This is a genomic window from Amycolatopsis marina (genome assembly GCF_900111885.1).
Classification (GTDB): domain Bacteria; phylum Actinomycetota; class Actinomycetes; order Mycobacteriales; family Pseudonocardiaceae; genus Amycolatopsis; species Amycolatopsis marina.
In genome coordinates, this window is the sequence record NZ_FOKG01000004.1 from 289507 (window position 1) to 347177 (window position 57671).

52 protein-coding genes, 1 tRNA gene and 1 riboswitch (2 of these 54 only partly in view) are annotated in these 57671 nt (G+C 69.3%); of the genes, 12 read left to right on the plus strand and 41 right to left on the minus strand.

Annotated features, from left to right (window positions below):
* The 5 genes from panC to BM199_RS09305 all read right to left on the minus strand — a co-directional run.
* Nucleotides 1–200: the beginning of a pantoate--beta-alanine ligase gene (gene panC, locus BM199_RS09285; protein WP_281245682.1), read on the minus strand. 760 nt of this gene lie to the left of the window's left edge; 200 of the gene's 960 nt are visible here — the first part of the coding sequence; it begins with the start codon at nucleotides 198–200; its stop codon lies beyond the left edge, outside the window.
* Nucleotides 197–1102 (minus strand): Rossmann-like and DUF2520 domain-containing protein, encoded by a 906-nt coding sequence (locus tag BM199_RS09290; protein WP_091672007.1) that lies wholly within the window; start codon nucleotides 1100–1102, stop codon nucleotides 197–199. Before BM199_RS09290 ends, panC begins: the two co-directional genes overlap by 4 nt.
* A gap of 143 nt (nucleotides 1103–1245) precedes the next feature.
* Nucleotides 1246–2445 (minus strand): PrsW family intramembrane metalloprotease, encoded by a 1200-nt coding sequence (locus BM199_RS09295; protein WP_091672008.1) that lies wholly within the window; start codon nucleotides 2443–2445, stop codon nucleotides 1246–1248.
* Nucleotides 2446–2618: 173 nt separating this feature from the next.
* Nucleotides 2619–4532 (minus strand): DUF6779 domain-containing protein, encoded by a 1914-nt coding sequence (locus tag BM199_RS09300; RefSeq protein WP_091672009.1) that lies wholly within the window; start codon nucleotides 4530–4532, stop codon nucleotides 2619–2621.
* 69 nt (nucleotides 4533–4601) lie between these two features.
* Complete coding sequence (locus BM199_RS09305; protein WP_091672011.1) at nucleotides 4602–5063, minus strand: DUF3180 domain-containing protein; 462 nt, start codon at nucleotides 5061–5063, stop codon at nucleotides 4602–4604.
* A gap of 96 nt (nucleotides 5064–5159) precedes the next feature.
* Here BM199_RS09305 and BM199_RS09310 point away from each other — a divergent pair, with 96 nt between their 5' ends.
* Nucleotides 5160–6098, plus strand: coding sequence for a MerR family transcriptional regulator (locus BM199_RS09310; protein WP_091672155.1), 939 nt, complete (start codon nucleotides 5160–5162; stop codon nucleotides 6096–6098).
* 112 nt (nucleotides 6099–6210) lie between these two features.
* A complete protein-coding gene (locus tag BM199_RS09315) occupies nucleotides 6211–6879 on the plus strand; it encodes a DUF998 domain-containing protein (RefSeq protein ID WP_177242541.1) in 669 nt (222 codons plus the stop codon).
* On the opposite strand, the gene folK is transcribed toward BM199_RS09315, so the two are convergent.
* The 13 genes from folK to dacB all read right to left on the minus strand — a co-directional run bounded on the left by folK (nucleotide 6876) and on the right by dacB (nucleotide 20684).
* Nucleotides 6876–7367, minus strand: coding sequence for a 2-amino-4-hydroxy-6-hydroxymethyldihydropteridine diphosphokinase (gene folK, locus BM199_RS09320; protein ID WP_091672014.1), 492 nt, complete (start codon nucleotides 7365–7367; stop codon nucleotides 6876–6878). The genes BM199_RS09315 and folK overlap by 4 nt on opposite strands.
* Nucleotides 7364–7747: a dihydroneopterin aldolase gene (gene folB, locus BM199_RS09325; RefSeq protein ID WP_091672015.1), complete on the minus strand. Its 384-nt coding sequence runs from the start codon at nucleotides 7745–7747 to the stop codon at nucleotides 7364–7366. The genes folK and folB overlap by 4 nt, the downstream gene beginning before the upstream one ends.
* Nucleotides 7728–8549 carry a dihydropteroate synthase gene (gene folP, locus BM199_RS09330; protein ID WP_091672156.1) on the minus strand — a complete coding sequence of 274 codons (822 nt, stop codon included), beginning with the start codon at nucleotides 8547–8549 and terminating at the stop codon, nucleotides 7728–7730. Before folP ends, folB begins: the two co-directional genes overlap by 20 nt.
* Before the next feature lie 65 nt (nucleotides 8550–8614).
* Nucleotides 8615–9202: a GTP cyclohydrolase I FolE gene (gene folE, locus BM199_RS09335; RefSeq protein ID WP_091672017.1), complete on the minus strand. Its 588-nt coding sequence runs from the start codon at nucleotides 9200–9202 to the stop codon at nucleotides 8615–8617.
* A 43-nt stretch (nucleotides 9203–9245) separates the two neighbouring features.
* A complete protein-coding gene (ftsH, locus tag BM199_RS09340) occupies nucleotides 9246–11765 on the minus strand; it encodes an ATP-dependent zinc metalloprotease FtsH (RefSeq protein WP_091672019.1) in 2520 nt (839 codons plus the stop codon).
* A gap of 232 nt (nucleotides 11766–11997) precedes the next feature.
* Nucleotides 11998–12804, minus strand: coding sequence for an ESX secretion-associated protein EspG (locus tag BM199_RS09345; RefSeq protein ID WP_245788252.1), 807 nt, complete (start codon nucleotides 12802–12804; stop codon nucleotides 11998–12000).
* A gap of 293 nt (nucleotides 12805–13097) precedes the next feature.
* Nucleotides 13098–13916 (minus strand): ESX secretion-associated protein EspG, encoded by an 819-nt coding sequence (locus BM199_RS09350; RefSeq protein ID WP_245788242.1) that lies wholly within the window; start codon nucleotides 13914–13916, stop codon nucleotides 13098–13100.
* The gene (locus BM199_RS09355; protein WP_245788243.1) at nucleotides 13916–15295 is read right to left on the minus strand and encodes a hypothetical protein; all 1380 of its coding nucleotides are present in this window, start codon (nucleotides 15293–15295) and stop codon (nucleotides 13916–13918) included. The genes BM199_RS09350 and BM199_RS09355 overlap by 1 nt, the downstream gene beginning before the upstream one ends.
* A 20-nt stretch (nucleotides 15296–15315) precedes the next feature.
* On the minus strand, nucleotides 15316–15684 hold the full coding sequence (locus tag BM199_RS09360; protein ID WP_091672024.1) for a hypothetical protein: 369 nt from the start codon (nucleotides 15682–15684) through the stop codon (nucleotides 15316–15318).
* 197 nt (nucleotides 15685–15881) lie between these two features.
* Nucleotides 15882–16436, minus strand: coding sequence for a hypoxanthine phosphoribosyltransferase (gene hpt, locus BM199_RS09365; RefSeq protein ID WP_091672025.1), 555 nt, complete (start codon nucleotides 16434–16436; stop codon nucleotides 15882–15884).
* A gap of 130 nt (nucleotides 16437–16566) precedes the next feature.
* A complete protein-coding gene (gene tilS / locus BM199_RS09370; RefSeq protein WP_245788253.1) occupies nucleotides 16567–17553 on the minus strand; it encodes a tRNA lysidine(34) synthetase TilS in 987 nt (328 codons plus the stop codon).
* A 71-nt stretch (nucleotides 17554–17624) separates the two neighbouring features.
* Nucleotides 17625–18668, minus strand: a complete 1044-nt coding sequence (locus tag BM199_RS09375) for a zinc-dependent metalloprotease (RefSeq protein ID WP_091672159.1) — start codon at nucleotides 18666–18668, stop codon at nucleotides 17625–17627.
* Between the two features lie 69 nt (nucleotides 18669–18737).
* Nucleotides 18738–20684, minus strand: a complete 1947-nt coding sequence (dacB, locus tag BM199_RS09380; RefSeq protein WP_091672027.1) for a D-alanyl-D-alanine carboxypeptidase/D-alanyl-D-alanine endopeptidase — start codon at nucleotides 20682–20684, stop codon at nucleotides 18738–18740.
* Between the two features lie 164 nt (nucleotides 20685–20848).
* Between dacB and BM199_RS09385 the strand changes: the two genes are divergently transcribed.
* Nucleotides 20849–21373, plus strand: a complete 525-nt coding sequence (locus BM199_RS09385; RefSeq protein ID WP_091672028.1) for an inorganic diphosphatase — start codon at nucleotides 20849–20851, stop codon at nucleotides 21371–21373.
* A gap of 70 nt (nucleotides 21374–21443) precedes the next feature.
* On the opposite strand, the gene BM199_RS09390 is transcribed toward BM199_RS09385, so the two are convergent.
* From BM199_RS09390 to BM199_RS09410, 5 genes are all read right to left on the minus strand, one after another.
* Entirely contained in the window at nucleotides 21444–22712 is a 1269-nt protein-coding gene (locus tag BM199_RS09390; RefSeq protein WP_091672030.1) for a serine hydroxymethyltransferase, read from the minus strand.
* 46 nt (nucleotides 22713–22758) lie between these two features.
* Nucleotides 22759–22842, minus strand: a riboswitch (ZMP/ZTP riboswitch).
* A complete protein-coding gene (locus tag BM199_RS09395) occupies nucleotides 22832–23254 on the minus strand; it encodes a CGNR zinc finger domain-containing protein (RefSeq protein WP_091672032.1) in 423 nt (140 codons plus the stop codon). (Overlaps the previous riboswitch by 11 nt.)
* 4 nt (nucleotides 23255–23258) lie before the next feature.
* Nucleotides 23259–23681 carry an uL11 family ribosomal protein gene (locus BM199_RS09400; RefSeq protein ID WP_091672033.1) on the minus strand — a complete coding sequence of 141 codons (423 nt, stop codon included), beginning with the start codon at nucleotides 23679–23681 and terminating at the stop codon, nucleotides 23259–23261.
* A 239-nt stretch (nucleotides 23682–23920) separates the two neighbouring features.
* The gene (locus BM199_RS09405) at nucleotides 23921–24463 is read right to left on the minus strand and encodes a gamma carbonic anhydrase family protein (protein WP_091672035.1); all 543 of its coding nucleotides are present in this window, start codon (nucleotides 24461–24463) and stop codon (nucleotides 23921–23923) included.
* 76 nt (nucleotides 24464–24539) lie between these two features.
* Complete coding sequence (locus BM199_RS09410; protein ID WP_091672036.1) at nucleotides 24540–25571, minus strand: cation diffusion facilitator family transporter; 1032 nt, start codon at nucleotides 25569–25571, stop codon at nucleotides 24540–24542.
* Between the two features lie 71 nt (nucleotides 25572–25642).
* Between BM199_RS09410 and BM199_RS09415 the strand changes: the two genes are divergently transcribed.
* Nucleotides 25643–26023, plus strand: coding sequence for an ArsR/SmtB family transcription factor (locus BM199_RS09415; RefSeq protein WP_091672038.1), 381 nt, complete (start codon nucleotides 25643–25645; stop codon nucleotides 26021–26023).
* 162 nt (nucleotides 26024–26185) lie between these two features.
* On the opposite strand, the gene BM199_RS09420 is transcribed toward BM199_RS09415, so the two are convergent.
* A complete protein-coding gene (locus BM199_RS09420; RefSeq protein ID WP_177242542.1) occupies nucleotides 26186–27406 on the minus strand; it encodes a hypothetical protein in 1221 nt (406 codons plus the stop codon).
* A 173-nt stretch (nucleotides 27407–27579) separates the two neighbouring features.
* Nucleotides 27580–27653, minus strand: a tRNA-Thr gene (locus tag BM199_RS09425).
* A gap of 151 nt (nucleotides 27654–27804) precedes the next feature.
* On the opposite strand from BM199_RS09425, the gene BM199_RS09430 reads away from it, so the two are divergent.
* Nucleotides 27805–29283 (plus strand): hypothetical protein, encoded by a 1479-nt coding sequence (locus tag BM199_RS09430; RefSeq protein WP_425425508.1) that lies wholly within the window; start codon nucleotides 27805–27807, stop codon nucleotides 29281–29283.
* 58 nt (nucleotides 29284–29341) lie between these two features.
* Nucleotides 29342–29470 (plus strand): hypothetical protein, encoded by a 129-nt coding sequence (locus tag BM199_RS35185; RefSeq protein WP_425425509.1) that lies wholly within the window; start codon nucleotides 29342–29344, stop codon nucleotides 29468–29470.
* A 69-nt stretch (nucleotides 29471–29539) separates the two neighbouring features.
* Here the strand turns inward: BM199_RS35185 and BM199_RS09435 are convergent, their stop codons facing one another.
* The 5 genes from BM199_RS09435 to topA form a co-directional block, all read right to left on the minus strand.
* Entirely contained in the window at nucleotides 29540–30733 is a 1194-nt protein-coding gene (locus BM199_RS09435) for a DNA polymerase III subunit delta' (RefSeq protein ID WP_091672041.1), read from the minus strand.
* Nucleotides 30730–32790 carry a bifunctional MFS transporter/dTMP kinase gene (locus BM199_RS09440; RefSeq protein ID WP_177242551.1) on the minus strand — a complete coding sequence of 687 codons (2061 nt, stop codon included), beginning with the start codon at nucleotides 32788–32790 and terminating at the stop codon, nucleotides 30730–30732. Before BM199_RS09440 ends, BM199_RS09435 begins: the two co-directional genes overlap by 4 nt.
* Before the next feature lie 273 nt (nucleotides 32791–33063).
* On the minus strand, nucleotides 33064–33606 hold the full coding sequence (locus BM199_RS09445; protein WP_143101804.1) for a hypothetical protein: 543 nt from the start codon (nucleotides 33604–33606) through the stop codon (nucleotides 33064–33066).
* A 168-nt stretch (nucleotides 33607–33774) separates the two neighbouring features.
* Nucleotides 33775–34578 (minus strand): ESX secretion-associated protein EspG, encoded by an 804-nt coding sequence (locus BM199_RS09450; RefSeq protein WP_091672164.1) that lies wholly within the window; start codon nucleotides 34576–34578, stop codon nucleotides 33775–33777.
* A 64-nt stretch (nucleotides 34579–34642) separates the two neighbouring features.
* The gene (gene topA, locus BM199_RS09455) at nucleotides 34643–37474 is read right to left on the minus strand and encodes a type I DNA topoisomerase (RefSeq protein WP_091672045.1); all 2832 of its coding nucleotides are present in this window, start codon (nucleotides 37472–37474) and stop codon (nucleotides 34643–34645) included.
* A 292-nt stretch (nucleotides 37475–37766) separates the two neighbouring features.
* Here topA and BM199_RS09460 point away from each other — a divergent pair, with 292 nt between their 5' ends.
* Entirely contained in the window at nucleotides 37767–38615 is an 849-nt protein-coding gene (locus tag BM199_RS09460) for a S1 family peptidase (RefSeq protein ID WP_091672046.1), read from the plus strand.
* On the opposite strand, the gene BM199_RS09465 is transcribed toward BM199_RS09460, so the two are convergent.
* The 3 genes from BM199_RS09465 to BM199_RS09475 form a co-directional block, all read right to left on the minus strand.
* Nucleotides 38598–39182, minus strand: a complete 585-nt coding sequence (locus tag BM199_RS09465; protein ID WP_218160323.1) for a hypothetical protein — start codon at nucleotides 39180–39182, stop codon at nucleotides 38598–38600. The genes BM199_RS09460 and BM199_RS09465 overlap by 18 nt on opposite strands.
* Nucleotides 39183–39265: 83 nt before the next feature.
* Complete coding sequence (locus BM199_RS09470) at nucleotides 39266–39883, minus strand: hypothetical protein (RefSeq protein WP_143101805.1); 618 nt, start codon at nucleotides 39881–39883, stop codon at nucleotides 39266–39268.
* 237 nt (nucleotides 39884–40120) lie between these two features.
* Nucleotides 40121–42403 carry a sodium-translocating pyrophosphatase gene (locus tag BM199_RS09475; RefSeq protein WP_091672052.1) on the minus strand — a complete coding sequence of 761 codons (2283 nt, stop codon included), beginning with the start codon at nucleotides 42401–42403 and terminating at the stop codon, nucleotides 40121–40123.
* A 234-nt stretch (nucleotides 42404–42637) separates the two neighbouring features.
* Here BM199_RS09475 and BM199_RS09480 point away from each other — a divergent pair, with 234 nt between their 5' ends.
* Nucleotides 42638–45079: a DEAD/DEAH box helicase gene (locus BM199_RS09480; RefSeq protein WP_091672053.1), complete on the plus strand. Its 2442-nt coding sequence runs from the start codon at nucleotides 42638–42640 to the stop codon at nucleotides 45077–45079.
* A gap of 1 nt (nucleotide 45080) precedes the next feature.
* Here the strand turns inward: BM199_RS09480 and BM199_RS09485 are convergent, their stop codons facing one another.
* The 8 genes from BM199_RS09485 to ssd all read right to left on the minus strand — a co-directional run bounded on the left by BM199_RS09485 (nucleotide 45081) and on the right by ssd (nucleotide 51060).
* Complete coding sequence (locus BM199_RS09485) at nucleotides 45081–45746, minus strand: bifunctional DNA primase/polymerase (RefSeq protein ID WP_091672055.1); 666 nt, start codon at nucleotides 45744–45746, stop codon at nucleotides 45081–45083.
* Nucleotides 45747–46133: 387 nt separating this feature from the next.
* Entirely contained in the window at nucleotides 46134–46601 is a 468-nt protein-coding gene (locus tag BM199_RS09490) for an Rv3654c family TadE-like protein (protein WP_091672057.1), read from the minus strand.
* A gap of 4 nt (nucleotides 46602–46605) precedes the next feature.
* Entirely contained in the window at nucleotides 46606–46962 is a 357-nt protein-coding gene (locus BM199_RS09495) for a TadE family type IV pilus minor pilin (RefSeq protein ID WP_245788246.1), read from the minus strand.
* Nucleotides 46963–47057: 95 nt separating this feature from the next.
* A complete protein-coding gene (locus BM199_RS34480) occupies nucleotides 47058–47246 on the minus strand; it encodes a DUF4244 domain-containing protein (protein WP_425425512.1) in 189 nt (62 codons plus the stop codon).
* Between the two features lie 109 nt (nucleotides 47247–47355).
* Nucleotides 47356–47982 (minus strand): type II secretion system F family protein, encoded by a 627-nt coding sequence (locus BM199_RS09505; RefSeq protein ID WP_245788247.1) that lies wholly within the window; start codon nucleotides 47980–47982, stop codon nucleotides 47356–47358.
* Complete coding sequence (locus BM199_RS09510; RefSeq protein WP_143101806.1) at nucleotides 47979–48800, minus strand: type II secretion system F family protein; 822 nt, start codon at nucleotides 48798–48800, stop codon at nucleotides 47979–47981. Before BM199_RS09510 ends, BM199_RS09505 begins: the two co-directional genes overlap by 4 nt.
* Nucleotides 48794–49963, minus strand: a complete 1170-nt coding sequence (locus tag BM199_RS09515; RefSeq protein ID WP_091672063.1) for a TadA family conjugal transfer-associated ATPase — start codon at nucleotides 49961–49963, stop codon at nucleotides 48794–48796. The genes BM199_RS09510 and BM199_RS09515 overlap by 7 nt, the downstream gene beginning before the upstream one ends.
* Entirely contained in the window at nucleotides 49963–51060 is a 1098-nt protein-coding gene (gene ssd, locus BM199_RS09520; protein WP_091672065.1) for a septum site-determining protein Ssd, read from the minus strand. Before ssd ends, BM199_RS09515 begins: the two co-directional genes overlap by 1 nt.
* A 484-nt stretch (nucleotides 51061–51544) precedes the next feature.
* Here ssd and BM199_RS09525 point away from each other — a divergent pair, with 484 nt between their 5' ends.
* The 4 genes from BM199_RS09525 to BM199_RS09540 form a co-directional block, all read left to right on the plus strand.
* Nucleotides 51545–52411 carry an HAD family hydrolase gene (locus tag BM199_RS09525; RefSeq protein ID WP_091672066.1) on the plus strand — a complete coding sequence of 289 codons (867 nt, stop codon included), beginning with the start codon at nucleotides 51545–51547 and terminating at the stop codon, nucleotides 52409–52411.
* A gap of 728 nt (nucleotides 52412–53139) precedes the next feature.
* On the plus strand, nucleotides 53140–54927 hold the full coding sequence (locus BM199_RS09530; RefSeq protein WP_091672068.1) for a glycoside hydrolase family 3 protein: 1788 nt from the start codon (nucleotides 53140–53142) through the stop codon (nucleotides 54925–54927).
* Between the two features lie 46 nt (nucleotides 54928–54973).
* Entirely contained in the window at nucleotides 54974–56236 is a 1263-nt protein-coding gene (locus BM199_RS09535) for an exo-beta-N-acetylmuramidase NamZ family protein (RefSeq protein WP_091672070.1), read from the plus strand.
* Nucleotides 56237–56253: 17 nt separating this feature from the next.
* A protein-coding gene (locus BM199_RS09540) for a serine hydrolase domain-containing protein (protein WP_091672072.1) crosses the window boundary here: on the plus strand, nucleotides 56254–57671 show its 5' portion. The gene runs 328 nt beyond the window's last position; only the first 1418 of its 1746 coding nucleotides appear in the window; its start codon is at nucleotides 56254–56256; its stop codon lies beyond the right edge, outside the window.

Sequence of the window (57671 nt, forward strand, 5' to 3'; positions counted from 1 at the left end):
TTGGCCCTGCGCAGGAGTTCGCGGTGCCCGGCGTGCAGGGCACCCATGGTCGGCACCAACGCGACCGTTCGGCCCACCGACCGCAGTGCGTCGGTCACCCTGCTCATGTCCGCCACCGTCCGGTAGACGTTGAGCTGGTTACGAGTGAACTTGGGCGCGGGGGCCTTCGTCGCGGGGTAAGCGGGGATCGGGGAACTCACGGTGTCTCACGTCCATCAGCAGGGTTGTCGAGCAGGTCGGCGATCGCAGCGGCGCCGTCAGCCGCGAGAAGTCCGGACTTCCTGGCCCGTTCGGCGGTCCGCCTGGCCAGTACGGCATAGGAGTCGACGACGTCCGGCGCGTGCTCAGCCAGTGCGCCGAGATGGGCACCGACCGTCCCGGTGTCTCCGCGAGCCACCGGCCCGGTCAACGCGCGGTCGCCGTGCCGGAGCACATTATCCAATGCCGCGGACAGCAGCGGACCCAGCAGGCGCTCGGCGTCCGTCACCTCCGCTCGCCGGAGCACCTCGGCGCAGTCCGCGACGAGCGTGATCAGATGATTGGCACCGTGCGCCAGCGCGGCGTGGTACAGCGTGCGCGCGGATTCGGGCACGCGGACGGGTTCGGCGCCCATCTCCACCGCCAGCGCCTCGCCGACGTTCCAGGCTGCCTCGTCACCTGCCGCGGCCGTCACCCCGATGCAGCAGGTGGCCATCCGCTCCAGGTCCTCCGACCTGCCACTGAACGTCATCACCGGGTGCAGCGCGAGTGGCAGCGCGCCCAACTCCGCCACCGGGTCGAGAACGGCGACGCCGTGGGCGCCCGAGGTGTGCAGCACGATCTGCCCTGGACGCAGCGAACCGGTGGCCACGAGACCGTGCACCATCGCGGCGAGGCTGTCGTCAGGGATGGCCAGCACCACGAGATCCGCGCGCCGCGCGACCTCGTCCGACGGCACAAGGGGCACACCTGGCAGCAGTCGTTCGGCTCGTCGCACCGACTCGTCGGAGATGCCCGACGCGGCGACCACGGTGTGGCCCGCGCGGACAAGGGCCGCACCGAGCACACTGCCGACCCGGCCCGCGGACACCACGCCCACCGCGAGACGGGCAGGGCGCGTCATCGTCGGCCTTTTCGCATAGCTCTCACCGCTCCTGCCATTCGTTCCAGTCCCGACCTTGGCTGCGGGTACCGGACGACGGCGCGAGAATAGTTCGCGCCCGGACGGTTTGCGCGCCCCTGGTGACGAGCTTCACCCGGACCGGGTCACCCCTCATGGGGAACGTGCGCCGCGCTTCGATGGCCACCGCCCGCAAGGCGGACGGCCTCGGCCCGCACCGAACGCAGCACCGCGAGCAACTCGGCGTGCCTGCGGTTCCCCTCCAGCTCGGCGTTGCCGCACGCGAGATTACGTCGCAGGAAGGCGAGTTCGGTCACGCTCGCCTGGTAGGCCCCGACAGCCCTGCCTGCTGCCCTGCCCGACTCGCGCCGCGCCTGCCTGCGCCACCGCCTGCGCCCGGTGAGGCTCGCCAGCAACTCCATCTCGGAGCGGGCGATCCACCGAGCCTCGGCCATTTCCGGCAGGGCGGCGGCGACGATCCGTTGTTCCCTGCGCCGCTGCCACAACACGAGCAGCAGCAACCCGATGAACATCGGCACCATGATCAGGAAGTAGACGTTGAGGAACGTGGTCGCGCCACCGAGTGTCGCCGAGGCGTTCCACAGTGCGTGCAGGCCCACGGCGCCGAGGTAACCGCCCAGCGGGGCGAGGACGCGGACGTGTTTGCTCGCCGTCCTGGCGGCGACACCGATGCCGATCCCGGTGAGCACCGTGAACAACGGATGGGCGAACGGGGACAACACCCCGCGCAGGATGAACGCGGTGAGCACCCCGGCGCTCGTGGCGTCGCCGAATCCGTACTCGGCGAACGCCCTGCCGAAGTAGTAGATGTTCTCGGTGAAAGCGAAGCCCGCCGCGCTGAACCCGGCGTAGACGATCCCGTCGACCAGGCCGTCGAACTCGTGTGACCGCCGCAGCAACACGGCCAGCACCGGTAGTGCCTTGACCGCCTCCTCCACCAGTGGCGCCGAGACGACCGCGCTGAACTTGTCCCCGTTGCCGGTGCCGAGCAGCATGTCCCCCACGGCCGAGGCGGTGTCGTTGATCAGCAACGCGGTCAGCGTGGCGACGAACGCACCCCAGCAGAACGAGAGCAGCAGCAGTTTCGCCGGCTCCGGCTCCCACCGGTCGATCCAGAGAAACGCGGCGACCACCAACGCCACCGGAACCACCGCGGCGAGCACGCCGATGACCGTGGCCAGCACACCGACTCGCGCCGTCGCGAGACCGAGCACGAGCAGGCCGCACAGTGCGACCAGCACCAGGCCGAGCACGGGCAGCAACACAGTGATCCTGCGCGGAGTGTGCCTGCGCAGGGGATGGTTGTTCTCCGTCGATCCCCTCACGCCTCGGGACGATATAAGACGGGTCGGACACGCGTTCGAGTACGGCCATCAGCCGGTCCGGTACCGGCACTTTCCCGGGAAAGTGCGAGTCGAAAAACTCCCGCCCCTGGTCGCGGGTTTGCCCCCTCGCACTTTCCCGGGAAAGTGCGGCCGAAAGCTTTCGGGGAGCGGGGTCAGTCTTCGGCGCGGCGCCTGCGCCGGGGCGTCGGGGCGGAACCGTGTGCGGCAAGTAGTTCGCTGACCGAGCGCCCCTCTGCGTGTGATCCGCTCTCCCGCTCCGGCTCGTTGGGCCGCTCGTGCGAGGCTGCCGCGCGACGCCCGTTCGACGGCGAATCGGCTTCGGCAGCGCCGTTGACGTGCCGCGCGGAGTGTCCGTTCTGTTCCGTGTGCCCGTTCGACCCGTGCGCCCCGGAGCCGTTGGCGCCACTGAAGCCCTGCCACGGCGGCTCGCCGTCCGCCCTGCGCCTGCGACCGCCGCCCTCGTCCGCACCATGCCGCGAACCGCTTCCGGCAGCACCCGCGCCGTGCCGGGACGCACCGGACGACTGGGCGGCCTCTTCGTCGTCCTCCGCCCTGCGCCTGCGACCACCTGGCCTGCTGCTGTGCTGCAGGTCCCGCACCGACTCCGGCAGCGTGGGGTTGGGCTCGGGAACCTCAGGCGCCGCTCCCGCCTCCGGCACCGGTTCCGGCTCGGGGGAGCCGTATCCGTTCCTGCCGTGCCTGCCTGCGGCCTCTTCGGCGTCAGGTATGGCGCTGCCGTCCGCACCGTGCCGGTTGTCGTCGGTCCATGCCGACATCCACTCGAAGTCGAACTCCTTCTTGGGCTCGGACTCTCGTGCCGGTTCCTGGTCCTGTGCGGGCTCCGGTGGCGCGACGCTGGCCGCGGACCGGCCTCGGGCTATCTGCTCCATGGCAGGGCGGGTCAGCTCGTGCTGTTCCGGTTCCCGCTGCTGCCTGGACGGCTCGGGCTGCCGCCGCGGCGGTTCCGGGCGCTGGGCTTCCGGATGCTGGGGTTCCGGCTGGCGAGCGGCCGCGGGTGGAGCCGCACGATGCGGCGGAGCGGAAGGTTGCCGGGGTTGCTGAGCACGCGGAGGGCGCATTCCGGTTATGGTCGCTTCGTCGCGCTGCTGCGCCCGTGCCGACTCGGCCCGCGCCTCGCCGGCGGCCTTCGCAGCCTTCGCCGCGGCCGAGCCGATCTCGTTCAGTGGCACCCTGCGCGTCGGTGGGCCGCTGTCCTGCGGCGGCTGGGACGGCGGCGCTGCTTGCGGCGGTCTCGGGGCCCGTGGCACCTGCTGGGTCTTCGCGTTCTCCCGGTCGCGCTGCGGCGCCGCACCAGACTGCTGGGCCGGCGGCCGTGGTGGCTGCAAAGGCGGCTGAGGGGGTTTCCGCGGCGGCTGGGGCTTGCGCTGCGCCTGCGGGCCGACCCGGGGAACCGCCACCTGCGGTTTCACCTGCTTCGGCGGGGTACGCCGGGCCATTCCGTACTCCGGCTCGCCGTCCCGGACCTTGTCGATCATTTCGGTCGGCCGCTCGACCTGCGCCGCGGGCTCACCGGCCGCACCACTCGTCAACTGCGCCTTCGGCTTACCGTTGGCCTCGCTCGCGTTGACCAGTTTCGGCTCGTCGTTGAGCGAGCGCATTCGCGTCGACTGGGCGGTCAGTGCCACTCGTTCGTAGAGCACCTCGCCACCGAACAGCGACTGCAGGCTCTCGCGCAGCGCGGTGATCTCGTCGCGCAGGGCGTCCAGTTCCTCGCGGGAATCAGCTTCCACCCGGTCGCGGGTCTCCGCCTCGATCTCGAGCTCGAATTCCCGGCGCGCGGCGATCTCCCGCTCCAGTTCGAGTTCGTACACCGCCTGTGCCTGCGCAACCGACTCCGCCGTCGCAGCGGCCTGCTTGCGATATCGGACGGCCACGAAAGCACCGATCAGTGCCGCCCACAGCGCCGCGACGATCGCCAGACGGAGCCATCGGAGGTCCTCGGTGAACACGAGCGCGAGCGTGGCGCCCGCTGCGAGGGTGAAGCCGACAACGAGCGCGGGCGCGCCTGGAAAGCGGCCGCGCGAGTCGCCACCCACGCCAGTCATGCCCCACACCGTACCTTCTAGTAACCCGACTGAGACCCAGTCGGTACTTTGAGCGGTGGCTTCCGAGCGCTAACCGGTCACTCTCGGCGGGCGGTCCCGATCACGTGGTTCCGGTGTACGGCAGCAGTATTCGAGCCACAGGGCGGCCGCGACGAGCGCTGCGGCGCAGCCTGCCCCGACAGCGGCCGCAGGCAGGTCGTCCGAGGCAGCGGTGATGCGGTCAGCACGGGGAACGAGGTAGCCGAGCGCCGCGAGCCAGGCCCCGAGCATGAGCGCGCCGAGCAGGGAGGAGGCCTTGGCGAGGGCGACGGCGCGCGCGAACGAGATTCCACCGAGCACCTTGCCGGAGCGAATTCGATCACGGAGCGTGAACCCGAGAAGGGTCTCCACGATCGCGAGAACAAGCAGTGTGACGCCCGCCATGGTCGGCAGCCGGGGGATCGAGGCGTACGCGATTTCGAACAACAGATAGGTCAGGGCGAGACCGATCACCGCGGCGATGACGAGTTCACGCGGTCTCGTGAAGTGCATGACCACACCGTACCGAGCCGGCCGGACGGTACGCGGCCGTGCGGGTTGTTCGGGATACTTGACTCTCCAGTGACTGGAGGGTCGACGATGAGGTCCGTGGGAAACAGCGTGGTCTTCACAATCGGCGAACTGGCCCGGCGCACCGGGCTCCCGGTGAAGACGATCCGCTTCTACTCCGACGAGGGGCTGCTGCCGCCCACCGAACGCACGCACGCCGGTTACCGCCTCTACGACGCCACCTCGCTCGCCCGGCTGGAACTCGTCCGGACATTGCGCGAGCTGGGCATCGGGCTGGCCGACATCGAGCGGGCGCTGACGCGCCAGACCAGCGTGGCACAGCTCGCCGTCCGTCATGTCGAGGCCCTCGACGAGCAGATCCGCAGGCTCACCCTGCGCAGATCGGTACTGCGGGCGGTCGCCAAACGAGATTCCGAACTGGAGGACGTAGCGCTGATGAACCAGCTCGCATCGTTGCCCGACGAGGAACGCAAACGTTTGCTCGACGAGTTCTGGGACGAGGTCACCGAAGGCCTCGACCTCGATCCGGAGTTCTACCAGCGCATGCGGTCGGCAAAACCGGAGCTACCGGACGATCCGAGCCCGGAGCAGCTGGCGGCCTGGATCGAGCTGGCCGAACTGGTCCAGGACAGCGAGTTCCGGCGCCTGATCCGCGAGATGGGCGAACAGCACTCCTCGGACCGCAAGGCAGGCGTTGACCTCAGCCCCGCTCGGCACGATCCCTGGTGTGACTGGATGGCAACGGCCGAACAGGCGATGGCCGACGGTTGCGAGCCCGGCTCGGAACAGGGCCGCGCGCTGGCAGCGGAAGTGGCTCGCACCTGGGCCACCGCGGACCTCGATCCGGCCGAACCCCGCCACCGCAAACAACTGGCCGAGCGGATCGACGCCGGCAACGACGCACGTGCCGAGCGCTACTGGCAGCTGCTCGCCACCATCAACGGCTGGCCGCCGGTGCCGACCCGGCACCACGTCGTGGAATGGCTGGTCGCCGCACTGCGCGCCTCCGCCGGTTGAGCGGGACCGCGCTCGTCCACCACAGATCAGTGGGATGGAGCACTTCCCGGGTGTAAAGACCTCGGCGTGGGGTCAGGCTGCGAGCAGGCCCCACGGCGGAGGGACGAAGGGCATGGACCAGCGCACCCGAGGCAGGCGCGGCACCACGGCCATCCAGGTCGCCGGGGCCCTGTGCTTCCTGCTCCTGATCCAGTTCTTCGTGCTGCACGTCGTCGTCGAGTCGGCGTGGACGACGCCGTACAGCTGGGCGACCAACGCCATCAGCGATCTCGGTACCGCCCGTTCGCCCTGGCACACGGCGATGAACGTGTCCTTCGTCGTCAACGGCCTGTGCATGGCGGCGGGCGGACTGTTACTCGGCCGCGCGGTGTCCGAACAGCTGGCACCCGGTTCGCGGCACCTGCCACTGACCGCGGCGGCTCTGCTGGCAATCGCGGGAGCGGGCACGGTTCTGGTCGGGTTGAACCCCGGCGACCAGCGGGTGGTCCTTCACCTGGTCGGCGCCTTCGCCGCCACCATTCTCGGGAACGCGGGGGTGCTACTGCTCGGGCTGTCGATGCGCCGCGCGGGCCGGCCGGGGTGGGCCGCCGGGATCGCCGGCGGCGTGCTCGGCTTCGCCGGGGCGGCCGTCACCGGACTCCATCTGCTCGGCGCACTCCCCGGACAGCACGAGTGGGGTGGCGCGGCGGAGCGGGTGGCCATCTTTCCGATGCTGATCGCGATGATCCTCATCGGTGGCGCACAACTACTGCCGTCAGGCGTTGGTGTTGAAGCGGACTAGAGAACCAGATCGGCTCGGAGCCGGACACCGGCACGGTCCGCTTCGGACAGCGCGCTCAACAGGTCCGCGGCTTGCCCGTGACCCGGCACCTCGGCCGCGGGATCGATCTCCAGCCATGGAATGAGGACGGTCGCCCGCTGCGAGGTCCCGGGATGTGGCAGCAGCAGCTCAGGGTCGTCGGACCGGACGTCGTCCACAGTCACCACGTCGACGTCGAGGGTCCGCGGACCCCACCGTTGTTCCCGCCTGCGGTGCGCGGCCTGCTCCAACTCCTGCGCCCGCCGGAGCCAGCCCCGGTGATCAACCGCCGGATCGTCCACAATGCACACCGCATTCAGGAAGTCGGGCTGGTCCCGGACACCCCACGCCTCCGTCTCGTACACCCCGGACACGGCGACAAGACAGTCACGCAGGCCATCGACGGCCAGCCGGAGGTAAGCGTGGCGGTCACCGAGATTCGACCCGAGGGAGAGCACGGCCCGGCTCATGGCCGGTCCTCGCGCGAACGGTGCACGGTGACCGCGACATCGGCGAACGACAGCGGGATCGGGGCAGCCGGTTTGTGCACGGTGACCTCGACGGCGTGCAGACGATCGTCCGCGAGCACCTCATCGGCGATCTTGCCCGCGACGCTCTCGATCAGGTCGAAGGGCGGACCGCTGACGACGCCTGCGGCGAGTTCGGCGAGTTCCCCGTAGTGCAGGGTCTCGGCGAGATCGTCGGAAGCGGCCGCCGCCGTCAGATCCAGCCACACCGTTATGTCGACGAGGAAATCCTGGCCGTCCCGCTTCTCATGGTCGAAAACGCCGTGCCTGCCGAACACCCGTAGTCCGGTCAGGGTGATCCGGTCACGCGTGTGCTCCCCCATGGGTCTGCGCACCTCCCTGCCATGCCGCGGCCACGCTGACCGCATCCAGCGAGGCACCGACCTCGTGGACCCGGACACCCCACGCACCCGCTGCGGCGGCCAGGGTGGACACGGCCGCGGTGGCGTCCTCCCGGCCCGAAGCCTGCCTCGGCTCGCCGTCGGCACCCGCGAGCAACCGGCCGAGGAAACGCTTGCGGGACGCGCCGACCAGCACCGGAAACCCCAGTGCCAGCAACACGTCCAGTCGGCCCAGCAGCGCCCAGTCGTGCTCGGCTCGCTTGGCGAACCCGAGGCCGGGGTCGAGCACGATCGCCTCCGGCCGTACTCCCGCCGCCAGTGCCGCATCCACCCGCGCGGACAGCTCATCGCGTACTTCACCGACGACATCGTCGTAGGTCGCCAGCGCGTTCATGTCCTTGCTGTGACCGCGCCAGTGCATCAGCACCCACGGCACATCGGACTCGGCGGCCACCCGTGCCATACCCGGATCGGCCAGGCCACCGGACACGTCGTTGATGACCTGTGCGCCCGCCTCGAGTGCGGCGGCGGCCACCGCGGCGCGGGTGGTGTCGACCGACATCGCCACCCCGTCCTCGGCCAGCGCGCGGATGACCGGCAGCACCCGCTCGATCTCTGTCGAGGCGTCCACCCTGGACGCGCCGGGTCGCGTGGACTCGCCGCCGACGTCGATCAGGTCGGCACCGCGGTGCCACATCCGGTGTGCGTGCGCGATCGCGTCGTCCACGACCACATAGCGACCACCGTCGGAGAACGAGTCCGGGGTCACGTTCAGCACACCCATGACCGCGCAACGGCCAGGGTTGGGCAGGCCGGGATGCGAATCGCCGACCGTGTGCGACACCGAGGTCACCGCCGACCCATGATCAGATCGAGCGCCTCCGCCCGCGAGGATGCCGAGGTCTGCAACAGCCCGCGGACCGCGGAGGTGGTCGTACGCGCACCCGGTTTCCGGACCCCGCGCATCGACATGCACAGATGCTCGGCCTCCACGACGACGATCACCCCGCGCGGCTTGAGTCTGCGCTGCAGGGCGTCGGCGACCTGGGAGGTGAGCCGTTCCTGAACCTGCGGGCGCTTGGCGTAGAGATCCACAAGGCGAGCCAGCTTCGACAGCCCGGTCACCTTGCCCTGGTTGTTCGGGATATAGCCGACGTGCGCCACCCCGTGGAAGGGAACGAGGTGGTGCTCGCAGGTGCTGTACATCGGGATGTCGGTGACCAGGACGAGTTCCTCGTGGCTCTCGTCGAAGGTCTTGTCCAACACGGCGTCCGGATCGTTGTACAGACCCGCGAACATCTCGTGGTAGGCGCGGGCCACCCTTGCCGGAGTGTCTTTCAACCCGTCCCGGTCCGGGTCCTCACCACAGGCGAGCAGCAACTCGCGCACAGCCCTCTCGGCGCGCGCCTGGTCGAAAATTCGACCTGTGGCGTGCACCGGAACTACCTGCTCGGGAGTGGACTGTCCGTTCCCGGTTGCCTCACTGCTGATGGTTACCGTCCGGGTCGTCGTTCGTACGCCGGTGCTGCCCCTCCGCGCGCCCTTGGTCGGGGTACTCCTGCTCGGGGTACCGGGCACCTGGCTGCTGGCCGCCCTGCTGCCCCTGGCCCGGCTCGCCGCCGAACCACTGCGGATCACCGGCCCGCTGCTCGCCCTGCTGCGGCGGTTTCGGCGCGTTCGACCGCCACGGCTGGCTCGGCCGTCCGCTGGGGGACGTGGCTGGCGTCCACCCGGGAGGCGCGCCGTAGTTCGGCGGACCCCCATGGCCTGCGGGTGACTGCGGTGCGTTGCCGCCGTACTGCTGCTGCGGCCAGCCGCCGTTCCCCGCACCATCACCGTTGCCGTTCGGCCGCGTGCCGTTCGGGTACCCACCCGGCGGCGGCGGTGCGTAGGGGTTCGAGTTGGGCTGCGGCGCCTGCTGCTGATAGCCGGGCTGCGGCGGCTCGGGTGCCTGCCTCGGCGGGCCACCCGGAAGGTCGCCCGCACCGGGCGCGGTCCGCACCGGGGTCGGCGCCGGCTCCCGCTCGGGCCTGCGCTCCTCGGGCGGCGGCCAGGGCTCGCCACGTTCCTTCGCCAGCTCGGCCGGAGTCTTGATCGGCGGCTTGTCCGACGGCTTGCGCTCACCGAACTCGTTGAACACGGTGATGTGCGGACGCTTCTCCACGGTCGCGAAGATGCGCTCCAGGTCCTTGCGCTGCAGGGTCTCCTTATGCAGCAGCTCGATGACCAGCTCGTCGAGCACGTCGCGGTAGGTGTTGAGCACCTCCCACGCCTCGGTGTGCGCCGTCTCGATGAGCTTGCGCACCTCCTCGTCGATCTCGTGCGCGACCTCGTGCGAGTAGTCCGCCTGCCGCCCGGCCGATCGGCCGAGGAACGGGTCCCCCTGCTCCTGGCCGTACTTGACCGCGCCGAGCCGGGCACTCATGCCGTACTCGGTCACCATCGCCCTGGCGATCTTGGTGGCCTGCTCGATGTCCGACGAAGCACCGGTGGTCGGCTCGTGGAACACGAGTTCCTCGGCGGTCCGGCCGCCCATCGCGAACACCAGTCGCCCGATCATCTCGGAGCGGGTCATCAACTCCTTGTCGTCCTCGGGGACGAGCAGGGCGTGCCCACCGGTCCGGCCACGCGGCAGGATCGTCAGCTTGTACACCGGTTCGATGTCCGGCATCGCCCACGCGGCCAGCGCGTGCCCGCCCTCGTGGTAGGCGGTGATCTTCTTTTCCTTCTCGGAGATGATCCGGCTCTTGCGAGCGGGTCCACCGATGACGCGGTCGACCGACTCCTCCAGAGCCTCGTCGGTGATCACGCTGCCGTGCTCGCGCGCGGTGAGCAGGGCGGCCTCGTTGATCACGTTCGCCAGATCGGCACCCGACATTCCCACCGTGCGCTTGGCCAACGCGTTCAGATCGGCGTTCTCGGCGATCGGCTTGCCCTTGGCGTGCACGGCCAGGATCCGCTTGCGGCCCTGCAGGTCGGGTGCGGACACCGGGATCTGCCGGTCGAAGCGGCCGGGGCGCAGCAGCGCGGGGTCGAGGATGTCCGGACGGTTGGTGGCCGCGATCAGAATGATGCCGCCACGCGCGTCGAACCCGTCCATCTCGACCAGCAGCTGGTTCAGCGTCTGTTCCCGCTCGTCGTGCCCACCGCCGAGGCCCGCGCCACGCTGGCGGCCGACCGCGTCGATCTCGTCGACGAAGATGATGCAGGGAGCGTTCTGCTTGGCCTGCTCGAACAGGTCACGCACCCGGGAGGCACCGACACCGACGAACATCTCGACGAAGTCCGAGCCGGAGATCGTGTAGAACGGCACGGCGGCCTCGCCTGCGACCGCCCGCGCAAGCAGCGTCTTACCCGTGCCGGGCGGACCGTAGAGCAGAACGCCCTTCGGGATCTTCGCGCCGAGTGCCTGGTAACGGGCCGGGTTCTGCAGGAAGTCCTTGATCTCGTGCAGTTCCTCGACGGCCTCGTCGGCGCCAGCGACATCGCCGAACGTGGTCTTCGGCATGTCCTTGTTCAGCTGCTTGGCCTTGGACTTGCCGAAGTTCATCACCCGGTTGCCGCCGCCCTGGGCGTTGTTCATCATCCACATCAGCAGCAGCAACAACAGGCCCAGCGGGATCATGTAGATCAGCATCTGGGTGAAGAACGACTGCTGGGTGACCGTGGTGTCGAACTTCAGCGACTGGTCGGTGGACTTGGCGTTGAGCAGCGACTGGTAGATGTTGTCCGACGCGGCGGACGGGAACTTGGTCAGTACCTTGTCCACCTGCTGGCCGTCGACCTCGATCGGCTCGGCCAGGGTGAGCTTGAGCTGCTGCTCCTTGTCCTCGAGGTTGGCATCGTCGACGTTGCCACCCGAGATCTGTTCCAGTGCCTGTGACGTCGGCACCTGGGTGTAGTCACGATCCCCGTCGAAGATCGAACTGAAGGCGAAATAGAGCAGCAGAACCGCAACTATCCACAGTAGTGGGTTCTTGAGCAGGCGCTTGCGGTCCATTCGACTCGGCCGTGGTGGCCTCGACCCTCCCTGGCTAGGCGGTAGATGTGACATCCGCCGTCATGGTCTTGACAACTCCCGTGCTGCGGGCGTGCGGTCCCTCCAGGGTACCGCCCGGTTCCGGTGGTCTCCCTGCAGAGCCTCTCGCAGCTCAACGGTCGATACGGCGCCGATGTTCCCACCGGGTGTTCCAGGACTCAATGACGTGTTCAAAAGTCGGGTCAAGCCCGGCTCACCTGGCATCGCTCACCACGGCGAGCATCTCACCGAGGCGGGAGCGCAGCGTTTTGGGGTCGGCGGGTGAAACGGTGACCCATTCCCGCCCGTCGGAGCCCGCACGGGACAGGCTCAGGTAGCGGCCGCTGGCCGTGTCGAACCAGCCGAGGACCGGCGAACGCTGCCTGCTCCCGAGGGAGTTCCGGCTGTTCGCAGCCAACTGGCCGCCGCGCAGTCTCGGCTGGCCCGCGAGCTGGGCGTAGGCCTGTCGGGGATCGGTCGGCCGCTCGGAGAGTCCGCCACGGGGGCGGGGCTGCTTGCGGTCCTTGCGCCTGCCCAGCTCCTGCTCGGCCGGTTCGGCAGGCTCTGCCGGAGTCGTGGGGGAGCCGGACGCTGCCATGCTGCGGGCAGGAGGAATGCCCAGTGCCTCGTCCAGCGGCAGCGTGATGGAGGCCTCGGTGCCCCGCGGGCTCGACGGCAACAGATCGACCACGGCCGAGGCGAGGCCTTCCGGATAGATCGGGCGCACCCAGATGCCGTCGGCGTCCTGAATCGCGACCACGGCGTTCGTGCCGTCCGAGGCGGCCAGGATGCCCACGGGAGGAGCCTGGAAATCCGGGATGTGCAGTGCGTCGATGCTCAGGGAGGGCCTGGCCAGCAGGATGAGCCAGTCCTCGATATGCGGCTCGAGCCTGCCGTTGCCGTCCCGCATGTCCCTGGCCTTGAGCTCGAGGTTCACTCGCTGCCGCAGCGCGGAACGCTCGTCCTCGGTCGCGCCGTGCGAGCGGACCTGCAGGGGGTAGGGCAGCTCGCCGATCCGCATCGCCTCCCACAGGAAGTCGAATGCGACTGGTGAGAAAAACTCCTGCGCGGGCACTGCTCTCCCCTGGTGTTCTGTCCAATGGTCGGGTTTGTTCACCGCCCACGTGCGGCTGTGCACGGCACAACAGCCTGCCGCAGCGTGGACCCTCTCCGAGCGGCCCCGGCCACCGACTTGTGCATCCTCCCGGTGTCCCGAATGGTTCCGCCGGACGCACACCTCCGCCGAAGGCGAGTTCGCTCACCGAAGGGTAGCCACGACGGTGCCGGCAGCCAACCGCCACCGGCTCGCCCCGCTCAGCGAGCCGAGGCGTCCGCCTGTACCGCGCGCGACAGCATCTCGCCGAGCCGGTGCCGCAGCGTGGGCGCGTCGGCCGGGGCGATGGTGATCCAGTCCCGCCCGTCATGGCCCTTGCTGGCCTGGGTGAAGTACCTGCCGTCCTCGGTGTCGAACCAGCTCAGCACCGGCGTCCGGCTTCGACCGCCCGTGCGGTTGCGGGCGTTGGCCCCGATCTGCCCGCCGCGCAACCGCGGCTGCGCGTGCAACCGGGCGAGTGCCTTGCGATCGTCGTCCGCTCCGGCCCGGTCACCGTCCTGCCGCGGACGACTGTCCTCCCTGCCGCCGTTCGACTTTCGCTGCATGAAGTCGACCCCGGAACCGGAGAGCAGCTGCTCCAGCGGCACGGTGATGGACTTCTCCGCACCGCGCGGGGCGGCGGGGAGCAGGCCGACGATCGCGCTGGCGAGCCCGTCCGGCGGCACCTGACGCAGGTGCAGACCCCTGGTGTCCTGCACGGCCAACAGCCCCTGACCACCCAGTGCCGCCGCCACCGCGAGCAGCGGTGGCGAGTCGGGCGCGGTGATGTGTACCGAGTCGAGGCTCACCTCGGACCGGGCAAGCACCTCGAACCAGTCCTCGAGGTGCGGCTCGGGGCGGCCGGAGCGGTCGGCGAGACCACGTCCGGCCAGCCCGGACAGCACCTGCGAACGCAGGGCCGCCCGGTCGTCCATCGTCGAACCATGTGACCGCACCTCGAGTGGATACGGCAGTTCGCCCGCTCCCAGTGACTCCCAGAGGAAGTCCAGCTCCACCGGGGAGAGGAGCTCTGCCGCCACTAGCGCTCCTCGTCGTCGCCGGCCCAAGCACCGATCACCGGCGGCGGAGTCGCCTCGGTGGCACCGAAAGCCTCGTCGGGGTCGGCCTCGATCAGGAAGGAGGCGTGAGTGTGCTCCTCCTCCTGCTCGGCCTGGCCGCGTGCCGCGCCGCCCATGCCGCCGCCCATCGGGCCCGCGGCCGGTGGTACCGCACCGCCACCGATCGTGCCCGCGGAGGAGACCATGCCCTGGTTCTGCGGAGCGACGCTGGCCGCGCTGGCGCCCTGCCCGGTCGCCGAGGCGCCGGTCTCCGTGGAGGACTGCTTCGTGCTGCCACTCTTCTTGCCCTTGCCCAGCGCCTTGACGCCCGCGGCGCCGAGGCCCGCACCGACGGCGGCGCCCCCGAGCTGCATGCCGAGGTTGCCGGAACCGCCACCACCACCGGAGGCCTGCGCGGCCGCGGCGGTGCCCGCGCCGGTGGCCATACCGCTGCCGGCCGTCGCCGGGACACCTGCCGCGGGAGCACCGGCGTGCCCGCCGTGTCCCTGTCCAGCGCCGACGCCGCCCGTCTGGCCGGGTCCACCGACATCGCCACTCGCGCCATACGCACCGAACGGCGCGCCTGCCAGCGGGTTGGGGCCGAGGTGCTGACCGGGCAGCCCGCCGAAGGAGCCGACCCCGCCCACCGAACTGGGGCCGGTGCCGACCGAAGCGGCCATCGGCTTGAGCCCGAGTGAGTCAGGACCGAAGCTCGGCGTGCTGCTGTCGACCTCGGCCATCGCCTTCGTGTAAGCGTTGAAGTACTGGACCTGCTGGGCCTTGACGTCCTTCGCCGCGTCGGACTGCGCCTTCATGTCGGCGATCATCGCGGCGGGTCCGCCGGCCAGCATGGCCTCGGTCTGCTTCGCCGGGTCGAACTCCTTCGGTGCGGGCATCTTCTTGACCTCGGCGGCGGCCGCGGCCTGCTGCTTGAGCCGGTTGCCCATCGTCTGAGCGGCCTCGGCTGCCTGCGCGCTCGAGTTCGCGATGCCGACCAGCGTGCCCTGGGCGGCGGCCGCACCCTCGCCGACCCAGGCTCCGCCCAGTTCGGTGATCGCGTTGTACAGGTCGTTGGCGGCCTGGTTCAGGTTCGTGGAGTGCCCGATCCAGGACTCACCGGTGGCCTCGGCGGTGCCCGGGTCGTTGTTCATGGTCGCGCCGTTGTAGAGCTGCTCGCTCTCCTGGGCGTCCCAGTTGGGCGGGCTGCCAATCGCCCTGTCGTCGCCGTAGAGGAAGCCGTCCGGCCTGCTCCGCGCCTGGTTGACGATGTCCGCCGTGGCCGAGTTGTCGCCGAGCGGAACGCTGGGCGAGGACCCCTGCTGGCTCGGCCGGCCGCCGGTGATGCCCATGTTGTCGTCCATGATTTCGATTCCCCCCACGCTCACGCCTGGCCGGCGAACGGCTCGGCACCGGCGTCGTCGATCTCCTGGTAGCGGCTCATGGCCGTGACGATCGCCTGCTCGGCCTGGTCGTACTGGGTGTAGAGATTGCGCAGTGCCTGGGTGTAGGAGTTCTCGTCACCACCGGCAGCGCGCTGCGACATCTTGGCCGACATGGCCTGCCCGACCGGGTTCGCGCCGAGCTTGGGCGCGACGCCGAGACCGCTCGCCCCGCCCAGCAGCGTTTCCACCTGGTCCTTGCCCAGCCTGATCTTCTGCAGCACCGTCTGCGCGGCGTCGGGATCGACCCCCACCTGCCCGGTGACCGCGGCGTTACGGAACGCCGCGGCATCCGCGAAGCTGTTTCCCATCTGCACTGTCTCCTGTCCCAGAGCTCTCTTCAGTCCCTGTCCCCCGCAGCAGCACCGCACGGGCAGCGGTGGCGGTCTTCGCTTAGGTTAACGCACCCAACTCGACCTTATGACGCGTTTCCCGGAGACGAGGTTCCCATTTCCGGAGAGCTGTGCGCAGCGAGTTCACCAGGAGTTCCACTACTTCGCGGAGATGATTACGAGGAGTAAACCTTCGGGTCCAGAGTGCCGATGTAGGGCAGGTCCCGATAACGCTCCGCGTAGTCGAGGCCGTAACCCACGACGAATTCATTCGGAATGTCGAACCCGACATACTTCACCGGGACCTCCACCTTCACCGCGTCCGGCTTCCGCAGGAGCGAGCACACCTGGAGGGAGGCGGGGTTGCGGCTGGCGAGGTTCTTCAACAGCCACGACAGAGTCAGGCCCGAGTCGACGATGTCCTCGACGATCAGCACCTGCTTCCCGGCGATATCGCGGTCGAGGTCCTTGAGAATGCGGACCACGCCGGAGGACGAGGTCGAAGAGCCGTAGGAGGAGACGGCCATGAACTCGAGCTGTGCGGGCACCGGCAGGGCCCTGGCGAAGTCGGTCATGAACATGACGGCGCCCTTGAGTACCCCGACCAGCAGCAGGTCGCCCTGCTCCGGATCAGCCGGGTAGTCGGCGGCGACCTTCTCGGCGAGTTCGGTGATCTTGTCCTGGATCTGCTGCTCGGTGACGAGCACGGAGGCGATGTCGCCCTCGTACACGGGTCAGTCCCCTCTGGTGGTGGGTTCGGGAGAAACCGGTTCGCCAGGATATGTGCGAGACCCGTTCCATGCAGAGCGTGCCATGTGGACGGGCGGAGCGGGTGGCCGGGCGAGCACCTGCCGCCCACATTCACCGCGCGTCGCGTCGCGGGTACGCATCGGGACCACCTGCGCCATGGGAAATCGTCAGCCACCCGCGCTTCCTGCCCGCCTCGAATCCGCCGGGCAACCACACCCCGCCCTGGCCGCGCCAGTGTGCGATCAGGGCGTCCACCGAGCGCAGATGCGCGTCGGTCAGCTCGCGCACGCCCGCGTCCAGCAGCCAGCGGCGCAGTACCCGCCTGCGCACCGCCCCCGCCACCGGTGCCAGCACCTCGGCAGCAAGCCCTTCGGCACCCAGCGCGCTGCCGAGGAGTCGTCCGGCGAGTTCGTCGAGCGCCTCGCTGTCCTCCCGCAATTGGGCAGCGGTGCGAGCCAGCGCTGCCGCGACCCCGCCCGCGAGCACGTCCTCCAGTAACGGCAGGACCTCGTTGCGCACGCGCACCCTGGTGAAGCGGGGGTCGTCGTTGTGCGGATCGCTCCACGGCCGCACGCCGAGCGCCGCACACGCGCGCACGGTGACCGATCTCGGTACGTCGAGCAGCGGGCGCCCCCACGGCGGGTCCAGCGGACGCATCCCGGCGAGCGACCGGGGACCGGACCCCCTGCCAAGCCCGAGCAGCACCGTCTCCGCCTGATCGTCCCGGGTGTGCCCGAGCAGGACGAGCCCGCGCCCCTCGGGCAGCGCGGCGCGCAGGGCCGCATAGCGGGCCCTTCTGGCCGTGGCCTCGGGTCCACCGCGGCCGGTGACGTCGACGGTGAGGACTTCCGCGGAGTCCGCGCCCAGTTGCCGTGCGGTGCGTACCGCCGTCTCGGCCACCTGGGCCGAGCCCGCCTGTAGTCCGTGGTCGACGACCAGCGCGCGCACTCGGAGCCCGAGGCCGCGGGCAGCGGCCGCACCGGCCTCGGTCAACGCGAGCGAGTCGGCGCCACCGGAGACGGCGACGGTCAGCTCACCAGCCGCGAGCCGCACGGCCTGCTCCCGCGCGGCCAGAAACTCGCGGACGGCGCGGCGCACCTGTGCGAGCGCGGCAGTGTTCTCCTCGGGACCCCTGGCCCCTCCGCCTTCGCCCCTGGGCGGCCGCGCGCTCACCCGCCCGCGTGCACGCGCCGCACCCACCCCTGCGGGTCGGTGATCTCGGCGCGTGTGGGAAGGGTGTCCGGCGAGGTCCAGACCGCGTTGAAACCGGACATACCCACCGTGTCGATCACTTCCCTGGTGAATGCCGCGCCCTGGGCGTACTGGCGGATCTTCGCGTCCACACCGAGCAGGTTGCGCAGCAGCCGGTCGAGCAAGCCGCCGCCCTGCCTGCGGGCGGTGAATCGGCTCCGGATCGTGCGCACCGAAGGCACCACCGCGGGTCCGACGGCATCCATCACGTAGTCGGCATGCCCCTCCAGCAACGTCGACAGCGCGAGCAGCCGGTCGAAGACCTCGCGCTGGCGCGGCGACTGCATGAGCTCGGCGAGTCCTGCGGACGTCTTGTCGCCACCACCGGCCTTGGACCGGCGCAGCTCCTTCACCGTCTCCGGCAACCTGCCGAACAGATCGCCGAGTCCATCGCTGTCGGACAGGTCGCCGACCAGGGTGGACACCTCGTCGGCGAAGTAGTCCCGTAGCCAGTCGACGGCCGTGAACTGCAGCCGGTGGGTGCACTCGTGCAGGCACACCCACATCCGGAAGTCGTGCCCGTCGACCTTCATCGCCTGCTGAGCGCTGACCACGTTCGGCGCCACGAGCAGCAGTTGTCCCCCGCGGTCAGGGCCACCGAACGGGTCGTACTGGCCAAGCACGCGGGAGCCGAGAAAGGCCAGCACGAGCCCGGTCTGCATGCCCGCACCACTCGCGAGCAGCGGCGCGAACGGACCGGACGCGGAACGCGGCAGCGCGCGGCCGGTGAGCTCGTCGAGCCCGACGGCTGCGGCCCGCACCCAGCCGGGCCGGTCGACCACCTCACCGGGCAGCAGCGGAAGGCCCTCGCCGAGGCCGGTCAGCTGCCGCACGTGCGCCTCTGCCTCGACCGTCAGCTCCCGCAGTTCGGTCACCGCGAGTTCGGCTTCCTCCTGCGGCACCACCGGGCCGCTGCGGACCAGCAACGCGCCGGTGGACGCGGCCAGTGACCAGTCCACGATCGAGGCCTGCCTGCCCTTGGTCTGCTCGCTCACGACACTCACCGGATCGACGCTACCCGCGTGGCGGCCCTACCTGCAGCCGCAGTCGCGCAGGGTCGCGGCAACGGCGTCGAGTGCGGGCCTGGCCGCGTCGATCGAGGTGCCGCTGGACATCAGCGAGAACACCAGCAGCCTGCCGTCCTTGTCGAGCACGACACCGGCCAGTGTGCTGACCCCGGACAGGGTTCCGGTCTTGGCCCTGACCCACCCCTTGCCCTGGTCGGACGCCTCGGTGTCGTAGCGGCCCTCGAGGGTTCCGCTGCCGCCCGCGACGGGCAGCCCGCCGACGACGGGCCGGAGCTTCGCCGTGCGCGGGTCGTCCCCCGTCGGCGCCGCCGCCACCGAAAGCACCTCGCTGAGCAGGGTGGCCGCCACCTTGTTCTCCGGGGAGAGGCCGCTGTCGTCGGACAGCTTCACCCCGCTGACGTCGAAGTCGTTGCGCGCGAGCACGTCCAGCGTCGCCTGTGCCCCGCCGGTGAAGGAGGGTTCGACGCCCGTGGCGATCGCGACATGGCGGGCGATGACGTCGGCCAGGAGGTTGTCGGACTGGGTGAGCATCGCGTCGACCAGTTCGGTCAGCGGCGGGGACAGCACCTCGCCAAGCACACGCGCGTCCGGTCCGGCCTGCACTGCGCCCGGGGCGGGCTGCGCGCCGAGGCGCTCGGCGAGTTCCCCGGCGAAGGCCGCGGCCGGGTCGCCGTGCCGCTGCGACTTCGGATCCGTGGCCTGCTGCCTGCCACCGTCGAGCATCACCGGCTCCACGGGCGCGGCGAACGTGGACGGCGCGTCGGCCGGATCCCAGCTCGGAGCCTCGGTGGGGCCGGCGAAGATGCTCAGGTCGACGGCGACCTTGTCGACCGCGCCGCCGGTGGCCTCCTTGACCTGGTTGACGAGGTCGTCGAGCCGGGCCGCGCCGGGGTAGAGGGATTCCTCGTCGTCTCGCAGGCCGGTCAGCGTGACGTCTCCGCCCGCCACCACGACGACGGTGCCCGGTTCGTCACCCTCGACGACCCTGGTGGGGATCTGCATACCGTGGTCGAGTTCGAGCAGGGCGGCCGCGGCGGCGAGGATCTTGGTCGTCGAGGCGGGTGTCTTCACCTCGTTCGCCCGCTGTTCCCAGAGCACCTCACCGCTCGCGGGGTCGACGACGTTGCCCGTGAGGTCGCCGAGCGCCGCCGCGGAGGCGGGACCCTGCAGTGCGGCCGCGACGCCGGAGGGGCTCGCGGCGGGCGCGGCGGGATCGGGCCCCTGCAGCGTCCTGGTCACGGCGACCGGTTCCGGTGGTTCCCCCTTCGGCGCGTTGGGGGCCCACGGCAGCGCCAGCCGGTTGGCGACGCTCGGCAGGGCGAGGGTCACCCCGACGGCGACGACGAGAATCAGTGCGAGCGCACCGACCAGCAGGCCGCGTCGGCGACGGCGCGGCCTGGCGACGGCGCCACCCGAGCCGTCCGAGCCGGTCGAATCGCCCTGCTCGGCCGTTGCGGGCTGCTCTGGTGCCGCGGACTCGACTCCGGGCCGCTCGCGCGGCGGGTCCCCCTTGGTCGCGGGAGCGGGCGTCGGCTCGCTGCCGGGCTCGATCCGCATGGGCACGGCGTGCGTCGTGGCGGGTGGGATGTCCTGGTGCCGCTGAACCGGGGCGGGCGGCTGCGGTCGCGGTTGTGGCGGCGGTGGTTGTGGCGGCGGCTGGCGTGGCTGCTGCTGCGGTTGCGGTGGTGGTTGCTGTTGCGGTGGCGGCCTGCGGTGCGGACGGGTGACCGACTCGGACCCCGCTGTGGGCGCACCGGACCGGGGTGGCGGCTGGGTGACCCACACGGTGGCGGGCTCGTCGGGCGTGACCTTCGGCACAGGCAGCTCGTGAGTGGCCCCCGACTGGCTTCCCCGCAGGTCGTTCTGACTCCCCGTGAGGTCGCTGTCGGCCGAGGGCCAGGCGGGCTCGGCCGCCTCGTGCCCATCGAATCTGCCGTCCTTCTCCGACACGCAACACTCCTCTGCACCACACCCGCACGCCGCCAACAGGGCCAAGCTCACACACGGTCATGCCGACCCGCGGCGTCCCGTAGTCCACACTAGTGAGGGTCAAGGAAGCGAAACGGTCAGCCGCCCGGTCGCGGCGATAACAAGAAGAGATCAGCGAGGACGGCGTGGAGTTCGACGTCACGATCGAAATCCCCAAAGGGGAACGCAACAAGTACGAGGTGGACCACAAGACAGGGCGGATCAAGCTCGACCGCACCCTGTTCACGGCCACGCAGTACCCGGCCGACTACGGGTTCATCGACGACACCCTTGGGCAGGACGGCGACCCGCTCGACGTGCTGGTCCTGGTGCAGGAACCGACGTTCCCCGGCTGCCTGATCCGGGCCAGGGCCATCGGCATGTTCCGGATGACCGACGAGAAGGGCCCGGACGACAAGGTCCTCGCGGTCCCGTCGGACGACCCTCGGCTCGAGCACCTGCGGGACATCCATCACCTGAACGAGTTCCACAAGCTGGAGATCGAGCACTTCTTCCAGGTCTACAAGGACCTCGAGCCCGCGAAGAGTGTCGAGGGCTCGAACTGGGCAGGCCGGGTGGAGGCCGAGGCGGAGATCAAGCGCTCCTACGAACGGGAGACCGAACGCCTCGAGAAGGCCGCCGCCGAATCGGGCGACGCCACCGAGCACTGAGAGATCGCCGACAGGCCACCCCGTCCACGATCGAGTGGAGGGGGTGGCCTGTCGCGTTTCAGCCGCGCGGTCAGGCGGCGTAACCGGGCATCGGGAACGCGGCCAGCAGTTCGCGGATCTCGGCCGCGATCCGCTCGATGGCCTGCTCGTCCTCGGCGGCCGCCGCGGTGATCGTGCGGTCGATCCACTCGGCGATTCGCGGCTGGTGCTCGGGGCGCAGGCCACGGGTCGTGATCGAAGGCGTGCCCAGCCGGATTCCGGAGGGGTCGAACGGCTTACGCGGGTCGAACGGCACCGTGTTGTAGTTCAACTCGATCCCGGCCCGGTCCAGCGCCTGCGCCGCGGGTTTGCCGCCGATTCCCTTTCCGGTCAGGTCCACCAGCAGCAGGTGATTGTCGGTGCCGCCGGAAACCAGGTCGAAGCCGCGCTCGGTCAAGGCCTCGGCCAGTGCCTTCGCGTTGGCGACGATGTCGTGGGCGTACTCGCGGAACGCCGGCTTCGCCGCCTCGGCGAGCGCCACCGCGATCGCCGCGGTCGTGTGGTTGTGCGGGCCACCCTGCAGCCCGGGGAAGACGGCTTTGTCCACCGCTTTCGCGTGCTCCGCGTCGGACAGGATCATCGCCCCGCGCGGGCCGCGCAGCGTCTTGTGGGTGGTGGTGGTGATCACCTGGGCGTGCCCGACCGGTGAGGGGTGCGCGCCACCGGCGACCAGCCCGGCGATGTGGGCGATGTCGGCCACCAGCACCGCGTCGACCTCGCGGGCGATCTCGGCGAAGGCGGGGAAGTCGATGGTGCGCGGAATCGCGGTGCCACCGGCGAAGATCACCTTCGGCCTGTGCTGCAGCGCGAGGTCACGCACCTGATCGAGGTCGAGTCTGCCGGTGTCCTTGCGGACGCCGTAGCGCACCGACGTGAACCATTTGCCGGTGGCGGAGACGCTCCACCCGTGTGTCAGGTGCCCGCCGTCGGGCAGTGCCATACCGAGGATCGGGTCGCCGGGCTTGGCGAAGGCCAGGTAGGCCGCGAGGTTGGCAGGTGAGCCCGAGTAGGGCTGCACGTTGGCGTGCTCGACCCCGAAAAGGGACTTCGCCCGCTCGATGGCCAGGTTCTCCACCTGGTCGATGAACTGCTGGCCCTCGTAGTAGCGCTTACCGGCGTAGCCCTCCGAGTACTTGTTCGTCAGTACCGTGCCGGTGGCCTCGAGCACCGCCTGCGAGACGTAGTTCTCCGAGGCGATCAGCCGGATCTTGTCGTGCTGGCGGCGAGCCTCGCCCTCGACGAGCCCGGCGATCTCCGGATCGGTCGCGGACAGGGCGGAAATGGCTGGCTGATGAGTCATGATGCTGCTCCTGGACAGACGTGGCCACGGCATGCTGTGAGAAGCCCACAGACACCCAGGCGCGCGGTGCCGGCCATTCGTCGCTCCCCGGTGGTGCTCCACCTCGATGGCGCCAGTCGCTAGTGCGGGGTCGAGCTTACTGTGCCCTGCCGCCCGTGTGGACGATGCGCGTCACACCATCTGCGCGTGGCTCCACTGGTGCGGTCGCAGAACACCTGGCCGCAGACCGGACATGCCTTGATCCTGCGCCACCCGTCGACGGCGACGAGCTCGGCGAGCCCGGAGGCGGCGGCCACCAGCTCCCCCACCTCCTCGAACGCGCCGACGTGCACGACCCGCCAGCGCCGCCCGTCCGCCACGAGCCGAGGCCGGGCGCCGGTCGCGGCGAGCAGAGCGTTTAGCCCCGCCGCCGCGACCCGCTCGTCCGGTAGCGCGTGGACCACGGCCGACAGCTCCGGGTGGCCTGCCGCCAGGAGCCGTTCCGCCGTCGCGAGACCGGGATCGAGCGCGCGGAACGGCGGAACCACGTTGTACTTGCGCACAGCCTCAGTCCGCCACGCCCACTCCCATGGAACGGGCTGTTCCCGCGACCGTCCGCATCGCGGCGTCGAGATTCGTGGTGTTGAGGTCGGGCAGTTTGCGCTCGGCGATCTCCCGGAGCTGCTGCCCGGTCAGATTCCCCGCCGACTCGTGTCCCGGCCGCCCCGATCCCTTGCCCCCGAGGGCCTTGCGGATCAGGAACGACGTGGGCGGAGTCTTCAGCCGCAGCTCGAACGTCCGGTCTTCGAAGACCGTGACGACGACCGGCACGATGTCGCCGCGCTGACTCGCCGTCGCGTCGTCGTAGGCCCGCTTGATGGCGACCAGGTTCGCGCCGGTCTGCCCGAGCATCTTGCCCAGGTCCACCACGGGCGCATCACCTGCGGTGAGCTCCAGCGTGGCCCGGAACATTGGCTTCTTTGGCGCCACGGCAATCCCCTCCACTGAGGGTTATTCACGGTCGACCGGACGGGGGTGGCCCGGAGGGCTGCTCGCGGCTGGTCGACACACGTGAGATGCGGGCATCGGCGACGTGCGTCGCGTGAATAACGCTCAGCTGAATAGTTCAACTGTCTGTTGATCTGACAGCGAGGGACGTTAAAGACTCCAGTTACTGGAGAGTCAAACTCGAAATCGCGGCTCAGTGCGGACGCCTACCGAAACAGCTCCTAGTCCTCGGTGGGCCGGATGGGCTCGACAGGCTCGATGCCGCGCGCGTGCCTGCGCGCCAGCTCCTGGTAGATCGCGGCGTTGTGCTCGACCCACACCCGCGCCGAGTCGCTGAGCGGCACGTGCTTCTTCGCCGGGCTGCCCATCGCGATCATCTCGGGCGGCACCACCGAGTTCGGCGTGACCGTTGCCCCGGCGGCCACCAGGGCGCGGGCACCGATCTCCGCCTTGTCCAGCACGGTTGAACCGTTGCCGATGAGCGCCTGTTCGCCGACCGTGCAGTCGTGCACCAGGCACTGGTGGCCGACGGTGACGTTGCGCCCGATCTCGCATACGCCGTCGTTGACGTGCACGACGGAGTTGTCCTGGATGTTCGCGCCGGCGCGGATGACGATCCGGCCGAAGTCGGCCCGGATCACGGCGCCGTACCAGACCGAGGCGCCCTCCTCGACGGTCACGTCACCGATGAGCGTGGCGGTGGGGGCGATCCAGGCGTCGGGGTGCACGGTGGGGCTGACGCCCTCGAAGGAATACAGCGGCATGGCGACACCCTAAGCGGACGTCCGAGAACTTTGGTTCGCGTGGTCGTGGTGATTTGCGGAACCCGGCCCGGACCGCTCAGCGATGATGGGCCAGCACCTCGTGTGCGGTGTCCGCACCGCGAGCGGGTTCGACGTGGACGACGGCGGCGGTCAGCCTCGGCACCGCGTGCACGAGCCGGTGTTCCACCTCGTGCGCCAGCGCGTGAGCCTGCAACACCGTCAGTTCCGCGTCGACCGAGACCGCGAGTTCGGCACGCAGGTTGTGCCCGATCCAGCGCATCCGCACCTGGTTCGCGTGCAGCACGCCAGGTACCTCTGCGGCGGTTCGCTCCACGCGTTCCACCATGGCCGGATCGACGGCGTCCATCAGGCGGCGGAACACCTCGCGGGCCGCGTCCCGGAGCACGAACAGGATCGCCACGGTGATGAGCAGGCCGATGATCGGATCCGCCTGGGGGTAACCCAGCCCGACGCCGAGCGCACCGAGCACGACGGCCAGCGAGGTGAAGCCGTCGGTGCGGGCGTGCAGGCCGTCGGCGACGAGTGCGGCCGAGCCGATCTGCCTGCCGACGGTGATGCGGTAGCGGGCCACCAGTTCGTTGCCCGCGAAGCCGATCACTCCGGCCGCGGCGACCACCCAGAGATGCTGCACGGGCCGCGGGTCGATCAACCGCTGCACCGACTCGTATCCGGCCAGCGCCGCCGACGCGGCGATGATCAGCACCACGACGACGCCGGCCAGGTCCTCAGCACGGCCGAGGCCGTAGGTGTAGCGCCGGCTCGCGGCCCTTCTGCCCAGCAGAAAGGCGATTCCCAGCGGAAGCGCGGTCAGCGCGTCGGCGAAGTTGTGGATGGTGTCGCCCAGCAACGCGACCGAGCCGCTGAGCAGCACGACCACGAGCTGCGCCAGAGCCGTGACGAGCAGCGCGACGAAGGACAGAACCAGCGTGCGCATCCCCCGCTTGCTGGTCTCCAGCGCGGTGTCCACCCGCTCGGAACTGTCGTGACTGTGCGGGGTCAGCAGATGCCTGAGCCTGCTCCAAGTGCTCGCCACCCGCCCCGTGTGCCCATGACCGTGGCCATGCCCGTGCCCGTGTTGCCGCGCCATCGTTACTCTCGCCCTTAGGTCGCCCCGTGTCGGTATCTGCAGGATGTCCTGCCCGAGAGGAATATGCAACCATGTGCGCGCATAAGCACACTTCGCTGGACGATCGCAGTGATCCGTCGCTTGCGGAGCAACTCACCGTGGCCGCCGAGGTACTCGGCCATCTCGCCGACCCGACCCGGCTGCACCTGCTGCACCTGCTCACCGAGGGCGAACAGGACGTGAGCACCCTGACCGCGGGCGGGAACGCGTCCCGATCGTCGGTCTCCCAGCACCTGGGGCGCCTGCGCCTCGCCGGTCTCGTCCAGTCGCGGCGGGACGGACGGCGGATGCTGTACCGCATCACCAGCGATCACCTGGAGGCACTGGTCGAGGAGGCTCTCGGCTTCGCGTATCACGCGGTGGCCGACGTCCCACATCACCGGCACGCAGCGGAAAAGCCGAACGCGGACTGACCGCACCCGGAGGCGATGCGCACGCACTTTCCTCGGCTGACTCAACCCACGAACTGGGCCACGCGGAGGGTTCCGGGTTTCTTCGGAACCCTCCGGACCTGCGAACCGCCCAGGGAGCGATTCCGTGACCTGTTCGTCACGAGCGCCTTCAACAGTCAGCCATCACCGCTCAATGATGGCGTTTCCAGTCACGGTGCCGCTGCTCTCGTTCCAGTGGACCGCGATGTTCCCGGTCATGAAGCCGATCGGGGGCGATGCCCCGCCGGGAAGCTTCGACACGGCGGGCTCGCCGCCCAACGGCACCACGACGAGATCGTCCTTTTCGGTCAGCCCGTACCCGGTGCCGTTGTCATCGACTGCGGTAAGCGAGACCTTCTGCTGCTCGCCGCCGCCGACGCACTGCGACTGCTCGGCCGAGTACAGCAGTGCTGCACTGACGCCGTACTTCCCGTTCGGGCTGTTCACGGCCGTGTTGGCTATGTTGCCGCCGCTCGCACCAATGCCGGGCTCCTTCGGGCAGCTCACGGTGTACAGCACATCACCAGAATCGGCCTTCACCATCGAGAGGGCGTCACGGTCTTCCCCGCGCCCGGAGGTGTTCTCGAGGAGAAGCAGGCCCAGTGCCCGGTCAACGACCGCCACGCCGGAGGACCCCAGGTCGAGATCCCGCGAGGTCCACCGCTCCGTGTGGAGTCCCGAGCCGTCCTTCCAGAAGGCGATGCCGTCCACCTCGCCGAAGAGCGGCTTGCGATTGCTGAGCGTCGTGTCGATCTTGCGGGTCTTCCCGTCCTCGGAAACCACCACGAAGCCGCTGTAGTCGTCGATCTGGACCGCCAGACCACTCCTGGAGCCAGCGGCGGACGTCGGGTTCGACACCTCGGCGTTGGCCACCACCTCGCCGCTGTCGATGGACAGCAGTGTGATCTTGAGGACCGGTTGCGCCTTGTCGAGCCCCGAGGCTTCGGGCACGCTCGCTTCGCTGACGGCGATTGTGTCGTTCCCGACCCAGACCTTGGTGCCGCCCTCGGCGCGGTCGTGGCTCCAGACCTCGTCGCCTTCGGCGGACCAGGCCCGGATGTTGTCGCTGTCGATGCCGATCAGACGGTCGGGAGTGACGACCACCTCCTTTTCGCCGGCGGCGACGCTCCACTCCGCGTCTCCGAACGGTTCACCCACGGGCAGCGACGGCCCCCCTGGCTGTGCGCCCTCCTCCGCCGGGGCGTTGGGGGATGCCGGAGCGGGTCCTTCCGCAGGCTCGCCGGCTCCGCTCGCGCATCCTGCGAGGGTGAGCATGGCCGCCGCGCCGATGGCTGCGATCCTCTTCATGGTCCGCATACTATTTACGGCGCGCAACGAGGAATCCGCTCTCTTCGCCCCAACCACACCCCAGCACCCCAAAGCGAGCGCCCCCGATCAACGGCGCAACTGCAACGGATCGCGAGTCCGCTTCCGGGCCTTGAGTGCGCCGGTCTCAGAATCGGCGCCGTGAAGCCACATGTGGCTTCTCAAAAGGAGAAGCCCCCTCTCCGGAGTCCGGAAAGGGGGCCTGACCTGCGAGCCGCCTAGGGGAATCGAACCCCTGACCTGTTCATTACGAGTGAACCGCTCTGGCCGACTGAGCTAAGGCGGCAAGGGCGCGGACGGCCGCAGCCGCCCTGTCCTTCTGACACAACAGTGTAGCGGCCGACGTCTCGCGTCACCTTCGGCCCCCACTCTCGTTAGGCTGCTATGACCCCGGTCTCACTGTGACCGGCCCCGCACTTGCCTGGAGGACCCTGCTCATGCGCGGACGTCTGCCCCGCACGCTGGCTTTGCCGGTCACGGCCGCCGTGCTCGCCCTCTCTGCCGCGCCCGCGCTCGCACAGGACATTCCGACAACGCCCATCCCCGAGCCGGCGAATCCGGGGCAGCCGCCGATCTCCTCGCCGCCCGCGGTGCAGCCGCTCGGCAAGGCTGTCGGCGACGCGGGCACGGCACTCGGCATGCTGCGCCTGCTCCCCAACGCGGTACCGACCAGCGCCATCCTCCCCGGCCTCGACGAGGAGTTGCCGAAGCAGTCGGCGTTCGAGGGCGGGCTCGGGCTGTCGAGCGCGCAGGCGAACTCCGAGTCGTACCTGGCCTACGAGCGGTCCATCGCGCAGTCGTCACCGTTCGGCATCTCGGTGGCGGGCAACGCCCCGCAGGCGCCGGGATCGCTGGTGCAGACCGCGCTGCCGGACAATCCGAAGGCGGTGAAGGGCGGCCTTAAGGCGCCGGAGAACCCGCTGCTCAACGTCGGCCTGCTGGAAGGCACCGCGCACGCACGGTGGAGTTCGACGCTCGGGCCCTGTGTGGGCACCATCGCGGACTCCACCACCTCACTGGCGAGCCTTTCGCTGCTCAACGTCATTCCGTCGATGCCGGACGCATCCCAGCTCACCGAGGCCGCGGCGCCGCTGAAGGAGGGCCTCGAGCAGTTGCCGGGGCCGCTGGCCAGCCTCGGCGGGCTGCTCGACGCCCCCGGCGACAAGGCCGACTCCGACGGCACGGGATCGGTGCTGAGCCTGCCGAACACCCTGTCCTCGCGGTCCACGGTCCGGCTGGTCGACATCAAGGGCACCGACCGCAAGGCCGTGCAGTCGATCTCGACCATGCAGGCGGCCGACATCAACATCCTCAAGGGCACCCCGCTCGGCCTGAATATCAAGGTGGCCAGCCAACCCACGCTGACGGTCACCTCCACCGGCGACAAGGACACCTCGAAAGTCGAGTACAGCGCGCCGGTGCTCACGGTCGAGCGCGGCGGCGAGGAGCTGTTCACGCTCGACGCCGCGAACCCGACCAAGGACGTGCCGATCGGCATTCCGCTGCCCGAACTGGGATCGGTTCCCGGCTTCGAGAACTTCGAGAAGATCCCGGTGGTCGGTGCTGGTCAAGACGGCCTCGGACGGGCTGAAGCCACTCAACGACGCCGCGAAGGGCTTCGTGCTCGACCTCGGTGTGCTGCGACTGTCCATCGCCGGACTGGACGAGAAGGGGATGGACATGACCGACCCCTTCAAGGGCTACCAGCTCGGTGCCTCCGCGCGGATGCTCGACCTGCAGATCCTGCCGACGAAACTGCTCAAGGACTCCCTGCCGGAGGACGCGGCGAAGAACCTGCCCTCCTCCCTCGCGCAGCTGTCCCTCGGCGAGCAGGTCGCGAGGGCCTACGCCCCCGAGGGCGGAGTCGAATGCGGCACCACGGCACCGCCGACCACCGCCCCGCCCGGTGGCGGTGAGCAGCCGGGAGTCCCGGACAAGCTGGCGCAGACGAGCGCCGCGTACTCGGCCGTGCCGATGTTCTGGACCGGAACCGCGATGCTGCTGGCCGGCGTGGTGCTGGTTGCAGCCCTGCCCGGCCGCCGCAGGTTCGGCACCGCCACGGTGACGCCGCCCGTCAAGCCCTCCCCGCACCCCCGCGACTGACGGTCCCCAATGTGGCATTGGGGTACTTCAACGTCCCCAATGCCACATTGGGGACATCCCGGCTGGCGGTCAGCCCTGGCGCAGCGTGGTCACCATCGCCTCGACGGCGATCCGGGGCTTGACGTTCCAGCCGATGGCGTCGCGGCAGGCCAGGACCGCCTCCAGCCTGCGCAGGGTCGATTCCGCCGACCACTCCGCCGCGGCCTTCGCGCTCTGCTCGGCGTGGTCGGGATGGATGAGCCGTGCGGCCGACCGGCTGCTGGTCACCAGCACATCCCGGTAGAAGCCGGCCAGATCCACCAAGGCGAGGTCCAGCGTGTCGCGCTGGGTCCGGGTGGCCCTGGACTTCTGCTTCTTCTCCAGCTGCCGCACCGCGGCATCCGCCGCCCGTTTCGCCGAAGCGACACCCTTACCCGTGCCACCGGAGCCCATCGCCGTGCGGACGGCGTCCTGCTCGGTCTCGTCGCGGGCCTTGCTCTCCTCCGAGGCGTCCACCTCGGCCGTCTTGATCAGCTCGTCAGCACAGGCGAAGACGTCTGACGGCCTGCGCAGGCCGAGCGGGATCCGCAGGACCGCCGCACGGCGCTGACGGGCGTTGTCGTCGGTGGCCAGCCGCCTGGCCCTGCCCACGTGCCCACCGCACACCGAAGCGGCCCATTCGGCTCGGTCGGCGGGCACGCCGTCGCGTTCGGTGAGCACTCGTGCGATCGCCTCGGGCGGCGGGGTCCGCAGGGTCACCAGCCTGCAGCGTGAGCGGATCGTCACCGAGACGTCCTCGGGATGGTCCGAAGGCGCACAGAGCAGGAAGACCGTCCGCTCCGGCGGCTCCTCGACCGCCTTGAGCAGCGCATTGGAGGCGCCCTCGGTCAACCGGTCGGCATCCTCGATGATCACGACCTGCCACCGGCCGGTGCTGGGGCGGCGGGCGGCGGACTGCACCAGCGAGCGCATCTCGGCGACCGAGATCGACAGTCCCTCCGGCACCACGAGCCGCACGTCCGCGTGCGTTCCGGCCAACGCCGTACGGCAGCCGGGACACTGCCCGCACCCCGTACCGATCATGCACTGCAGCGCCGCGGCGAAGGTCCGCGCGGCCACCGACCGGCCTGAGCCGGGCGGCCCGGTGAACAGCCATGCATGGGTCATGCCACCCGCCGCCACCGACTCGCCCGCCACCAGGCTCGCCGCCGACTCCGCCGCGGCGGACAGCACCTCGATGGCGGGCTCCTGTCCTACCAGCTGCGACCAAACAGGTGCCGTCACCTTGCCTCCGACTTCGTCCCGGTCGATGTGTCCTTGCCCGGCTGGACCGGCGCGTCCTCGGAGGCCGGTCCCAGCCCGGTAATTCTGCCGACCAGGACGGCCTGAACCGCGGTCCGGACCCGCTCCGACACCTCGTCGGCCGTGCCGTCGGCGTCCACGACCACGTAACGATCGGGATCGGCTGCCGCCATCTCGGCGAGCACGTGCTGCACCTGCCACTGGTTGCCGCCCGGTATCGGCCGGTCCGGCACACCATTGCCCGAGTCGGCGTCGAGCAGCACGGTAACGTCGGGACGCAGCCGGTTGGTCGCCCAGTCCGCGAGGCCCTCGAGTTCCTCCGCGTCCAGTCCAGCCACCGCGGACAGATGCGCGAGCGGCGAGTCGACGAAGCGTTCCATCACCACGACGGAACCGGAATCCAGCGCAGGGCGCACGTCGCGCTCGACGATGTCCGCCCGCACGGCGGCGGCGGCCAGCGCCTGTGCCCGTGCCCCGGAAAGCGACGCGCCGTTGACCAGCGCGGCCAGCCGCTTGTCGTCCAGTGCCGGATCCGCCGCGAGCACGACCTGACGGGACCCCTTGCGCAGCCAGTCGGCCAGCCGGGACGCCTGGTCCGCCGTGTCGGTCGCGGTGGCACCCTCTACCGCGATCAACAGTCCGTTGACCCTGCGCGGCCGCCTGCGCAGGGCGTTGCGCAGGTCGGCCATGATCGGCTCGGTGCGCCTCGAGTCCATCTGCCGGTAGGCCACGACGCCGACCAGCGCGGCGAGCAGGCCGGCCACCAGCAGCACCGGCCGCGTTCCGTCGATGATGATCGTGTTGCCCCACACGGGAACCCGCCGAGGCTGCACGAGTCCGATCAACAACGGCACGGTTGCGGTCGTACCGAAGATGATGATCTTCATCAGCGACTGGTAGATCGCGTTGATCCGGCCGCGGATCGAATCGTCGACCTGCGAGCCGATGATCGTGACCCCGGTGAGGAAAGCTCCGCCCGCGCACGCGCCCACGACCGAAACGGCGATCAGCGCGATGGCCAGGTGCGGCGAAAGCGCGACGATGATCAGCGCCAGCCCGGCGAGCACGATCCCGATGCCGAACAGCCGGTCATGCGGCAGTCTTCGCGCCAGCTTCGGCGCACCGGCAAGGCCGACGGCCGCACCGAGGAACACGGCGACGAACAACAGTCCGAAGGCGGCGTCACCGCCACCGAGACTCGACGAGTACGGCTTGGCGGAACCGATCACCGCCCCGCCTGCGGCGAACGCCCCGACCATGCCGATCAGCAGACCCCGGATCAGCGGCGTCGTCCGGATGAAGCGGGCCCCGTCCCGCATCATGCTCAGGAACCCCTGCGACGTGTCCTCGTCGCCGTCGTCCTTCGGCTTCGGCTTGGGCGCCGCGGTCGGCACGGAGTGCACGCCGCGCAGCGACAGCTCGGGGATGCGCGCGATGAGCAGCGCACTGGCCAGGTAGAGCAGTCCGTTGATGACCACGACGATCTTCGCGATACCGAACTCGCCCAGCACGTCCGGTGGCAGGTGCAGCGTGGTCTGGATGCCGGTGAGAACCGAGTAGAGGCCCGCGCCGGTGACGACCGCGAGCCCGTAGGTCATCACCATACCGAGCTGGTTCGCGGTTTCCACCTGGTCGGGCCTGCGCAGCAGATTGGGCACCGCGGCGTCTTTGGACGGGATCCACATCATCGCGGCCGAGCCGACCAGGAAGTTGCCGATGAACAGCCACAGCGGGGTGCCGACGAACGCGATGGAGAGCAACAGCCCGCAGCGCAGCAGATCTGCGGCGATCATCACCTTGCGCCGGTCCAACCGGTCCGCGAGCAGCCCACCGAGCGGAGCGAAGAGCAGGCCCGGCAGCAGGTTGGTGAGCACCACACCGGCGAACGCGAAGTTCTGCGCGGTGTAGTTCTCGGTGAACTTGGTGACGAGTCCGGTCAGCGCCAGCAACGACAGCCAGTCGGCGACGCTGCACAGGTACGTAACGCCCCACAGCCTTCGGAACGGCCGGATCGCAAGAACGCGCCGCACCCGATGCACCGTCGACGTTTCCGTACCGCCCGGCGCGCCGGCGTCAGCACCGTGAGCAGCGTCGGCAGCGCCGACCGCTTCGTCCGCTCGACTTCCCTCGCTGATGCGCCCACCCCACAAAATCCGCACGCGCCGGTTCACCCGTCGGTGCGGTCAGGGTATCCCGCGCTTCACCCGAACAGCCGTAGGGCTCGGTCAATGAGCCGGATCCGAGGAACCTCCAGTGCACGTCACAGGTTCCCGTTACCGGCCGGAGATATGCCATTGCAGGGCGTTAACGAACTAGTTGAATATCCCCGAAACGCTACTGAACAGACTCGAGATCAATTGAATGATCAGAATGCCGAACACCACAAGCAGAATGATTGCCAGTGCCACCCCGGCCGATCCGCTCGACGGCTTGCGCATGACCGGATCGCCGGACGAGGCGCGTTCCGTCTGCGCTCTGCCCTGCCTCGTCCGCAGTGCCTGACGCATCCGGGTGGTCTGCACGGACGTGCCACTCTGTTGTTGAGCCAGCATGCCAAGTGGCGGCTGGGCCGCAGGTGCGCGCTGCGCGGCTGCTGGACGGGGGACGGCACGCAGCGGCCCCGTGGACGCGTCCTGCTCCTGACTGAGAGCGGCGTCGACCATCCCACGGACCACCTCCGGATCCGGTTCCACCGGCTCGGCGATCTCCACCTCGACGAAGTCGTCCGGTGTGTAGTCCCGGATGCCGGAGCCGGAACTGACTCCGGTGACCAGCCCGGCGAGCGGGTCGGGAAACGCGGGCGGGGGCGAAGGTGCCTGCGTACCGTCCGGGCTGAACCGGGCGTCCGTTGCCACCGTCACCACTCCCTGTCACCACAAGCTCGGGCATTACCTGGAACCTCCAGGGTAGTGGCCAAGAGCGCCCCGAAGGCGGTTCACGAGCACGAACCTGGACCGATTTCCGCGCCACACCGTCTGCAAGCCGAGAAGTGGGCGGAGTCAAACCCCTGACCGACCGGGCAACTACGACAGGCCAACCTGCCCTCCTGCCCCGTAGTGCCGCACCATCTGGACGATCCACTGTTCGGCCCTGGCGCGTGTCGCGGGCGCGAACCAGAACACCCAGTGCCCGCTGGGGTCGATGGCCGTCGCCAGCAGGTAGCGGCCGAGGTCGTTGTCCAGCAGGCCCATCGAGCCGTGCGGGTGCTCGGCGATGATCGTGTCCCGTACGGTCAGGTCCACCAGAACCGTGCCGAGCCGAGGACGGTTCGCCGCTTCCCTGACCGACGCAAGCAGGGGTCCGTGCCTGCCCGGGATGACTCCACGCTCGTCCGCGTGGATCTCGATGACCTCGCCGGGGCCGCCGGGCGGGTCCGGCAGGTCGTCGAGCGCCCACTCGGCGATGCCGCGTAGCGCGCCTGCCCGCAGCGTGGCCTGTTCCCCGGACACCGTCAGCACCGCCGCGTTGTCCTCGTCGCCGAAGAAGCGGACCTCCAACGGGTCACTGCGGTCGGCGAAGACACCGGTGACGACTCCGCGGATGAACCCTCCGCGAAAGGCCCGGTAGAGCCCGACCGCCTCCGGTGCGATGCTCCCGTCCTTGGCGACCAGACCCAGCGCCGCCATTCCGGCGACGAACCGCGTGTAGGCCTCCGCCTCGGCGACCAGGTCTCCACCGTCCGGCGGCGGCTGGTCACCGAAGACGGCGGGCAGACAGAAGTCCGGGTCCAGGTACTCCATCGGCGACGGCCGCCGAGGCACGACCTGACGCAACGGCGCGATGATCTCGTCGACAAGCTCGAAGACGGTCTGCGTTGAATTGCTCACCCGCACAGTGAACAACAGAACACCGACAGTTTGCTCGAACAGGCGTTCGACCTGCGATGTCGGGTCAGGACTTGGACTTGGCCGGAGCCTTCTTGCGCGCGGGGGCCTTCTTCTTGGGCGCTGGGCCCTTGGCCCGCTTCTCCGCGATCAGCTCGGCGGCCCGCTCGTCGTCGAGTTCCTCCACGCTGTCCGACTTCCGCAGCGACGCGTTGTACTCGCCGTCCGTGACGTACGGACCGAACCGACCATCCTTGACCACCATCGGCTTGCCGGACACCGGGTCGTTGCCCAGTTCCTTCAGCGGCGGTTTGGCCGCTGCCTGGCGGCCGCGACGCTTCGGCTCGGCATAGATCTTCAGCGCCTCGTCGAGCGTGATGTTGAAGATCTGGTCCTCGGTCGCCAGGGACCGCGAGTCGGTGCCCTTCTTCAGGTACGGCCCGTACCTGCCGTTCTGCGCCGTGATCTCGTCCCCGGACTCCGGGTCCTTGCCGACCACCCGCGGCAGCGACAGCAGCTTGAGGGCGTCGTCGAGGGTGATGTCGGCGATGGACATGGACTTGAACAGCGAACCCGTCCTCGGCTTCGGCTTCTTCGCCTTGCTGCTCTTCTTGGCCGGAGCCTCGGCCTCCGCCGACTCGGCCTCGGGCTCGGGCAGCACCTCGGTGACGTAGGGCCCGAACCTGCCCTCCTTCGCCACGATCTCGTGCCCGGTGTCCGGATCCGTGCCCAGTACGCGACCCTCCTGCGGGGTCGCGAACAGCTTCTCCGCGATCTCCACCGTGAGCTCGTCCGGCGGCAGTTCGTCGGACAGGTTCGCCCGCTGCGACTTCCCGTCGACCTCACGCTCCAGGTAGGGCCCGTAGCGCCCGACGCGCACCACGACGGTGTGCCCCTCGGAGTCGGTGAACAGCGGGATCGAGTTGATCTCCCTGGCGTCGATGTCCTCGACCCCGGTCCCGACCAGCTTCTTCAGCCCGCCGAGCCGGCCGATCGACCCATCGGCGCCGAGGTCACCACCGAAGTAGAACCTGGTCAGCCACTGGGTGCGCTGCTCGTCGCCCGCGGCGATGCGGTCGAGTTCGTCCTCCATCGCGGCGGTGAAGTCGTAGTCCACCAGCCGCTCGAAGTGCCGCTCCAGCAGTCCGACCACCGAGAAGGCGACCCAGGACGGCACCAGTGCGGAGCCCTTCTTCCACACATAGCCGCGATCCTGGATCGTTTTGATGATCGAGGAGTACGTCGAGGGTCTGCCGATCCCCAGCTCCTCCAGCTTGCTGACCAGGCTCGGCTCGCTGTACCGCGCGGGCGGCGAGGTGGAGTGCCCGTCCGGGGCGAGCTCCGTGGCCGAGACCTCCTGGTCACGCTGCAGCCGGGGCAGCCTGCTCTGCTTGTCGTCCGCCTCGCCACCGGCCTCGGTGTCCACGGACTCGACGTAGGCCTTGAGGAACCCGGCGAAGGTGATGGTGCGACCCGAAGCGGCGAACGTGCACTCCTCGCCGGTGGTGGCCGTGCCGGTGATGCGCACGGACATCGTCGTGCCCTTGGCGTCGGCCATCTGCGAGGCGATGGTGCGCTGCCAGATCAGCTCGTAGAGACGGAACTCGTCGGTCTCCAGCTCGCCTGCCACCTGGCCGGGGGTACGGAAGACCTCGCCCGCGGGACGGATCGCCTCGTGTGCCTCCTGCGCGTTCTTCACCTTGCGGGTGTACTGCCGCGGCTTGTCCGAGACGTACTCCGAGCCGTACAACTCCGTCGCCTGGTTGCGCGACGCCGTGATCGCCGTCGCCGACAGCGTCGTGGAGTCGGTACGCATATAGGTGATGTAGCCGTTCTCGTACAGCCGCTGCGCGATTCGCATCGTGCGCTCGGAGGTGAACCGGAGCTTGCGGCCTGCCTCCTGCTGCAGCGTGGACGTCATGAACGGGGCGTACGGCTTCCGCGTGTACGGCTTTTCCTCGACGCTGCTGACCGTGAAGTCCCGGTCCTGCAGCGCCTGGGCGAGCCGAGTGGCGTCCGCCTCGCCCAGGATCCGGACGTCCTTGGCGGAGGAGCCCTCCTTCAGCTGGCCGTCGGAACCGAAGTCGCGGCCGGTTGCGAGGCGAGTGCCGTCCACGGCCACCAACCTGGCGGGGAAGGTCTTCGGCGTCGCAGGGTCGTCCGACGCGGTGGCCGTCCCGGCCCGCATCGTCGCCGCGATGTCCCAGTAGGAGGCCGAGGTGAAGCGCATGCGCTCGCGCTCCCGCTGCACCACGATCCTGGTGGCCACCGACTGCACCCGGCCTGCCGAAAGCTTCGGCATGACCTTCTTCCACAGGACCGGCGAAACCTCGTAGCCGTAGAGCCGGTCCAGGATCCGCCGGGTCTCCTGGGCGTCGACCAGGTCGCCGTCGAGTTCGCGGGTGCTGTCCGCCGCAGCACGAATGGCCTGCTCGGTGACCTCGTGGAAGACCATGCGCCGCACCGGCACCTTGGGCTTCAGCGCCTCGAGCAGGTGCCAGGCGATCGCTTCGCCCTCGCGGTCGGGGTCAGTTGCGAGGTAGAGCTCGTCGACGTCCTTCAGCAGGCTCTTCAGCTCGGTGACCGTGGCCTTCTTGTCCGGGGAGACCACGTAGAGCGCCTCGAAGCCGTTGTCCACGTCCACCCCGAGCCGCGCCCAGGGCTGCCCCTTGTACTTGGCGGGCACGTCGGCCGCCCCTCGGGGCAGGTCGCGGATGTGTCCACGGGAGGACTCGACCACGTAGTCGCTCCCCAGATAGGGGGCGATCTTGCGGGCCTTCGTGGGCGACTCGACGATCACCAGCCGCCGGCGCCGCGCACCGTTCGACCCGGCGTCGGCCTCGCCTCTCTTGGAGGCGCCGCCCGCCGCAGTCTTCTTCGTCCGTGCCGTTCCAGCCACGCTGTCCCGCTCTCCGCTCTTCCTGCCGCCTGATTCGGCGACCGTTCAACCAGCCAGTGTGCACTCCAAAGCAAGGTCGTGTGCGTCGAGGTGACGCAACACGCCGTCAGCCGTGTGTGAGACGCATCGGTTCTGACACCGGCCGCGTTTCCTTTCCACACCTAGCACGTGATGGAGACCTCGTGCCCGACCGGGTTGCAGCGTAACGGTCCGCATACCCTCCGTTTGCAGGTGGCGACAGCAGAGAGTTACCTATTAACTGACCCGACCTTCGGAGCGAAAGGACCCCACGATGACCCGACGGCTGTCCGGCGCGCTGGCCGCCGCCCTGCTCGCCACCGTGACGACTGTCACTCCGCCTGCTACTGCCAGCGCACAGGAACAAGCCGATTACTCGGGGATCGTCGCGCTCTCGAACTGCTCGGGGTCGATCGTAGCCACATCAGGCGCCAACAGTGGGGATCCGGCGCTAGTGCTGTCCAACGGTCACTGCCTCGAGGACGGGTTTCCCGCACCGGGCGAGGTGATCGTGAACCAGCCGTCGACGCGCTCGTTCACCCTGCTCTCCCCGGACGGGGAGTCGGAGTTGGGCACGGTCTCGGCCACCAAACTCGTCTACGCGACGATGACCGGAACGGACGTGTCCCTCTATCAGTTGGACCGCAGCTACGCACAGATCACCGAGTCGTACGGTGTCAGCGCCCGCACGCTGGCGGACGACCGGACAAGCGCCGGGACCGCGATCGACATCCTGTCCGGCTACTGGAAGCGCTCGTACTCGTGCTCCGTGGACGGTTTCGTGCACGAACTACGCGAGGCCGACTGGGTCTGGCGCGACTCGATCCGCTACACATCGGATTGCAAGACCATCGGCGGCACCTCGGGCTCGCCGATCATCGACAGGGCCACCGGCGAGGTCGTCGGCGTGAACAACACCGGCAACAGCTCGGGCGAGGAATGCACCATGAACAACCCGTGTGAGGTCGACGAGAACGGCGAGATCACAGTGCGCAAGGGCATCAACTACGGCCAGCAGACACACCAGATCGACGAATGCATCACCCGGGGCAGCGCGATCGACCTCGCCCTGCCCGAATGCGAACTCCCGGAGCCTGCGGCACTGCTAACCGGCAGCGCGTAGGGGGCAGCCCGGCCAGGCGGGCTCCGCGCCCCGCGGGCTCGGCCCGACCAGCTCCTGCAGGTTCTCCAACCTGCGCCGGCCGCGAACCCGGACCACCGGACGGATTGAGCCGCCGCCGAAGGGCCTTCCTGGAAGCCCGATCGTCGCCAGGGCGCCGGCCAGCGGCTCATGCGTGTGCGGGGTCGCGGGGTCGAGGGCGAGCTCGTATCCGCCCTCTAGCGGGCGGCCCGCCACCAACGCCCACAGCCGGAGCGCAGGCCCATCGAGGGTGAACTCACCCGGCACCGCCTTGACTCCGGCCGGATACCAGGTGTCAGCCATGGGGAGCAGATCGGCCCGGAATGCCGTGCGGACGAGTATCTCGTCACTGTCCGACCGCACCACATGCGCGGCGGCACCACGAACCGCGTACTCCCGGATCAGTGCCCGTGCGCGCCAGTCCTCCTCGATCGTCACCGACAGCCGGGCCGCGGTCCGGCCGAAACAGACCAGCGCGCCGTGGGCGCACAGCACCCCGGCGAGATCCACCAGAGTGGGCCCGCGCGCCTCAGCCGAGTAGAACGACATCTGGTCCACGACACCCAAGCGTAGAACAGGCGTTCGAATCTGAACAGTGAGCAGCCGTTCCGGTTTTCGCGCCGCTTCAGCCGTCAGTACCCGAGCCGGGGCTCGGGGCCCTGCTTGGTCAGGTCGCGGCAGGCCTGCGCCCGTTCGCGGGCGGTGGCGAGTTCGGGCACCGACTCGAACCCGGCCAGCAGGTTGACCTTGCCGATCTCGTCGAGCGGGCCGCCTGCGGCGCTGATCGCCTGGCGGCTCGCCGCCGGGTCCTGTGCGGCCGCGTCCAGAGTCTGCTTGACCGCCGCCGCCCGGTCCCGGATGGCGTTGTACTCCGAGATGGCCTTCGCTCGCACGCGCTCGCCTGCCGGAACCGGGGCTTCGGCGAGGTCACGCAGTCTGCTCACCGTGCGATCCAGGCCGGTGATCATCGTGCCGAGCAACTCGCTTGAGGTGCGGGTGGCCCGCTGGGTGGTGCTCGGATCGATCATCGGGATGGTCGACATCGACCGAACCAGTTCACCGACGGCGAGGCAGTAACCCTCCGCCCAGCGCGTGGTGGCGTCCTCACGCTGCACCTCGGCCGAGGTCAATCCGGGCCCTGGCGGCTGTTCGAGCGGTTCGGCGTTCTGGGGTTGCCGTTCACCACAGCCCACTGCGGTGACACAGATACTGACGGCCAATGCGGCGAAAAGGGTCTTTCGCGGCCGCACGCCCACACCTCCTGACAACACTCGGCACAACCGGCACCGGCGACCTGTGCCGAGTACGGTCTGGACGCCTCCACAAACCCGCCTGCAGGCGGGTGGTCCAGCCGCTTTGACGGTACCTACAGCTATGGCCATTGCAAGTCACCGCGAACCGGTGTGCGGTGAGCGGTGAGCTTCGAACACGCCACGGGCCCGGAACAGACATGCCGTTCCGGGCCCGCGACCGTTCAGCGCGTGTAGCTACGCCTTCGTCGCCGCCTCGATGGGCGTGTCCGCGATTGCGGTGCCACGCCGCTTGGAGATGACGATCGCCGTGACGATGATGGCCACCGACACCAGCGCGACGATGAGCCGCACGGCCAGCGAGGCGTCCGGGCCGACGGTGAACTGCACGATCGCCGGGGCGATCAGCAGCGACACCAGGTTCATCACCTTGATCAACGGGTTGATCGCCGGACCCGCGGTGTCCTTGAACGGGTCACCGACGGTGTCACCGATCACCGTGGCCGAATGGGCCTCGGAGCCCTTGCCACCGTGATGACCGTCCTCGACCAGCTTCTTCGCGTTGTCCCACGCGCCACCGGAGTTGGCGAGGAACACCGCCATCAGGGTGCCGGTCGCGATCGCGCCCGCGAGGTAGCCCGCCAGCGCACCGGTGCCGAGGCCGAAGCCGACGGCGATCGGCGCGAACACCGCGAGCAGACCCGGCGTGGCCAGCTCCCGCAGTGAGTCACGGGTGACGATGTCGACGACCCTGCCGTACTCGGGCCGCGTGGTGCCCTCCATGATTCCCGGAATGTCGCGGAACTGGCGGCGCACCTCGTAAACGACCGCGCCCGCCGCACGGGACACCGCGTTGACCGCGAGGCCGGAGAACATGAACACCACGGACGCGCCGACCATGACACCGACCAGCGTGTTCGGGCTGATGATCGCGTTGAGGAACGAGTCCGGCGCGTCGCCGAGGGAAGAACCGGCCGTGGCCAGTGCGTCCTTGATGGCGTCCGAGTAGGAACCGAACAGCGCGGTCGCCGCGAGCACGGCGGTGGAGATCGCGATGCCCTTGGTGATGGCCTTGGTCGTGTTGCCCACCGCGTCGAGCTCGGTGAGGATCTGGACGCCCTCACCCTCCTTCAGATCACCGGACATCTCCGCGATGCCCTGTGCGTTGTCGGAAACCGGCCCGAACGTGTCCATGGCAACGATCACGCCGACCGTGGTCAGCAGACCAGTACCGGCGAGCGCCACCGCGAACAGGGCGACACCGCCACCCAGCAGGTAGGCGCCGAAGACCGCACTGCCGATCACCAGTGCGGTGTAGACCGCCGACTCGAAACCGACGGAGATACCGGAGAGGATGACCGTCGCGGCACCGGTCTCCGAGGTCTTGCCGACGTCCTTCACCGGCTTGTGCTCGGTGCCGGTGTAGTAGCCGGTCAGCTTGAGGATCACCGCGGCCAGTGCGATACCGATGATCACCGAAACGGTCGCGACGACGGCCGGGTTGCCCTCGTTGCCGTCGAAGGAGTCCGGCAGGAAGACGAACGCCGCGATCGCGGACAGCACCGCCGAGATGACCGCGGAGATGTAGAACGAGCGGTTGATCGTCGTCAGACCGCTCTCCCCCGGCCGGGCCTTGGTGATGTAGACACCGATCACCGCGGTGATCACGCCGATGGCCGGAATGATCAGCGGGAAGACCAGACCGTGCCCGCTGGCGCCGAAAGCCGCACTGCCCAGGATCAGGGCCGCGACCAGGGTCACCGCGTAGGACTCGAAGAGGTCCGCCGCCATGCCCGCACAGTCACCGACGTTGTCGCCCACGTTGTCGGCGATGGTCGCCGCGTTACGCGGGTCGTCCTCCGGGATGTTCTGCTCCACCTTGCCGACGAGGTCCGCGCCGACGTCGGCGGCCTTGGTGAAGATGCCGCCACCGACACGCATGAACATCGCGATCAGCGCGGCGCCGAAGCCGAAGCCCTCGAGCACCTTGGGTGCCTGGCCCGCGTAGACCAGCACCACGACCGCCGCGCCGAACAGGCCGAGCCCGACGGTGAACATGCCGACCGCCCCGCCGGTGCGGAACGCGATCCGCATGGCCTTCTCCCGGGCGCCCGAGTCCTCCCGGGCGGCGGCGGCGACCCGCAGGTTCGCCCTGGTGGCCAGCCACATACCCACGTAGCCGATCGCGAACGAGAACACCGCGCCGACGAGGAAGAACAGCGAGCGGCCGATCTTCTCGTTCCAGTCCTCCGCTGGGAGCGCGAACAGCAGGACGAACACGATGGCACCGAAGATGACCAGTGTTTTCCGCTGTCGGTTGAGATAGGCGGTAGCGCCCTCCTGCACGGCCTTGGCAATCTCCTGCATCTTCGAGGTGCCCTGGCCTGCGGCCAGCACCTCCTTGAGCAGTACGTAGCCGATGACCAGTGCGGCAAGGGCGACCACGGCGATCACGGCCACGATGCCGTAATCACCTCCGGAGAGCTCGGCTGAGCTCGCCGCGAGGAAGTGCCGGGACATTCGTCCTCCTGGAAACGTCGCCTGTCGTCAGCGACGGGGCGGCCGTGGGAACGACTGCGCCGACGCTGGCATGGGATCTACACCACAGAAGGTGTGGTTGGCCGGAGTGTATTGGTACAGGTATCCGGCCCGGCAAGGCGTCCCCGGTCAAGCACGGAATGTAATGGCGTGAATTCGCTCACTGAAGGTTTGTGCACTACCCGGTCGACGGGGTCGGCCCCCCACCAGCGCGTCATGGCGAGCGCACAGGATGGAAGCGGGAAAGCGTGTGCAAAGGTGGAGTTCGTGAGTGGCGTGGGAAACGACGAGCGTGCCCGGCGCCTGCTGCGCAGGGTCACGGCCGGGATCCCGGCCGAGCGCAGTCCGATCACGCATGTCGCCGAACTGCCCGCCCGTGCGGCTGGTTTCGCCGAATGGCCGGACTGGGCTCCGCGCGCCGTCGTGGACGCCGTGATGGCGACTGGCGTTGCGCGCCCGTGGACGCACCAGATCGAGGCTGCCGCACATGCCTGGTCCGGGCAGCACGTGGTGATCGCGACCGGGACGGCATCCGGGAAGTCGCTGGCGTACCAGCTTCCGGTGCTGTCGGCGTTGACCTCGGACAGCAGGGCGACCGCCTTGTACCTTTCCCCCACAAAGGCACTTGGAGCCGACCAACTCCGTTCCGTTTCCGCTGTGGACCTGGCGGGAATCAGGGCCGCCTCGTACGACGGTGACACCCCGATGAACGAGCGGGACTGGATCAGGGCGCACGCGAGGTGGATCTTCACCAATCCCGACATGCTGCACCGGGGGATGCTCTCCGGGCACGCGCGATGGGCCCGCTTCTTCCGCAGTCTCTCGTACGTCGTGGTCGACGAATGCCACGGCTACCGAGGGGTCTTCGGGTCGCACGTCGCGCTGTTGCTGCGCAGACTGCGACGGGTCGCGAGACACTACGGCGCCGACCCGGTGTTCGTACTGGCATCGGCCACGACCGCCGAACCCGCGGATTTCGCCAGCCGCCTGTCCGGGGTGGACTGCGTTCCGGTCGTCGAAGACGCCTCGCCAAGGGGAGCCCGGACCGTCGCGCTCTGGGAACCCCCACTGTTGGAGGAATTCGCCGGGGAGAACGGCGCACCCGTACGGCGATCCGCCGGAGCGGAGACGGCCCGCATTCTCGCCGAACTGGTCATCGAAGGCGCCCGCTCGCTTGCCTTCGTCCGGTCCCGTCGAGGTGCCGAACTGACCGCTCTGAGCGCTCGCCGAATCCTCGCCGAGGTGGATCCGGAACTGGTGGAGAAGATCGCGGCCTACCGAGCCGGTTTCCTTCCAGAGGAACGACGTGCCCTTGAAGCCGCGCTGCTGACCGGCGAACTGCTTGGCGTCGCGACCACCAACGCGCTCGAACTCGGGGTCGACATCGCCGGACTGGACGCCGTTGTGCTCGCGGGCTACCCGGGAACACTGGCGTCGTTCTGGCAGCAGGCGGGCCGCGCCGGCCGGGCGGGGGACGACGCGCTGGTGGTGTTCGTCGCCAGGGACGATCCACTCGACACCTACCTGGTGCACCATCCGGCCGCGGTGCTGGACCGGCCGGTGGAGACTGCTGTGCTCGACCCCGGCAACCCCTACGTACTCGCTCCGCAACTCGCCTGCGCTGCGGCGGAACTACCTGTCACCGCAGGGGAACTGGACGACTTCGGCGGCGAAGCGGCACGCCAGGTCCTCGATTCGCTCGTGGCGGACAGGGTGCTGAGGCGACGCCCGAGCGGCTGGTACTGGACCTCCCGTGACCGACCGCAGTACGAGGTGGACATCCGTGGCTCCGGGGGCGAGCAAATCGCGGTGGTGGAAGCCGAGACGGCCCGCATGCTGGGCACGGTGGACCCCGGATCGGCCTGCGGCACCGTGCATCCAGGCGCGCTCTACCTGCACCAAGGCTCGTCCTATGTGGTGGACGATCTCGACCTCGAACAGGGACTCGCACTCGTTCATGCCGAGGACCCGGACTGGAACACGTCGGCCCGGGAGATCGTGGACATCACCGTGCTGAGCACGGAACGCAAGCAGAACTACGGCGGAGTGAGCGTCTACCTCGGAGAGGTCGCTGTGACCTCGCAGGTGGTCGGATACCTCCGCAGGAGGCCGTCCGGTGAGGTCATCGATCACATCCCGCTGGAACTGCCCGAGCAGATCCTGAAGACGCGGGCCGTCTGGTACACGATCAACGAGGAGTTGCTCCGAAGTGAACCCACCGCCGCTGACGAGGTGGAAGACGTCAGGGCACCGGGGGGCGCCGGACTGAATCCGGCGCGCGTCCCCGGTGCCCTGCACGCCGCCGAGCACGCGGCGATCGGCCTGCTACCGCTGTTCGCTACGTGCGACCGATGGGATATCGGCGGGGTCTCTACCGCGTTGCACGAGAACACCGGGGAGGCGACGGTGTTCGTGCACGATGGCCATCCCGGGGGTGCGGGATTTGCCGATCGCGGTTTTGCCGCGTTGGTCCCATGGCTGGCCGCTACGCGGGAGGCGATCGTCTCCTGCGAGTGCCCGGCGGGATGCCCGTCCTGCGTTCAGTCACCGAAATGCGGGAACGGCAACGAACCGCTGGACAAGGCGGGGGCGGTAGTCGTGCTGGACACCGTGTTGGGGGCTGTACGTCTCACGACGCCCGGTACGACCACGAGGTAGTTCAGGCTGCGGACCGGTGCACGGTCAACAGCCGACGTGCGGCCGCGGAGGTCACCGGCGCGGTGGTGGCCTCCTCGGGCTCGGGACCGGCGAGGGCCTCGATCAGCACGGCGTGCACGGCATCCGCCTCGGGCAGTTGCCAGCCCCAGACCTCGGGCTTGACGCGCCAGTGCACGACTCCGTGCTGAAACGGCGTCGGCGGTAGCGGAATCCAGCTGCCCTCGCCGTGGCAACGCACAGTGCCGCGCTCGTCGAGTTCGGCAGGCAACTGAGCGGCCACCGTGGTGAGGAACAGCCACCGCCCGTTCGGCATCGCGACGATCGGAGCCGGCTGCCCCGTGGCCCGCAGCAGACGTGCTGCGCGGCGGCCCAGGTCGTCATCGACCTCCACCGCGTCGAGCACTCGCCCGGTCGCGACCAGGAGGCTGTGCGGGTCGCCGGTGAACCACTCGGCAATCTGCTGCGGATGTGCCCCCAACCGGTCCTGCCAGTCCTCGTGCTCGGGCACCGGGATGGTCCAGCCAGCGCTGTCGTCCGCTGGTGCGGCCGTGTCCGGGTAGGTCCCCGGCAGCACGGGCCAGCCGCGCCAGGCGAGGCCGATGGCCTCGGCGCGCAGCTCGATCTTGAAAGCGCCGCGCCAGCCGCTCGACCAGTCAGTGTCCAACATGTCTTTCTCTGCCTCCTCGGTACTTCCTCACGGTCGCCGTCATGCTGTTCGATCCGGCCGTGGGCCTTGCCCGCTGCGTGGTCGTCGTGCGGCGGCGACACAAATGACTAAACGGCAATTTGCAGATCGGGGGAACCTGTCTCTCGACAACCGGCGGTTCGAGAACGGTGAGCGAACTCACGGCAACGGTCGCACCGAACACCCGGGGTGCCGGTGATCGCCGAACGGTGCCACCCGTCCCGCCGTTCGCCGGTGGTTTCGGGGCGATAACGACCGCAACCGGGGCCAAGAAACCAGATCTGGAGCGATGCCGGGCCCTTCATCGGCGCAACGGACCGGAGTGATACCGCTCACCGCGCGCCAGTGACCGTTGCTCGCCGCGCCGTCTCATGCCCGACCGGTCGGTCGGTCACCCTTGGACCGCTCGTCGATTTCGCCGAGCGGCCCGACCGGCCCCGCCCTCGCTCGTGCCCGGACCGCTCCACTTGCCCCGAGCGCGCCAGGCAATGTCGTCTCGACCTCCACCAGCGCATCCCAGCCATCGAAACCGCAGTTGGTGATTCGCACCCGCATCCGCTCGGCCACCCTGCTCGCCTCGGCACAGGCGTGGTCCACGCCGAACACTGCCGCTCCAGCCGCGGCCAACGCGGCGAGGTCGGCCGCAGCCGCCGCCCGCTGCCTTGCGACGATCGCACCGCCCAACCAGAGGACCACGCCGGTGATCACCAACAGTGCGGTCACCGCACATGCGGTCCATACCGTGGCGAATCCGGCATCAGTGTTCCTCGGCGAACCCGTGTTCCTGTGAGATCCCGTGACGCGATCTCGTCGCCAGGGCGCGACCTCCCGCGGCATTCGCTCATGCCGGGGCACGGGCTCGTTCCTTCGTCGGGGCTTCCCGGCCTTGCCCCGGCTCGATCGTCGCGTAGGCCTCAGCGTGCAACTCGACCACTGGCAGCAGCCCGGAACCGGCATCTGTCAACACCGTGACCAGGACACCGCCGAGTTCGTACCGGACCACCATGCGCGCCCTACTTGGCGCGAGCGTGCGTACCGCATCCGCGGCCAGCGAACTGTCGCCCCTGGCCAGCAGGCGGGCTGCCGCCCTTGCCGCGTCGGCACATCGGAGCTGGTCGATCACCATCGAGAGCCCGGCGAGCACCATGCCGAGAATCGTGACCAGTGCGCAGATCGAAATCGCCGCCTCAACCGTCACCGCACCACGATCCTTCGGCGACGCCCTACCCCTGGCATGAGTCTGTCTGAGCACTCGGGTCCGCGATCGAGTCGCCAGGGCTCTGGCTCGCCCCCTCACAGTGACACCGAAAGTGCGCGCTCGACCAAAGCAGTGAGGCCTGCCAGCACGGAGTCCCCGGTCACGACCGCGTAGAGCAGTGCCGCGAACGCGGCGGCCGCGATCGTGCCGATGGCATATTCGGCGGTGCTCATGCCGTCGTCACCGGCAGGCAAGGCGCGCCGGCCCGTCTTCGGCCCGGGAATGTACTGCTGCTTCCAAGGCGGCTGGTTCCAGGAGAGCAGCGTGCGGGTCGTGTTCATGTCGTTCCCTTTCTCGGTAAGTGTCCTCGTGTCGATTTCGTTGGCGGGCGCTTCAAGACAGAACCGCGAGCTGGCTTGCCAGGCCGGCCACCACCGGGATCACCCCGAGGCACAAGAAGGCGGGCAGGAAACACAGTCCGAGCGGCCCGGTGACGAGCACCGCCGTCCGCTGCGCCCTCGCCTCGGCGCGATCCCCGGTGCCATCACGGATGCGATCGGCGAGCGCGGCCGCCGTCTCGGCGAGGGCCGCACCCGAACGAGCAGTCCGGCAGGCCGACCGCGCCAGCTCCGCGGTATGCGGGCATGCCAGCGCGGGAGCCCACCCCTCGCCTGGTTCGCTACCGAGGGCGAGCAGATCCGCGCTCGCAGCGAGCGGGGCTGACGCGGCAGCAGGCAGGTCGCCGACGATGCCGTGGATCGCGGCCGGAATGGGTAGGCCCGCTCGCAGGAAGGCAGCCAGCAGGTCCCAGGCCGCTGCCAATCGCAGTGGCTCCTCCTGATCCGGGCGGAGGAACGAGAGCCTCCCCATGCGGGACCGGAGCCGACTCACGCCCGCGCCGGTTCCCTCTCGACAGGCCGCGCTCGGCAGGACAGTGCGCAATCTGGCCTCGGTCCGCGTCGGAGACGGCACCGCGAGCACCGCACCGGCGAGCAGGCCGACGACCACGACGGTGTTCACGAGACCACCACCTGCCGGGTCAATCGGGCGGTCCAGGCGACCCCGGCCACGATCAGCACAGCGCCCACCACGGACAGGACCTGCCCCGGCAACGTATCGAGCAGAAACCGCAGGGGGTGTGCGCCCATCGCCTCCCCCAACAGCAGGCCGAACAGCGGCAGAACCGCCAGCACCGCGCCACTGGCGCGCGCACCTGCCATGCGAGCGTCCAGCTGTCCGGCGAACCTCGCTGCGGTCTCGAGGTCCCGGCGGACGGAATCAAGTACGTCAGCGAGTGGGAGGCCGTGCCGCTGTGCAAGGAACCAGGCACGGCGCAGCCTTTGTACCGCCGGCCCCGTCACGAGGTCGGCGACGTCGGGTGCCGGAGCGAACGTCGGTGACACCCCGAGTCGTTCGGTCACGGCCAGTCCCCTGAGGACTCGCCGTGCTCCGGGGGCCGCGTCACCGGCCACGGCCTCCGCGACCTCGGCTGGGCTCGCACCCGTTCGCAGACCTGCCACAACAGCCCGCACTGCTTCGGCCAGTGCGGAAACCGCACATACCTGAGCGTGCCCCCGGCAGCGGGCGGTGCGCTGCAGCCGCACGGCGAACGCAAGCAGCGCGATCGCGACCACCGGGCCCAGGCCGACGAGCGGCATCAAGGCCACCACCGTCAGCAGGCACAGAATCAACGGAATCAGCAACCGGGACCGTGAAAAGGACACCGTGGCGGGCACGGGCACGCCGGGCAGCAACGACACAAGCCGGTCCGCGCGACCGCTCCTCGTCGGCCAGCACAGTAGGCCGAGACCACCGGCGAACGCCGCACAAGTCAACATGACGACACCGGCGAACGCCGCGCCAGCAGCTCCGTGAACAGCGATTTGTGCTCTGTCCACCGGCCGGATCGCCATACGTCGCAGACCCGCACCCCTTCGCCCTTGGTTCGGCGCAGCACTCCGATACCGGCGAGCATCCGGTGCCCACCCTGTTCCCTGCGCATGTGCAGAACGATCTGGATCGCCGAGGCGAGCTGGCTGTGCAACGCGGAACGGGACAGGCCACCCAAGGCGGCCAGCGCCTCGAGCCTCGCCGGAACCTCCTCAGCCGAGTTGGCGTGCAGGGTTCCGGCGCCACCGTCATGACCGGTGTTGAGCGCGGTCAGCAGTTCGCACACCTCTCGGCCACGTACTTCACCGAGCACGAGCCGGTCCGGGCGCATCCGAAGGGCCTGCCGCACCAGCTCGCGAAGCGTCACCTCGCCCGCGCCCTCCACGTTCGGTGGACGGGCGACAAGCCGGACGAACTGTGGATGGCGGGGCCGCAACTCACCTGCGTCCTCGACGCAGACGATGCGTTCGCTCGGGTCGACCCTGCCGAGCATCGCTGCCAGAAGCGTGGTCTTTCCCGAACCCGTCGCTCCGGTGACGACGAAGGCGAGGCGCGCGGCGACGATCGACTCGACTGCGGCGAGACCGGTGCCGTCGAGGGTTCGCAGGTCGGCAAGGGCCTGTAGGTCGTGTGCGGCCGGCCGCAGCACACGCAGGGCGATGCACGTTCCCGCCGTGGCGATGGGCGGCAGCACCGCGTGCAGCCGAACCGGACCGTGCGGTCCCGCGTTCGGAAGCCAGCCGTCGACAAAGGGCTGAGCATCATCGAGTCTGCGGCCCGCAGCGAGCGCGAGGCGCTGCGCGAGCCTGCGCACGGACTCCTCGGCAGGAAACGAGAGGGAGGTGTGCTGGAGCCCGTCCCGTCCGTCGATCCAGACCTGATCGGGAGCGGTGACCAGGACGTCGGTGACCTCCGGATCCGCCAGCAACGGTTCGAGTGGGCCCACTCCCGCGATCTCGTGACGGACGAGGCGCAGCGCTTCCAGCACCTCCGCATGCCCGGCCACTCCGCCGGACTCGACCCTGATCGCCCGGGCCACAGCGGCGGGATCAAGTGCGTCGGGTGTACCTGCCAGCCGCCTTCGAACTCGTTCCAGCAGTTCGGTGCTCATCACGAGCGCACCGGCTCGGCACAGGCGGAAGCCAGCGCCTCCAGCACTTCGCTCGCCGCCGTTGCCAGAGAACTGCGCGGCCCTCCGGTGAACAACCCGCGCTCGATGGCGCGTGGCAGCGCCCGCTCCGAACGGAACTCCGCCGCCAATTGCACACCAAGCGTCCTGGCGATGGCGGGTCCGCCAAGCCCGTCGGGCCCAGGACCGCGGACGACGATGCGCGCACGTCCCGTGTGCCGTCCGAGCAGCCGGATGACACCCGCGGTCGCGGCGCAGGCACGAACCTCGGCAGGCAGGACCACGATCACCAGGTCCGCGTTTGCCACCGCGGCCGCGGCACCGGCACCAAGATGTCGCGCGACATCACAGATCACCGTGCTTCCCGCGCGGCGAGCCGCCGCGAGCACCGCGGTGACGGCTTCAGTTGTGGGCCCGGCCGGGCCAGTAGGTCCACCGCCAGGCCGGTCACAAGACAGCACGGACAAGCTGCCACCGCCGTGGCTGCGCGCGGGCAGTGCCGCGGCGAGGTCGGTCATCGAGAGGCGCCCGGACGTATCCCGCAGCCCTGACCAGCGCAGTCCCTCGGCACGTTCCATCCCGAGGACGAGGTCCGCACCGCCGCCCAGCGGATCGCAGTCCAGCAGCAACGCGTCCGCGCCGTCCCGGCAGACAGCGAGGCCGGTGGCGGCTGCGAACACCGACGCTCCCGCCCCGCCGCAGCCACCGAGAACCGCCAGCACCCTGCCGTCCCCGCCGCGTGGGCCCTCGGCAATATCGGCGAACGCAGAGATGAGCACGTTCTCGGAGTCAGGCAGGACGACCACCTTGCTGACCCCCGCCTCGAAGGCCACCCGCCACGAGCCCGCGGGGAGCGCCGACTTGCAGACAAGGACGACACCGTCACGGCGTGGCGGCGACTCGGCCGCGGTGAGAACGTCCTCGTCCACGATCACGAGCGGGGCTCCTGCCCACCGCGATTCCGCGGCCACGGTGTCCGGGACACGTTCGACCTCGCAGCCAACAGCTGCCGCCAACCGCAGGACCTCGTCCAGCAGCGTTTCGTCGTTGATCAGTACGAGTGGCCGCTCGTCCGTCACGTGTCTCCCCTTTACCCCGTCGATGGGCACTGACGGGCCGGTTCGTCCGGCCGTGCTTCCACCGTCGCTCTGCGGCGCAGCACTGGACAAGCCGCTTCTGCCGGACCTGTGGATAACTCGGCACTTGTGGATAAACCTGGGGAAAACGCAGGTCACGGTCCGGAGAAAGAGAGATAAAGGGGCGACCCCCGCCAGGGGGGAGGAGCGGGGGTCGCCGGGGTTCAGCCCCGGGGGGTCGGACTGAACCGGTCCGATTGACACCGGACCCCTCAACTGTAACTCGATGCGCGCGAGGATGGGTGTTGGACGTACACCCACAATTCGGTAACGGCTAAACCGACCGAATGTCGCTCGTTGTGCTGAATTTTCCCCCGTCTACCACTCAGGGTGATTACTTGCCCAAGCAAGGGCACGCTCCTCCCGCCGGCCTGGTCGAGCGAGCAGGCGGAAGTCAGCCGCATCCCGCCGCTCCTATTGTGGAGAGGTGGCAGAACCAAGCAGCGCGCCGTTTACCGCAGGGCAGGACCCACACCGGCCAGACGGGGCGCGCACCCCCCGGATCGCGGCGTTCTTCGACCTCGACAAGACCATCATCGCCTCATCCAGCGCGCTGGCCTTCAGCAAACCCCTGCTCCGGCAGGGCCTGATCAACCGCAGGGCCGCACTGAAAAGTGCCTACGCACAACTGGTGTTCTCGCTGGCCGGTGCGGACGCCGACAAGACCGAGCGGATGCGCGCGCAGATCTCCGCCCTGTGCGCCGGCTGGGACGTCGCGCAGGTGCGGTCGGTGGTCACCGAGACCCTGCACGACGTCGTCGACCCGCTTGTCTACGCCGAGGCCGCGGAGCTCATCACCCAGCACAAGGCCGAGGGGCATGACGTGATCGTGCTGTCGGCGACGGGCGAGGAGGTGGTCGCGCCGATTTCCGACATGCTCGGCGCGACCCGCAGCGTGGCGACGAGGATGCACATCGTCGACGGCCGGTACTCCGGCGAGGTGGATTTCTACTGCTACGGCGAACAGAAGGCGGTCGCGGCACGAGAACTCGCCGAGGTCCACGGCTACGACCTGAGTTCCTGCCACGCCTACACCGATTCGAGCACCGACATTCCACTGCTCGAGGCAGTGGGCAGGCCGCACGCCGTGAACCCGGACCGGGCCCTGCGCAGGCATGCCACCGAACGCGGCTGGCCCGTGCTCACGTTCTCCAACCCGGTGTCCCTGCGCAGCCGCATTTCGACCCCGTCCGCGACGGCGATGGCGGTGGGATTCGGCGTCGGCGCCGTCGCCGCCGCGGGAGCGACCTGGTTCGGCCTGTCCCGACGAGCGAAGCGGGGGCGCTCCGAGTGACGTCGGCGGCCCGGCGACAGCGCCTGCTCGCCCTCCGTGCACCGACGGCATCCGCTACACCCACACGGCGGTAGCATCGCGCGCTTTTCCTTGCAGCTAGCGCGAGTTCGATAACACGGGGCGTTCACCACTCACCCACAACGAGCGTCTGTACCGGTGCACCCGTCCACCCCCTTGAAGTGACGGCCATCACTGGGTAGAAAGTAGGTGCGGACGTTTGATCGGCCAGGGAGCAGACAGAGGAGAAGTCTGGTCCACCCCGACAAATCTCCGTGCGCGGACACCGGGCACCCACGCGCAGCACGCCGCGGGAGGCTTGTCGTCAAGGGACTGCGTACCGGGACGCCGGACGCCGAGTCCAGGTAGGTACGACTTATGCAGCACGCTTGGTAACCCGAGCGGTCCGCGCGAGCAGGCGGCGCTCGTCGACGCAATGTCGACGGGCGCCGCCAGCTTTATGTGCTACTTCCGTCCGATCTGGACAGCCGAGACAAATCTGTTATCCAGCCCGATTGGTCCGAACGGCACAGTGGGCCGTTGACCGGACACGGGTACGTCAGTAGCTTCCCGATAACAGTCGATTCACGTGAGAATATTTCGAATCGTCTCGATCACCGCCGCACGCCCCAGGGCCGCGGCCAGACAGGGAGGCCGTCGTGACGACCCGCCATGCCCCGATCCGTTCCCGGCGCCGGAGGCCCCATGCGCTCGCCGTCTCACTCGCGGGCATGCTCGCCCTCGGTGTCGTCGCAGGCACCGGGCCGGCCGCAGCGATGAGCGAGCGGCAGCCCGATGCGGCGAACGCGGAAGCCGCGGCGCAGCAGTGGGCAGGACACATCCTGCGTGGACTTTCACTGGAACAGAAGGTCGGACAGCTGTTCGTCGCCGACGTGTGGGGGCAGTCGGCCGGGGAGACCCATCAGGGCAACCAGACCAAGTACGGCGTGAACACTCCTGCCGAGGTGGTCGCGAAGTACCAGGTCGGCGGGGTCATTTACTTCAACCACTCCGGCACCGACAACATCGACACACCGGCGCAGGTCGCCCGGCTGTCCAACGGGCTTCAACTGGCCGCACTGCGCAACAAACCGCACCTGCCGCTGATCATCTCGGTGGATCAGGAGGGTGGCAGGGTCACCAGGATCGCGGACCAGGCGACGGAGTACCCCAGTGCCATGGCGCTCGGCGCGGGCCGCAGCGCGGAGGACGCCCGCGGGGCCGCCGCCATCAGCGGCAGCGAGTTGCGCGCGATGGGCATCGCGCAGAACTTCGCCCCCGACGCCGACGTCAACTCCAACCCACTGAACCCCATCATCGGCTCCCGATCGTTCTCCGCGGATCCCGAGCTCGCGGGCCGGTTGGTCGCAGCGCAGATCGACGGCTACGAGAACTCCGGTTCCCGCACGAAGACGGTCTCCACCGCGGCCAAGCACTTTCCTGGCCACGGCGACGCGGCCACCGACAGCCACACCGGCCTTCCGGTGATCGACCGCAGTGAGCAGGAATGGCGCGCGATCGACCTGCCCCCGTTCCAGGCTGCCATCGACGCGGGGGCGGACTCGATCATGACCGCCCACATCACGATGCCGAGCCTCGACCCCTCCGGCGACCCCGCGACGCTGTCCAAGCCGATCATGACCGATCTGCTGCGTGCGGAACTCGGCTACGACGGTGTGGTGGTCACCGACTCGCTGCAGATGGCCGGTGTGCGGGAGATGTACTCCGATGCCGAGATCCCGGTACGGGCGATCGAGGCAGGCGTCGACCAGATGCTGATGCCGCCGGACCTCGGCGTCGCGATCGACGGTGTGCTGGCGGCGGTGCGTTCGGGGCGGCTGTCCGAACAGCGGATCGACGAGAGCGTGCGGCGGATCCTCGAACTCAAGTGGAAGCGCGGAATCCTGGCCAAGCCCCTGGTCAACGAGCGGGCCGTGGACCGGAAGGTGGGTACACGGGAGAACCGCGCCGCGATTCAGGAGATCACCGACCGGACCACGACCGTGCTGCGCAACGAGGACGGGGTACTGCCGGTCAGCGCGGACACCGGCAACGTGCTGGTGACCGGCTGGAACCGGCCCACCTACCCGGGTTACCCGGCCGAGCCGGTCGAGGCCCTCGCGGCGGCCATGGGGCCCTCGGCGACCGCACTGTCCACCGGGTCCAGCCCGGACGCCGCCGCCGTCGAGAACGCGGTGCGGCTGGCCGGTGAGTCCGAGCTCGTCGTGGTGCTGACGAACAACCTGCGGTCGAGCAGCGCCCAGCGCGCTCTGCTGAACGAGCTGCTGGCCACCGGAAAGCCGGTCGTCGCGGTCGCCGTCCAGGAACCCTACGACCCCGGCTACGTCGACGCCCCGACCTGGATCGCCACCTACGACTGGCGCGCGGTCACGATGTCGTCGCTGGCCAAGGTGATCCGCGGCGAGGTCGCGCCACAGGGCAAGCTTCCCGTCGGCATCCCGGCCGGCGCGGACCCCGGCACGGTGCTCTACCCCTTCGGCCACGGTCTGACCTGGTGAACCGGGTCATGGCCACGCATACTTCGAGCGCAGGGATTCCGAACAGATGGCACTGAACAGACGGCACTTCCTCGCCGCAGGCGCGCTGGCGACACCGGTACTCGCGGCGGGATCACAGGTCTCGGCGACGGCGGACGAACAACACCGGCGGCGCGTGGCCACCGGCGCCGACCTGCTCGCCGCGCAGGGCTGGCGCGCGCTGGCCGGGCGCTCCGTCGGCGTGCTCTCCAACCCGACCGGAGTTCTGCACGGCGGCGAGCACATCGTGGACTCGCTCGTCGCCGCGGGTGTCCGTCCCGCGGCCGCCTTCGGGCCGGAGCACGGCTTCCGCGGCAGCGCGCAGGCAGGCGGATCCGAGGGTGACTACACCGACCCGCGCACGGGCATCCCGGTGTACGACGCCTACGGCATCACTGCCGACAAGCTCGCCCAGATGCTGACCAAAGCCGGTGTGGACACCCTGGTGTTCGACATCGCCGATGTCGGCGCACGTTTCTACACCTACATCTGGTCGATGTACACGGGAATGGTCGCCGCCTCGAAGACCGGAGCCTCGTTCGTCGTGCTGGACCGGCCGAACCCGCTGGGTGGAACGGCGGCCGGCCCGATGCTCGATCCCGCGTTCGCCTCGGGTGTCGGCCGCAAGCCGATCGTGCAGCAGCACGGCATGACCGTCGGCGAGCTCGCGAGGTTCTTCGATGCGGAGTTCCTCCCCGACGACGGCGGCAGCCTTGGCGACCGGCTCGAGATCGTGCGACTGCGGCACTGGCGAAGGGACACCGTCTTCGCGGACACCGGGCTGCACTGGGTGCCGCCGAGCCCGAACATGCCGACCCCCGACACAGCGCTGGTCTACCCGGGCACCTGCCTGTTCGAGGGCACGGTGCTCTCCGAAGGCAGGGGCACGACTCGCCCCTTCGAGATCATCGGAGCGCCGGGGATCGACTGGCGCTGGCGAGAGGAGCTGCTCTCCCTCGGCCTGCCAGGAGCGGAATTCCGGGAGAACTACTACGTGCCCACCTTCGGCAAGTTCACCGGGCAGACCTGCGGCGGCGTTCAGCTGACGGTCACCGATCCCAGGTCCTTCGACGCCATTCGCACGGCCGTGGCGATGATCGTCACCGCGCGTCGGGTCTACCCGGACGTGTTCGCCTGGCGGCCGGACAACTTCATCGACAAGCTCAGTGGATCGACCAGGTTGCGGACGATGGTCGATGCCGGTGCGGGCGTCGACGAGATCGTCGGTTCGTGGCGGGGCGAGCTCGCCGAGTTCACCAGCAGGCGCCGGAAGCACCTGCTCTACCGGTAGATTTCAGGGAGCGAGCGATGCGGACGAAGGCTCTGGCGCTGTTCTCGATCGCGGCGCTGACCATGGCGGGAGCAGGTGCGGACGCGATGGCGACCACCGAGGAGGGCAGCGGCACGGGCGGCCGGTTCGACCGGCCACAGCACGGCTTCGCCCCGGCGAACACGGTGCTGCGCCCAGCCTCGCCGGAGGAAGCGGGCCTTGATCCGGCCCCCATCCTGGCCGCCGAACAGCAACTCACCGAGTGGACCATGCCGGACCCGGCGAGTGGGCACCCACTGTTCGCCGGAGCGGTGGGGCTGCATGTGCACGACGGAAAGGTGGTCGAGCGGTTCAGCACCGGCTCCGCCGTGCGGTACTCCGACGGGTCCGGCACGGAACTGCCGCCCGCGGAGCAGGTACCGATGCGCGACGACACCATCTTCGACCTCGCCTCCATCTCCAAGCTCTTCACCTCGATCGCGGTGATGCAGCTGGTCGAACGGGCAGAGGTGTACGTGGACGCGCCGGTCGCGCGGTACCTGCCCGAGTTCGGGGTGCACGGAAAGTCCGGGATCACGGTGGAGCAACTGCTCACCCACACGTCCGGTCTCGAGCCGTTCCTGCCGCTGTGGCGGGACTGGCCGGACAGGGCCGCCCGGATCGCGGCGGTGATGAACGTGGCTCCGGTGACCGAGCCCGGCAGCACCTACCGGTACTCCGACCTCAACCTGATCACTCTCGGCGTGCTGGTCGAGCGCATCACAGGGCAGCCGTTGGACACTGTGGTCGCCGAGCGAATCACCGAACCACTCGGCATGTCCGACACCGGGTACAACCCACCCGCGAACAAGCTCGACCGGATCGCGGCGACGGAGTTCCAGAGCACCCCCGACCGCGGCATGGTGCGCGGCCAGGTGCACGACGAGAACGCCTGGTCTCTCGGCGGCGTCGCAGGGCACGCGGGCGTGTTCTCCACGGCAGGCGATCTCGCCGTACTCGGGCAGGCGATTCTGGGCGGCGGCAGCTACGCGGGGAAGCGAATCCTGCGGCCGCACACCGTGCGGTCGATGCTGACCGACTACAACCAGGAGTTCCCCGGTGACGCGCACGGACTCGGTTTCGAACTCGACCAGATCTGGTACATGGGGGCGCTGACCTCACCTCGTACAGCGGGTCACACCGGATACACCGGAACCAGCCTGGTCATCGACCCCGGTTCACGTTCGGTCGCCGTGCTGCTCACCAACCGGGTGCATCCGTCCCGGAACTGGGGCTCGGTGAACCCCGCGAGGCAGGCCTGGGCCACGGCGCTCGCCAGGGCCATGCGGGTGCGGCCCGCTCGCGGCCGCGAGGCATGGTTCTCCGCCATCGGCGACCAGGATTCGGCGACGTTGAGCACCCGCACCCTCACGTCCCGTGGCCCGGTCTCGGTGAGCTTCAAGGCCTTTGTGGACTC

Excerpts from the sequence above, each read along its gene's own strand:
- ftsH (WP_091672019.1), bottom strand. The coding sequence starts at position 11,765 with ATGGACCGCAAGCGCCTGCTCAAGAACCCACTACTGTGGATAGTTGCG.
- BM199_RS09405 (WP_091672035.1), bottom strand. The coding sequence starts at position 24,463 with ATGCCGCTGTATTCCTTCGAGGGCGTCAGCCCCACCGTGCACCCCGAC.
- BM199_RS09390 (WP_091672030.1), bottom strand. The coding sequence starts at position 22,712 with ATGACTCATCAGCCAGCCATTTCCGCCCTGTCCGCGACCGATCCGGAG.
- BM199_RS09415 (WP_091672038.1), top strand. The coding sequence starts at position 25,643 with ATGTGCGCGCATAAGCACACTTCGCTGGACGATCGCAGTGATCCGTCG.
- BM199_RS09475 (WP_091672052.1), bottom strand. The coding sequence starts at position 42,403 with ATGTCCCGGCACTTCCTCGCGGCGAGCTCAGCCGAGCTCTCCGGAGGT.
- BM199_RS09360 (WP_091672024.1), bottom strand. The coding sequence starts at position 15,684 with ATGGGAAACAGCTTCGCGGATGCCGCGGCGTTCCGTAACGCCGCGGTC.
- folK (WP_091672014.1), bottom strand. The coding sequence starts at position 7,367 with ATGAGCCGGGCCGTGCTCTCCCTCGGGTCGAATCTCGGTGACCGCCAC.
- BM199_RS09355 (WP_245788243.1), bottom strand. The coding sequence starts at position 15,295 with ATGGACGACAACATGGGCATCACCGGCGGCCGGCCGAGCCAGCAGGGG.
- BM199_RS09300 (WP_091672009.1), bottom strand. The coding sequence starts at position 4,532 with ATGACTGGCGTGGGTGGCGACTCGCGCGGCCGCTTTCCAGGCGCGCCC.
- BM199_RS09465 (WP_218160323.1), bottom strand. The coding sequence starts at position 39,182 with ATGTCGTTCTACTCGGCTGAGGCGCGCGGGCCCACTCTGGTGGATCTC.
- BM199_RS09345 (WP_245788252.1), bottom strand. The coding sequence starts at position 12,804 with ATGCGGATCGGCGAGCTGCCCTACCCCCTGCAGGTCCGCTCGCACGGC.
- BM199_RS09480 (WP_091672053.1), top strand. The coding sequence starts at position 42,638 with ATGGCGAGCGCACAGGATGGAAGCGGGAAAGCGTGTGCAAAGGTGGAG.
- BM199_RS09290 (WP_091672007.1), bottom strand. The coding sequence starts at position 1,102 with ATGACGCGCCCTGCCCGTCTCGCGGTGGGCGTGGTGTCCGCGGGCCGG.
- folB (WP_091672015.1), bottom strand. The coding sequence starts at position 7,747 with ATGGGGGAGCACACGCGTGACCGGATCACCCTGACCGGACTACGGGTG.
- folP (WP_091672156.1), bottom strand. The coding sequence starts at position 8,549 with ATGGGTGTGCTGAACGTGACCCCGGACTCGTTCTCCGACGGTGGTCGC.
- BM199_RS09530 (WP_091672068.1), top strand. The coding sequence starts at position 53,140 with ATGCTCGCCCTCGGTGTCGTCGCAGGCACCGGGCCGGCCGCAGCGATG.
- BM199_RS09430 (WP_425425508.1), top strand. The coding sequence starts at position 27,805 with ATGCGCGGACGTCTGCCCCGCACGCTGGCTTTGCCGGTCACGGCCGCC.
- BM199_RS09515 (WP_091672063.1), bottom strand. The coding sequence starts at position 49,963 with ATGAGCACCGAACTGCTGGAACGAGTTCGAAGGCGGCTGGCAGGTACA.
- BM199_RS09460 (WP_091672046.1), top strand. The coding sequence starts at position 37,767 with ATGACCCGACGGCTGTCCGGCGCGCTGGCCGCCGCCCTGCTCGCCACC.
- BM199_RS09535 (WP_091672070.1), top strand. The coding sequence starts at position 54,974 with ATGGCACTGAACAGACGGCACTTCCTCGCCGCAGGCGCGCTGGCGACA.
- BM199_RS35185 (WP_425425509.1), top strand. The coding sequence starts at position 29,342 with ATGTTCTGGACCGGAACCGCGATGCTGCTGGCCGGCGTGGTGCTGGTT.
- BM199_RS09510 (WP_143101806.1), bottom strand. The coding sequence starts at position 48,800 with ATGTTGACTTGTGCGGCGTTCGCCGGTGGTCTCGGCCTACTGTGCTGG.
- BM199_RS09305 (WP_091672011.1), bottom strand. The coding sequence starts at position 5,063 with ATGCACTTCACGAGACCGCGTGAACTCGTCATCGCCGCGGTGATCGGT.
- BM199_RS09485 (WP_091672055.1), bottom strand. The coding sequence starts at position 45,746 with ATGTTGGACACTGACTGGTCGAGCGGCTGGCGCGGCGCTTTCAAGATC.
- BM199_RS09315 (WP_177242541.1), top strand. The coding sequence starts at position 6,211 with ATGGACCAGCGCACCCGAGGCAGGCGCGGCACCACGGCCATCCAGGTC.
- BM199_RS09490 (WP_091672057.1), bottom strand. The coding sequence starts at position 46,601 with ATGCCGCGGGAGGTCGCGCCCTGGCGACGAGATCGCGTCACGGGATCT.
- BM199_RS09410 (WP_091672036.1), bottom strand. The coding sequence starts at position 25,571 with ATGGCGCGGCAACACGGGCACGGGCATGGCCACGGTCATGGGCACACG.